This window comes from Eubacterium sp. AF34-35BH (genome assembly GCF_003477765.1).
Lineage (GTDB): Bacteria > Bacillota > Clostridia > Lachnospirales > Lachnospiraceae > Eubacterium_G.
Map to the genome: position 1 here is coordinate 57,672 of NZ_QUDZ01000006.1, position 57,671 is coordinate 115,342.

At 34.3% G+C, this 57,671-nt stretch carries 40 protein-coding genes, 1 pseudogene and 2 riboswitches (2 of these 43 cut by a window edge); of the genes and pseudogenes, 36 read left to right on the forward strand and 5 right to left on the reverse strand.

Annotated elements, in window-relative coordinates; translation table 11 throughout:
- From DWZ69_RS08110 to DWZ69_RS08275, 32 genes and pseudogenes are all read left to right on the forward strand, one after another.
- Nucleotides 1-7,120, forward strand: the 3' portion of a protein-coding gene (locus DWZ69_RS08110) for a hypothetical protein (protein WP_118436671.1). Its footprint begins 764 nt before the window's first position; only the last 7,120 of its 7,884 coding nucleotides appear in the window; its start codon lies off the left edge, out of view; it ends in the stop codon at nucleotides 7,118-7,120.
- Between the two features lie 10 nt (nucleotides 7,121-7,130).
- Nucleotides 7,131-13,544 (forward strand): InlB B-repeat-containing protein, encoded by a 6,414-nt coding sequence (locus DWZ69_RS08115; RefSeq protein WP_118436673.1) that lies wholly within the window; start codon nucleotides 7,131-7,133, stop codon nucleotides 13,542-13,544.
- Between the two features lie 221 nt (nucleotides 13,545-13,765).
- Complete coding sequence (locus DWZ69_RS08120; RefSeq protein WP_117999717.1) at nucleotides 13,766-14,338, forward strand: hypothetical protein; 573 nt, start codon at nucleotides 13,766-13,768, stop codon at nucleotides 14,336-14,338.
- Between the two features lie 342 nt (nucleotides 14,339-14,680).
- On the forward strand, nucleotides 14,681-14,932 hold the full coding sequence (locus DWZ69_RS08125; RefSeq protein WP_117999718.1) for a hypothetical protein: 252 nt from the start codon (nucleotides 14,681-14,683) through the stop codon (nucleotides 14,930-14,932).
- Nucleotides 14,933-14,948: 16 nt separating this feature from the next.
- Nucleotides 14,949-15,549: pseudogene (locus DWZ69_RS08130) on the forward strand (C-terminal helicase domain-containing protein); the annotation flags it as partial.
- A 58-nt stretch (nucleotides 15,550-15,607) separates the two neighbouring features.
- Entirely contained in the window at nucleotides 15,608-16,705 is a 1,098-nt protein-coding gene (locus tag DWZ69_RS08135) for an HNH endonuclease domain-containing protein (RefSeq protein WP_118436674.1), read from the forward strand.
- 102 nt (nucleotides 16,706-16,807) lie between these two features.
- On the forward strand, nucleotides 16,808-17,407 hold the full coding sequence (gene thrH / locus DWZ69_RS08140; protein ID WP_117999720.1) for a bifunctional phosphoserine phosphatase/homoserine phosphotransferase ThrH: 600 nt from the start codon (nucleotides 16,808-16,810) through the stop codon (nucleotides 17,405-17,407).
- Nucleotides 17,408-17,838: 431 nt separating this feature from the next.
- Nucleotides 17,839-18,159: a hypothetical protein gene (locus tag DWZ69_RS08145; RefSeq protein ID WP_158573371.1), complete on the forward strand. Its 321-nt coding sequence runs from the start codon at nucleotides 17,839-17,841 to the stop codon at nucleotides 18,157-18,159.
- Nucleotides 18,160-18,247: 88 nt separating this feature from the next.
- Nucleotides 18,248-19,588 carry a hypothetical protein gene (locus tag DWZ69_RS08150; RefSeq protein ID WP_147364269.1) on the forward strand — a complete coding sequence of 447 codons (1,341 nt, stop codon included), beginning with the start codon at nucleotides 18,248-18,250 and terminating at the stop codon, nucleotides 19,586-19,588.
- Between the two features lie 17 nt (nucleotides 19,589-19,605).
- Nucleotides 19,606-22,539, forward strand: coding sequence for a DEAD/DEAH box helicase (locus DWZ69_RS08155; protein WP_118436680.1), 2,934 nt, complete (start codon nucleotides 19,606-19,608; stop codon nucleotides 22,537-22,539).
- Between the two features lie 22 nt (nucleotides 22,540-22,561).
- A complete protein-coding gene (locus DWZ69_RS08160; RefSeq protein ID WP_117999723.1) occupies nucleotides 22,562-22,972 on the forward strand; it encodes a (deoxy)nucleoside triphosphate pyrophosphohydrolase in 411 nt (136 codons plus the stop codon).
- A 172-nt stretch (nucleotides 22,973-23,144) separates the two neighbouring features.
- A complete protein-coding gene (locus DWZ69_RS08165) occupies nucleotides 23,145-23,477 on the forward strand; it encodes a nucleotide pyrophosphohydrolase (RefSeq protein ID WP_117999724.1) in 333 nt (110 codons plus the stop codon).
- A 15-nt stretch (nucleotides 23,478-23,492) separates the two neighbouring features.
- Nucleotides 23,493-25,292: a DUF2075 domain-containing protein gene (locus DWZ69_RS08170; RefSeq protein WP_118436682.1), complete on the forward strand. Its 1,800-nt coding sequence runs from the start codon at nucleotides 23,493-23,495 to the stop codon at nucleotides 25,290-25,292.
- Between the two features lie 17 nt (nucleotides 25,293-25,309).
- On the forward strand, nucleotides 25,310-25,780 hold the full coding sequence (locus DWZ69_RS08175; protein WP_117999726.1) for a hypothetical protein: 471 nt from the start codon (nucleotides 25,310-25,312) through the stop codon (nucleotides 25,778-25,780).
- A gap of 256 nt (nucleotides 25,781-26,036) precedes the next feature.
- On the forward strand, nucleotides 26,037-27,260 hold the full coding sequence (locus DWZ69_RS08180; RefSeq protein ID WP_118436684.1) for an ATP-binding protein: 1,224 nt from the start codon (nucleotides 26,037-26,039) through the stop codon (nucleotides 27,258-27,260).
- A 553-nt stretch (nucleotides 27,261-27,813) separates the two neighbouring features.
- The gene (locus DWZ69_RS08185) at nucleotides 27,814-28,581 is read left to right on the forward strand and encodes an ABC transporter ATP-binding protein (RefSeq protein ID WP_117831243.1); all 768 of its coding nucleotides are present in this window, start codon (nucleotides 27,814-27,816) and stop codon (nucleotides 28,579-28,581) included.
- Nucleotides 28,571-30,643: an ABC transporter permease gene (locus DWZ69_RS08190; RefSeq protein WP_118436686.1), complete on the forward strand. Its 2,073-nt coding sequence runs from the start codon at nucleotides 28,571-28,573 to the stop codon at nucleotides 30,641-30,643. The genes DWZ69_RS08185 and DWZ69_RS08190 overlap by 11 nt, the downstream gene beginning before the upstream one ends.
- Nucleotides 30,644-30,662: 19 nt before the next feature.
- The gene (locus DWZ69_RS08195) at nucleotides 30,663-31,340 is read left to right on the forward strand and encodes a response regulator transcription factor (protein ID WP_055218786.1); all 678 of its coding nucleotides are present in this window, start codon (nucleotides 30,663-30,665) and stop codon (nucleotides 31,338-31,340) included.
- Complete coding sequence (locus DWZ69_RS08200; RefSeq protein ID WP_117603800.1) at nucleotides 31,337-32,362, forward strand: sensor histidine kinase; 1,026 nt, start codon at nucleotides 31,337-31,339, stop codon at nucleotides 32,360-32,362. Before DWZ69_RS08195 ends, DWZ69_RS08200 begins: the two co-directional genes overlap by 4 nt.
- A gap of 978 nt (nucleotides 32,363-33,340) precedes the next feature.
- Nucleotides 33,341-33,868: a replication initiator protein A gene (locus tag DWZ69_RS08215; RefSeq protein WP_117603801.1), complete on the forward strand. Its 528-nt coding sequence runs from the start codon at nucleotides 33,341-33,343 to the stop codon at nucleotides 33,866-33,868.
- Nucleotides 33,868-34,683: an ATP-binding protein gene (locus tag DWZ69_RS08220; protein WP_117946846.1), complete on the forward strand. Its 816-nt coding sequence runs from the start codon at nucleotides 33,868-33,870 to the stop codon at nucleotides 34,681-34,683. Before DWZ69_RS08215 ends, DWZ69_RS08220 begins: the two co-directional genes overlap by 1 nt.
- Complete coding sequence (locus DWZ69_RS08225) at nucleotides 34,680-34,889, forward strand: excisionase (protein ID WP_004844954.1); 210 nt, start codon at nucleotides 34,680-34,682, stop codon at nucleotides 34,887-34,889. Before DWZ69_RS08220 ends, DWZ69_RS08225 begins: the two co-directional genes overlap by 4 nt.
- Before the next feature lie 134 nt (nucleotides 34,890-35,023).
- Entirely contained in the window at nucleotides 35,024-36,223 is a 1,200-nt protein-coding gene (locus DWZ69_RS08230) for a site-specific integrase (RefSeq protein ID WP_117603803.1), read from the forward strand.
- 179 nt (nucleotides 36,224-36,402) lie between these two features.
- Complete coding sequence (locus DWZ69_RS08235) at nucleotides 36,403-36,861, forward strand: low molecular weight protein-tyrosine-phosphatase (protein WP_117999829.1); 459 nt, start codon at nucleotides 36,403-36,405, stop codon at nucleotides 36,859-36,861.
- Nucleotides 36,862-36,869: 8 nt separating this feature from the next.
- Nucleotides 36,870-37,895, forward strand: a complete 1,026-nt coding sequence (locus tag DWZ69_RS08240; protein ID WP_117999731.1) for an aldo/keto reductase — start codon at nucleotides 36,870-36,872, stop codon at nucleotides 37,893-37,895.
- A gap of 253 nt (nucleotides 37,896-38,148) precedes the next feature.
- Nucleotides 38,149-39,783, forward strand: a complete 1,635-nt coding sequence (locus DWZ69_RS08245; RefSeq protein ID WP_117999732.1) for a Na+/H+ antiporter NhaC family protein — start codon at nucleotides 38,149-38,151, stop codon at nucleotides 39,781-39,783.
- Nucleotides 39,784-40,159: 376 nt separating this feature from the next.
- The gene (locus tag DWZ69_RS08250) at nucleotides 40,160-42,769 is read left to right on the forward strand and encodes a glycoside hydrolase family 16 protein (RefSeq protein WP_118436688.1); all 2,610 of its coding nucleotides are present in this window, start codon (nucleotides 40,160-40,162) and stop codon (nucleotides 42,767-42,769) included.
- 167 nt (nucleotides 42,770-42,936) lie between these two features.
- Nucleotides 42,937-44,061 (forward strand): aldo/keto reductase, encoded by a 1,125-nt coding sequence (locus DWZ69_RS08255; protein WP_118436690.1) that lies wholly within the window; start codon nucleotides 42,937-42,939, stop codon nucleotides 44,059-44,061.
- A gap of 117 nt (nucleotides 44,062-44,178) precedes the next feature.
- Nucleotides 44,179-44,997 (forward strand): MoxR family ATPase, encoded by an 819-nt coding sequence (locus DWZ69_RS08260; RefSeq protein WP_022165906.1) that lies wholly within the window; start codon nucleotides 44,179-44,181, stop codon nucleotides 44,995-44,997.
- A 12-nt stretch (nucleotides 44,998-45,009) separates the two neighbouring features.
- Nucleotides 45,010-46,209, forward strand: coding sequence for a hypothetical protein (locus tag DWZ69_RS08265; protein ID WP_022165905.1), 1,200 nt, complete (start codon nucleotides 45,010-45,012; stop codon nucleotides 46,207-46,209).
- A gap of 296 nt (nucleotides 46,210-46,505) precedes the next feature.
- Nucleotides 46,506-48,425, forward strand: a complete 1,920-nt coding sequence (locus tag DWZ69_RS08270) for a glycoside hydrolase family 16 protein (protein WP_118436692.1) — start codon at nucleotides 46,506-46,508, stop codon at nucleotides 48,423-48,425.
- The gene (locus DWZ69_RS08275) at nucleotides 48,425-48,961 is read left to right on the forward strand and encodes a histidine phosphatase family protein (protein WP_022165903.1); all 537 of its coding nucleotides are present in this window, start codon (nucleotides 48,425-48,427) and stop codon (nucleotides 48,959-48,961) included. The genes DWZ69_RS08270 and DWZ69_RS08275 overlap by 1 nt, the downstream gene beginning before the upstream one ends.
- Before the next feature lie 354 nt (nucleotides 48,962-49,315).
- Here DWZ69_RS08275 and DWZ69_RS08280 read toward each other — a convergent pair whose 3' ends face one another.
- Nucleotides 49,316-49,585, reverse strand: a complete 270-nt coding sequence (locus tag DWZ69_RS08280; protein ID WP_022165993.1) for a spore coat protein — start codon at nucleotides 49,583-49,585, stop codon at nucleotides 49,316-49,318.
- An 85-nt stretch (nucleotides 49,586-49,670) separates the two neighbouring features.
- On the reverse strand, nucleotides 49,671-49,856 hold the full coding sequence (locus DWZ69_RS08285) for a hypothetical protein (protein WP_022165992.1): 186 nt from the start codon (nucleotides 49,854-49,856) through the stop codon (nucleotides 49,671-49,673).
- A 280-nt stretch (nucleotides 49,857-50,136) separates the two neighbouring features.
- Here DWZ69_RS08285 and DWZ69_RS08290 point away from each other — a divergent pair, with 280 nt between their 5' ends.
- Nucleotides 50,137-50,919, forward strand: coding sequence for a ZIP family metal transporter (locus DWZ69_RS08290; RefSeq protein WP_022165991.1), 783 nt, complete (start codon nucleotides 50,137-50,139; stop codon nucleotides 50,917-50,919).
- A gap of 95 nt (nucleotides 50,920-51,014) precedes the next feature.
- A riboswitch (glycine riboswitch) is annotated at nucleotides 51,015-51,140 on the forward strand.
- Entirely contained in the window at nucleotides 51,140-52,570 is a 1,431-nt protein-coding gene (locus tag DWZ69_RS08295) for a sodium:alanine symporter family protein (protein WP_118436694.1), read from the forward strand. Its footprint overlaps the riboswitch before it by 1 nt.
- Nucleotides 52,571-52,973: 403 nt before the next feature.
- Here DWZ69_RS08295 and DWZ69_RS08300 read toward each other — a convergent pair whose 3' ends face one another.
- From DWZ69_RS08300 to DWZ69_RS08310, 3 genes are all read right to left on the reverse strand, one after another.
- Nucleotides 52,974-53,396 (reverse strand): CBS domain-containing protein, encoded by a 423-nt coding sequence (locus tag DWZ69_RS08300; RefSeq protein ID WP_117999739.1) that lies wholly within the window; start codon nucleotides 53,394-53,396, stop codon nucleotides 52,974-52,976.
- A 737-nt stretch (nucleotides 53,397-54,133) separates the two neighbouring features.
- Nucleotides 54,134-55,309 (reverse strand): phosphoribosylaminoimidazolecarboxamide formyltransferase, encoded by a 1,176-nt coding sequence (locus DWZ69_RS08305; protein WP_022164654.1) that lies wholly within the window; start codon nucleotides 55,307-55,309, stop codon nucleotides 54,134-54,136.
- A 156-nt stretch (nucleotides 55,310-55,465) separates the two neighbouring features.
- Nucleotides 55,466-56,179, reverse strand: coding sequence for an IMP cyclohydrolase (locus DWZ69_RS08310; protein WP_117999740.1), 714 nt, complete (start codon nucleotides 56,177-56,179; stop codon nucleotides 55,466-55,468).
- Nucleotides 56,180-56,223: 44 nt separating this feature from the next.
- Nucleotides 56,224-56,309: riboswitch (ZMP/ZTP riboswitch) on the reverse strand.
- A 182-nt stretch (nucleotides 56,310-56,491) separates the two neighbouring features.
- Here DWZ69_RS08310 and DWZ69_RS08315 point away from each other — a divergent pair.
- Together DWZ69_RS08315 and DWZ69_RS08320 are read left to right on the forward strand one after the other, a co-directional pair.
- Complete coding sequence (locus DWZ69_RS08315; protein ID WP_117999742.1) at nucleotides 56,492-57,157, forward strand: phosphatidic acid phosphatase; 666 nt, start codon at nucleotides 56,492-56,494, stop codon at nucleotides 57,155-57,157.
- A gap of 50 nt (nucleotides 57,158-57,207) precedes the next feature.
- Nucleotides 57,208-57,671: the start of a lysylphosphatidylglycerol synthase transmembrane domain-containing protein gene (locus tag DWZ69_RS08320; RefSeq protein ID WP_117999743.1), read on the forward strand. Its footprint extends 574 nt past the window's final position; only the first 464 of its 1,038 coding nucleotides appear in the window; its start codon is at nucleotides 57,208-57,210; its stop codon lies beyond the right edge, outside the window.

The following is a 57,671-nucleotide window of genomic DNA, read 5'->3' on the forward strand; positions in this document are numbered from 1 at the left end:
AGCAACAAAATATTTTAAAGCAGGTCAGACAATCTATGCAAAGGTAAAATTTAGTGAATATGTAAGACTTGCAGATAATAATGACACTAGTAAACAATCAACGGGAATTAAATTAGGTTTGGCATTAGGCAAAAAAAATACAAAAGAAGTTACACAGATATATGCTGACTTAATAAGTTTGAAAAATGATGAAGCCATTTTTTCTTATAGGGTTCCTGCAACAATGAAAATTGATAATGAAAACTACAAAACAGACTTTTTTATATCAGGACTTGCAGATATTAATAATCAGAAAAGTTTTGTAGTTACATCTTCTGCTAATAAGAACAATAAGTTTGATAGAGTATTTTTGGATAATAAGGGGAATACACTTTCATATTCAAGTGGAACAATGAAAAAGCTTGAAAGTGGAGTAAATGATAAAACAAAAGTTGAAAGTAATATAAAGAAAACAACATGTGCAATTACAGATATTGCAGGAAATCCAGTAGATGTTAGCAGCTTTAGGGTAGACTCAGCATATAAGAAAGGTGTAGGTATTTACAGAACATATCTTGATGCGGTTAATCCTGGAATTAAAAATGTAATATTTTCAACAAATCAGAAAAAAGACAGCAACAACGACAATGCCAATAACTATTTAAAAAATGGAACAAAATTACATACGAAAGTTGTACTTGATGAAAACATAAAAACAATTGCCAGTGGGGATTATTCTAAAATTAAGGCAAAGTTAAATGTATATAATTCAAATGGAAGTCAGATAACAACTACAGTTAAGAGTATTTCTTATGGAGAAACAACAACAATTGAATTTAATCAGGTTACAATAGACAAAAATATGTCAATAAAACCCATATCAAAAGGCAGTGAAAAATCAGAATACAAAATAACGGTAACAGACATTGAAAATAAAAATATGTTAAAGGACTATTCAGATAATAGTTTAACAGAAATTGGAGATTTAAGATCAAATACGGGAACAGAGTATTTTTTAGATAATGAGTCACCAGTTATTAGAATCGGAGATGAGGAGATTGATTCTTCAAAAAAATATTCAATGGCAAGATGTGAGACAGAAGGAGAAGTGTATAGAGTTGTATTTAACACAACAGATGTAGATACACAAAGTGGAAGTAATTTATTTCCTTTTGCCTCAGGAGTAATTGGCGGAAAAGGTTCTATAAGTGTTGACTTGAAATCAAGCACAGTTTCAGATTTTCAATACATATTATCGCTTAAAGAAATATCAAACAGGGATTTATCGAAGAAAACTTTTAGAAACGGTAAATCAAACAGAGAGTTGGCATTAGATGGAACTGATGAAAGAAATACAACATTCTCTCTTACAGGTAAAACAAGTTATGTATATTTATATATAAAATTTATTGACAATGTAGATTACAGTGACATGAGTTCAGGATTGAATATAGAGATGACATCTGCAGATGTAAATGAAAACAGCATAACTAAAATAACGAATTTTGAATATGAACCAAAAGATAAAATTAATCCAACTTTAGCTTATGAGGGAATTACGTTAAAGGAGAATTCTGACAATACAGCTTACCAGGAAGCAAAGGTAAGAATAAAAGATGAAGGAGGAATTGACACTAATAACATCAAATATATTTGGGTTAAAGAGGGAAATGAAGTTCCATCTGTAGAATCATACAAACTTCTTCAGGCAGAAAATGTAAAGAACATAAAAGAAAGTAATGGTAAAGTAATTGAGTGTGTTGCTACAATTAACACAGAAAACATTTCACAAAATCAGATTTATAATGCAGGATTATATGTATGCGCCAGTGATATAACAGGAAATCAGACCGTAAGTGAAAAATTAGTAGTAGCAAATATAGATATGACAATGCCAACACTTCAGGTTTCAGTTCCCGGTAATATTTCTAACAAAAAATCATCATTAGTTGTAAATGGCCCATTTACATCAAGTAATAATGATGTGAGTATGTTTGTGGTAATTGAAGATCCACTGAATCCGGAAAATTATTTCATAAGGGATAATTCAGGACAGGCTTCTCAAATTGCATCAAAGGAGGAGGAGTATCTAGATAATAAAAAACTTCCATTTAATTCTGAATTTTCAGATACAGAAGTAAACAAATGGAGTTATGGAAAAATAGAAAAAAGTGGAAGTACATATACGATAACAAAGGAATTTAATATTAACCAACAGTCAGACAAAAAATACAGAGATAGATTCCTTGCAATATCAGGAAATATGTATTATGGAAAAGTTAGAGTATTAGCAGGCACAGGATTTAAGGCATCAGCTTTTTCTGAAAATGGAAATATTATAAATTTTGATTCATCAAAAGGAAGTTTAATAAGTGATGAATTTACTATGATGCCCGATGAATACGGTCTGTCAAAGTTAAAGGATGTATCTGCAAATGATTTTATAACTTATGATGGTGATACAAATAAAATAGATATTAATCCAAAAGATAATTATGGTAAACAGGTAAACAAAGAGGATTACATTAATTATAATCCTGAGGATAATAAAGCGGAGTATTTATCTTCTCTAGAAGGTGCCGGGTTTGATATTAAAATATCTAATATAAGGACTAAAGATTTTTCCACAGAAAATATAAATTACAGTTCAAAAAATTCATATATACGACTGGAAAATGTAGATGGATATATTGTTTATCAGTGGGAGGTTACTGAGGGGGTAACAACAGAAAACATCGAAATTCCGGAAGATTTGAAATTAGCAAATGGAAAATATGTGTTAAAAGTATCACTGGCAAATTATGCTGAAGAAGGCAAAACAGAGATGGTTTCAACGGCTGAATACGACAATATATTTGTTTATGATTATTCAGATAAAATGACAGAAGCTTTTGGTATTAATAGTGTATCTACAAAAATTAATTTTACAGCAAAAGACGAGTACGAAAATACTGAACGTCCTCCATATGAAGGTTTTGAAAAAACAGGTGATTATAATTTCTCGAGAACATTAGAAGATAAGAGAAAAAATGATTATACATTAAACACAAAGGATGCTTACGATACAGACACATTATATCTTGGAAATTGTTATACAGATACAGATGATAATAAAGTTATTTCATATGACAGAACAATAGAATTAGCAGTAAATGAAATGACAAATGAAGACTTAAATGATTATTGGATTAAGGTGTGGACTGGCGATTCTTCAAATGAGAATAAAGCTAAATGGTTTAAATTTGAAGAATTTAACAACAATAACAACACTATGACAATAACAGTAAAACCTATTGATGCTGCAAAAGTTAAAAATATAGAAACAGCGCAAGAGTTTTATGCATTAGATAATTCTGATGAAAAATGTGAAATTCCGGTATTTGAAGGCTCTAATACTATTTCTTATAGGATTATGAATATAGGTGGTAATAAATCAAGTGTACATGAAGTAGAAATTATGTATCATACAAAAGCTCCAACCCTTGACATTGATGTTGATAAAAACACTAGTGTTGTTGAAAAGATGGAAGCAAGAGTTGTGAATATGGGAAGTGAGCTTGTAACAAAGGATGTTTCGTTGTATGAAACAGATTTCAAAGGTGATGAGTCAAAAGTGAACCCGATTAGTCAACGGACTTTTGAATACATACAAAATGGCAGACATCTATATTATGCGATAGATGGGTACGGCAACTTAGCTTATACACAGTTCTATATTGAAAATATAGACTGTCGAACACCGGTGGCATCATTTAAATCTATATCTCCGGCAAAATTCCAATCATATGAAGGCGCCGATGAAGATGAAGGATATTTAGAAAATGCAGTTTTAGAGGTTGATGTAAAAGATGACAAGCCGCTTAACAATGCTCAAATTGAAATTGCAGTAGATGATAAGGATGCTTTTACTGTTAATGCTACAGATAAGTGGGATTATGGTGATGGGTATGCAGGCGCATATATAGGTAGAACTGAACTGGAAGGGACAGGAATAAATAATATACAGGTGTCTTATGGCCCGGAAACTGATGGTGGGTACTATATATATATGTATATTCAAATGAATGATGACATTGATAGTAGTAAATCTTTGAGAGAAAAGATTAATCATAGAGTAATAATTAATGTTATTGATGAAGTCGGACACGAAATGGAAAAAGAATTAACTACTGATGGCGAAGAGTTTTATGGACTTAACAATGTTCCTAAAATTAAAAGTGTAGAAAGTGAGCCGGAAGGAGAAGCAATTTATGTTCAATTTACCGGAAAGGTAAGAGTAACAAAAATAAATGGGAATGATGTTCCTCAAGAGTTATATGGAACAATGGATATGATGGATCGTTTTCCAATAACAAGAGGAGAGGGAATGGAGCATTATTTTGAGGGAGCAGATTTAAAAGGAATTGTATTAAAGGATTATTTCGGTATATGTAAGGATGGAACATATGATATTGAATATGTGGACGTTTACAATAATAAATATACAGAAAAAATTGAAGTTAAGGATTTCTTTGGCGATTATGCTGCCAATATAGAATATAGCACATTGTCAAAAACAAATCAGAATGTAGTAGCAACAATTACGGGAGTGGATAAGAATTCGGAATTGACGCTTAAAGAGAGTCAGGAGAAAAGTGATAACTATACGGTAACATGGAATAAGAATAAGTCAAAAGCAATTGTTGAATTCAGTGCTAATGATACCGTAACATTTAATCTTACTGTTAAGGGTGCTGCTGAAGAAAAAACAGTTGAGTATAATGTTTCAGTTGGAAATATTGATAAGAAAGCACCAGACGATGTGGAAGTAACATGGGTATTTAAAGAAACAGGAGATATTATAGAAGGGAAAGAATTAAATACTGAAGAATTGTTATCACTTTCTACAAACAATGATGTTGAAGTATATATTTCATCACCAACTGAGGAAATATACGGAATAAATGGAAAAGAGCTTAAGCACACATTTAAACATTCAAATAGAACAGAAAGAAATTATACATTTGAGTATGCAGATGAATGTGGAAATTCAGGAGAACCAATTACAGTAAAGTTACCGGATGAATTGATTTTAACAGATTACGAAACACCAATACCTGAAGATGGGGAACAAATAACTGATATCGAAGCACCAAAGGTATCGGCGGAAATATATGCTGTATATGATGGAATGTCAGAGTATAAAACCTCGTGGAATCCGTTAAGTGATACATTTGAAGAAATTTCTAAAGATATTGGTTATACAGGAGGATATCAAATAAAGTATACTTTGTTTGATGTAAGTAAATCAAAAATTGTTGTTCTTAATGGATTAAATCAATCAATAGATGAAATTTCATATAATAGTATGTCGCAAAATATAAGTGGAGTTAAAGTATCGGAGATTGATAATAGCATAGTGATTACGGAGGAATGTGGAATTACTGTAGTGGCTGTAGATGAGGCTGGTAACAAAGTTGCCCATAGCTTTAGTGCAACTAAGTTTGATAAAGAAAAGCCTAAGGTTACAGTAAAAAAAGTTGGAAAGAGCTTTACACAAATGCGACTTCAATTCTATACAGATGATAATACGGATACAAAAAATCAAAATGGAACAATTCTGCCCATAACGAATGGATTAAAAATGGGATTAGATGACGAAGGTTATTATTACTATATGGATGTAAATAATAACGGAAGTTACAACACAACATTCAAGGATAAAAGTGGAAACAAAACTACTGTAACAACTAATGTTACGGAAATTGATAGTGATGCACCGAAAATTAAGGTGTCTTCATGGAGTCCATGTTATACAAAGGATGGAAAATTATATGAAAAAATAGCACCAACAGAACCTGTTAGAGTTTCAGTAACTTTAGCATTAGATTTTAATAAGACTGTGTCAGAGATTAAGGTATATTATAAAAAAGATAGTTCCTGGATCTTAGATGATGGTAGTTTTTCTTCAACTCTTATAGAACTTGGAGGAAGAAAAGCTAAAGTAGAATTTAAGGAAAAAGTTCCAGGAATAGTCAAGGTGGTAGCAACGTCACCTAATGGTATGAGCAATGAATTGACAGATATTGATCTTCAGGGAATAGTTGATAAGGAAGCTCCACAGGTAACTGTTACAAAAACAAGTGAAAACAATAAAGTCAAATTCGTTTACAAATCAAACGAAAAAGTTCTTGTAACAGGATGCGACCATGATACAACATACGGAGCAAATACAGATATACCTTTAACAGTAAAGAGTAATGGAACATATGAAATTTCATTTACTGATATGGCAGGTAATATTACAACTAAGAATGTTACTGTGGATTCAATAGATGAAACACCACCAAGCGTATATGCAGTGGGAATACCTGAAGATTATGTTTCACCACAAAACTGTAAAGTTAAAGTAACAATGTCTGAAAAAGGAACAATTACCTTCCAAGGCAAAGATTACAGTGTGAAAGCACCGGTAGATTCTAATAATGATGGAAAATTAGTTGGTGATGAGTTAGATTGGATTACTTTACCGATTAGTAAAAATGGAAGCTATCAGGTAAAGGCAACAGATCAGGCAGGACTTGTTTCATACAAATTACTACAAGTTAAATATGTAGATGATCAGGCACCTAATATTCAATTTAACAAAACGGTGTTAAATGTATCTCAGGGAACAACTTCAAAGGAACTTGAGGAAGAATTATTAGATGATAGTACATTTGTTTTATGGGATAACATAGATAAGGCACCAACAGTAACTGTTAAAAATATGTTAAGTGAAAAACAGTTAAATAACCAAGGCATTTATGAAGTGGAATATGTCCTGACAGATAGTGTTGGAAATAAACGAACAGTAAACAGATATGTAAAGGTTATAAGTTCTGCGAACTTGAAAGTTAGGGTAAATGGAGAGTTAACACAATCATGTGATACTACAATTTTATTTGACAACAATGTGGATATTACTCTTGAAAAGTCTAAGCGAAGTGGTGAATCTTTTAAGGTTTACTACAAAAAAGGAATTAGAAAAGCAGGCTCAATGAAAAACGCCAAAGTATCTAAAAATGGAAAATTAAAAGACTTAGATATAGGTTTCTATACACTGTATGTTGTTACGCAAAATAAAGAGTCATATCTAACATATCTCTTCATAGGAAAATAGGAGGACAAAGATGGGAAATATTATTACTAAAAAAATAGCTAAAAGCATTATCTGTTTAGTACTTTCATTGGCGTTAGTAATAACTGCAATTCCAGCAGATTATATGGCAGCAGCTAAAAGCCCATTAAGCGAAACTACGTCAAAGGAGAGTAATGGATTTCAGATAAGCAGTCAGATTTTATCTTTGGAAAATGAATATACATCTGTTCAAATGTCAGGTGAGAATGGTGGATTTTACATATCAAATGTAGAAGGTGATAAGACAATAAAATCTGACAATAATAAGGAATTATTGTATCACAGTGACGATTATGATACATCATTTACATCTTTTAAGATAACAAGAAATGGTAAAACTGCTGTATACATTTTTGGAGAGGATTACTCATATGAAGGAATCGAAACAAGTAAGGTTACAGTGTTAAAGGATAAAACTGGATTATCAGCAAAGTGGACACTGGGTGATTTAGAATTCACCCAGCGTCTGGAACTGGCAAATTCCGGATCAAATGAGCATGGAATGGTATGCATTACATACAATGTAAAAAATAACGGAACAGATAATGTAAGCATAGAAGCAAGAATGCTGTTAGATTCAGCAATTGGAAATCAGGATTTTGCATATTATGAACTACCGGACACATCTTATAGTAGTAATACAATTGAAAAGGAATGTGTAATTAAAGGGGAAGAGATTCCTGCAACATTTTATGCATATGATGATTTAAAAAATCCACAGGCAACAGCAAGTACTGTTATTTCATCAAAGGGAATGCTAAAGCAAATTGCCTTTGCACATTGGAATTCCATTGCAGCAACAGATTTTGATTTTGCACCAAATGAATCATTGGATTTTACAAATGAAGGAAATGATCAATATGGAACTGCGGATAGTGCTATGGCAATGTACTATGATTTAGGTACAGTTAATGCAGGTAAACAAGGAATTGTAAATACATATTATGGTGTTTTTTCCAATGAGAAGGTTAAACCGGAAATCAATACAGTTGCGTTTAACATAACAGCGCCGGCAACATTAAGCTTATCAACCAATGGAAAAAATTATGTGTCTAATTGTAACAAAGATACAAATGGTAAATATAAAGAAGATGGAATATTTAATATACAGACATCTTTAAAAAATATATCTGACAAGGAAAATTATGACGAGGTGGTTGTTGCAGCGTATGCGTCTGAAGGTTTAACACCATTAGATGAACATCAGCAAAAATTGTCTTACGAGACAAGCTATGCCAAGCCTTACAGATGTTCTTATGTAGATTTCAAAAAAGGTACAAATATTAATATTCCGTTTTATTTCAAAGCGGATGTAGATACTTCAGCAACCTATAGAAAAATAACATTTAGAGTATACAAAATTACAAGTAAAACAGATTCGAATCTTTTGTATGAAAATATGTTATATGAAGGGTCCACATATGTACTATGTCCGGGAGGTAACGGTAAGTTACCGGAAATAACATTTAATAGTGCATCTCCAAAGATTTTGTATAATGATTTATCAAGACATTTATATATTACGGGAAAGAATTTTTCAATGCTTGAGGATAAAAGCAGATACACTCTTTATGCTAAGGGAGAAGATACGGAATATAAAATTCCTTCTTCAAACATAACCGTATATGGAGAAGAAAATAAAATAGATGTTCTATTTAATGAAAAAATGAAACCTGGAACATACAAGTTGGTTTTTGATTGGATTGAACCACCTGCAGGTGTAGATAAAAAAACTACAGGGGATGCTCTTTCAATAGTAATGTCAGATGACATTAAATATAGAAATGACTACTATGGGTTATTAGCTGTGGTTCAGGAAAAAAATACAAAAGGTGACAGTGCAAAGTACAACATAGAATCATTTTCTGATGAGACAGAGTATGAGAAAAATAAAAGTAAATATGAGGAAGTATTACTTTTATTTAAAGGGGACTTTATAAAAGATGATACTTACGATAAAGGTGAAGATGGTGAAAATGTAAAGTATGTAGCAAAGTCTTTGGATGGAGATAAAGACAAGATTGTTATAAATGGATGTATTGATGCTCTTGACGGTACAATTACATTAACAAAAAAAGATGGAGAAATTAATACAGATTTTGATGATGTTACGTTAAATGCATCGGTGGAAAATACAAGAATATATAAAGGAAATGCAGGTTTTACTTCTATCGTGAATGGAGAAGAATATAGTCTTGTACCATATAATACAAATGGAGAAGAATTAGAAGATTTTGAGGATCAGGTTATTACACTGGTATATCCAACTGCGTTAAATGGATTAATGACAATTGCAGGAATGGCATTTAATTTATCATTTGCAAGACTTGGAATGATGTATGATACTGATGAGGAAAATGCAGCAGATGTAAAGGAAGACGAAGCTAAAGGTTTTGTAATGTCTTTTTCGGCAAGTCTCGATTTAAGCTTCCTTATACCTGTATCAAAAAGAAATGCAGTGACAAATGACGATAAAGCAGCAGGGTCGGACGTATTTTCTGACACAGGAGCCAAAGCATCAGATCTTAGAAGTGAATGGAATAAAACATATAGTAAGAAAACCGGAACATCAGGAGCTATTGCAAAAAATAAAAAAGATAAAGAGAAAACAAAGGGAACAGTTCAGGTAAAGAATGTCCTTTATGGAATGAATCAGGGATTTATTGGGGTTAATTTTGATGCTGAAATAGAAGTTCCCGGGTATACAGATTCCATGCCTAATATTGTGGGAAAATTAGAAGTAAATACAATTAATAACTGGTCATTTAGCGTTGAAGGAAATGCTTCTTTCCTTAAATCAATTACACTTGAAGTTAAACTTGGTTTTAAAAGTCATAATAATGTACCTATAGTTGACAATTTATATTTTTATATTCAGGGAATAAAGCCTGGAATAAATTTAGATTCAGTAGGAGTCAGCTGGCTAATGGGTGGCGGTGGTGGCTTTGAAAATATGTATGATACATTGTTTTGTGCCAGTGAAGTTCCACCGATTAGGTTACTTTTAAGTGTAAACTTTGGACTATTTCAGGCATTAGACGCGAGAGCAGATTTATCTTTGGAACTTACAGGATTTGGAGTGAAAATTTCAGATTTAAAGGTTTCAAATACAAACATAGTATTAATGGATTATGCAAATATTCAAGTTGACTGGATACCTTATTACAAAATGCTAGTGCAGTGTAGCATAGAGTATTTGGGAATAATAGAAGGAAAAGGCTATATAGTGGTAGATACAAGTACAGGTGCAGAAGAAGCTTTTGAAGCTTATGCTAAGGCTGGCATTAAAATTCCTGATGCTATTCCACTAATAGGAGGAATTGAGGTAGGAAATGCAGCACTTGGTCTTAATACAACACGTATATGGGGAGCACTTAAAGTGTTAGGATTTTCAACAGGAATATGTTATGTATATGGTGGAGATTTATCCTTTGGTTCTCAGGCTAATGTTGAACCAACATATCCTCAATATTTAGAGGAAGCGGGAACAAAAGATATAAATGGAAGAACATGGTATCCTGTAGGTTATGATGAGAATAAGAAAGATACTCTTTATATGAGTCTTGGCTCAAACATAAGAGAATTATCTTCATCAGACAGTGGAAATCTCTTAGCAGATGACAGCGGAAATGCCAATTCAAACCTTCATTCTGACATTACAAAAAAATATCATGATTTCACATTAGGAAGTTATGAAGACGGTGGTGCACAGGTGTTGAGTGTATCATTTAGCAGCGAGAGTTTAGAACAGGCAGAAGAAGCTAAAGAGGTATTTTCAATTAAGGATTCCAATGATAAAGAGATTGCTTTGAAATATTATGATAATTCAAAAAGCGATGTTGAAAACGAAGATGCAAATGCAAATTTCTCTTATGACAAGGATAAAAAGCAGGGAACAATTGTAGTTTCATTTACCGACAGAAATCTTTATAACAAAATGTATAAGGTAAATACTAAAGAAGCATCAGAGCTTATATTATATGCAGTTGATCCACTTCCTGAAGTGAACGATATAAGCATGGAGAAAACAGAGTATTCCAACACTGATAATAAAGTGACAATTAACTGGGACGGAAATGCTAATATGTCTGAATTAGAAAAAATGGATATCTACGTTACAAATAATACAGATATTGAAAAGGATGGAGGAACATTAGTTGCTTCACTTACCAAAGGAGAAATTGCAAAGAAAACAGCAACAATTAATTTACCTGAAACACTTACTGCAGGTAAGTATTACATAAGAGCGGTATATAGTAAGGAGGATGTTACTACAGGAATTGTAAATACAAAGGGTACATTTGAATATAAAAATCAGACACAACCGGAAAAAATTACTAATATTACTGCAATGAATGCTGGTGATCTACAATTAAAAGCATCTGTTGATTCAAAAGACGATAAATGTGCAGGAGCATTGTTTAAAGTATATGAAGTAAACGAAAAGGGTGAAAAAACTGAATTGTCAGATTACAGTGTTTCAGCAACTAAAAATCAGAATAACGAAATTTATGCAATTTTAGGTGGAAGTAGTGACAGTAGTACTGAAGATACAAAAGGAAAAAATGTTGTTAAGAAAAATGGTTTAAAAGCAAATGGTAAATATATAATTTCTGCTACACCATTCAATAAAGTAGTTGACGAAAATAATAATGTAACAGGATTAATTTATGGTGAAGAAACATTTTCTAATGACATTACTTTAAATGAACCTAACAAAGCAACTTTAACTCTTAGTGCTAACCAAAAGAAATACCAGGTTGGAAGAGTAGAAAATGTTAAAGATGAAAATGGAAATGTAACAGAAAAAACAGTAATGTATGATACATATGATTCGTCAAACATTAATTTTGTTGCTTTATCAGATATGGACGTAACTGGAACATGGACACTTGATGGGGATGAAACAAAAACAGGAACATTTACAAAAACAAAATCAATACCAGTTGAATTAACCAATATATCAGATGGTGACCATACAATTAATATATATGGTAAGAACGAGAATGGAGATGGATTTAATGAATCTTTTGTATTTAATGTGGATACAACTGCTCCAACTTTACTTCTTAAATCACCAACTAATGGCTCAGGTTTTGATGAAAATGGAACATTAAATGTTAGCGGAATCACAGAGGAAGATGCATATATTACCGTAAATATTAACAATGAGCCGGTAATAAGACAGAAAACATTAAAAGACTTAAATGCAAAAATAAATGAAGAAGGTGATTTCTCATTTGATGTAAATATTGGCAGTGGTTATTACAAGAAGAATGTTGAAATAATTGTAAGTGACGAAATCGGAAATTCTACAAAGGCACAATGTGAAGTTTACAACAATGGAATGGGAAATGTAAAAGACATTGATGTGGCATTAAGTGCAGATACAACTGATAACACAGATAAAGAGTGGGTTTCCTATTCAAATAAAAATCTTTTCCTTAATGAAAAGGGAGATACGTCTGTGGAAGTTCAGTTGAAGGCTATAACAAATAATGACAACTATATTATTTTAAATGATATGGACAATGTTCAGTGGAATGTGGAAAGCGTTTTAGGAAGTTCAGAAATCGCAGGGAATAAGTTGACTATAAAAAACGGCAGTCATGGTTTTGTTGAAGGAAGACTTGTTCTGTTAAATGGAGCAGCATTGTCAGCATCATTTACATATGGTGCGGAAATACAGGGACAAACCGAGAAAAATGGATATAAAATTGTTTATAATGCTAATGGTGGAAAGGGAGCTATGACAGATCCTAACAGTCCTTATGAAAAATATGATTCTGTATTAGTTCCAAAGTGTGGATTTACATATTCGGGAAAAACTTTTGTATCCTGGAATACCAAAAAGGACGGAACAGGAACAACCTATATGCCGGGAGATAAATTTTATATTAGTTCTAATATTACATTATATGCAATATGGAAAAATTCATCTTCAGGAGGAAATGTAACTCCTACAGATAAACAACAGGTAAAAATAGGAAGTACTCATACAATAGGAAAGAATAAGTATAGAGTAACTTCAACTAACACAGTTACATACATTGGAAGCACAAATAAAAATACAACAAAGCTTGTTATTCCTGATAGCATAAAATTGAAAGGAAAAACATATAAGGTTACAGCAATTGGAGCAAATGTATGTAAGAATTGTAAGAAGTTAACAAGTGTTTTAATAGGAAAAAATGTTTCAGTTATAGCAGCGAAAGCTTTTTACAAGAAAAAGAAATTAAAAAATATTAAGTTTAAATCTACTAAAGTACCGAAGATAGGCAAAAATGCATTTAAGAGAATTAGTAAAAAAGCAGTATTTAAAGTACCAAAGAAAGTCAGAAAAAAATACAAAAAGAAACTTAATAAAAAGATTGGCTTTGTTAAAAAGACAATGAAGGTTAAGTAACTGAAGAAATAAATACCATATTGTTAAAAATGTTAAGTGTCTCTAAAAGTTGTGAACTCTTAGAGACACTTAATGCTATAATAGATTTGTGATAAATTAATACCAGTTTAATTATGAGGAATAATAAAATTATAAAAAAGAATAATAGGTAAAAAAATAAGCGAAAAATAATAAGTAAAATTCAATAAACAAAATATAAAAAAATATATTGGAGATTTAATATGAGCAAGATAAATAAATTTTTGAAAAAATATCGAAATAATAAAAAAATTAAGTATTTTACAATAGGTATTTTATTTATAATAATTGTTGTACTTTTTACTGTAGTTGAAAATGGAACAGGAGACAGAAAAAGAGCAAAAAAATTGGAAAAGGCAGCAGAAAATGAAATTGTAAGTATAAAAAAGAAAATCCCTAAAATGGACCGAAATACTTTTATAACTGTAGATAATAAGGTCGTAGTTGGCTTTATTAGTTTACCAAATAAGCAAATTAAATATCCTGTAATAAATACTTTTAATGACAATACAAATACTTATTCTTTGTGCAGAAGTGGAGATAAAATGCCATGGGACCTTGAGGGCATGACAATCTATGGAATAGATTCATTTACGAGAGTTTTGGAGGATATTGAGTCTGGGGAAAAATTAGAGTTCGAAGATGTAACAGGGAAAAAATATCAGTACAAATATGAAAAGAACATTAAGAAAAAGGTAGTAGATTATGGAATAAAAATCTGCAGTGTTGATAAAGAAGGAGAAGTAAACAAAGAATATTGGTTTGTAAAAAAATAATTCTTTAGGTTAATTAGTGCAACGTAGCAAGTAGAGGGGATAATAGATTTCAAATATAGCATTTGCTATGATATAAATTATAGCAAATGTTATATAAGGAGATAATATTATGCATAAATTAATAGAATGGCTCCGGAAGTAGCAATAGAGTATTTGAAGGAAATTTATAAACAAAAGCATTATAAAAATGCTTAAATAACGTTGAATATAGGATGAGGATAAAATGATAGATCTTAATGAAATTAAGAAATGTACTAACGATAGATTTTTCAAAGAGGAAGAGATTTATATAATATTGGAAAAGTTTTAAGTATTGACATTGAAAAGGATGAAGAAAGTGGTTTGATAAACGTAAAAGGGGATGTAAGAGGAAGTGGTAGGAATATTTACCAGGCAACTGTAGGAATAGATGACGAATTTATCGTGTTTTCAGAATGTGAGTGTCCGGCATCTCTTGTTTATAACTGGAAAAATGAATTTGAAAAATTTGCACCTAATCTGATAGTGAAAATTGCGTCAGGAAATGTAGAAGAGAGACATAAGATTATTAAGGAATCTGGTAAAAAGAATGAAAATGATGCTAGAGAAAACTGACGATGCGGAATTTAACACAAGTAAAATCCAGATACTTTCAGAATTAACAAAGCTTCGCCAGTTGTGCTGTGACCCGTCAATTTTATTTGACAAATATAAAGGGGAATCGGCCAAAGTCTGATATGTGTATTGATTTGATAAAAAACGCAGTGGAAAACGGACATAAAATTTTGCTTTTTTCACAGTTCACATCAATGCTTGAAAATCTCCAAAAAAGATTGGCGAAAGAAAAAATAAGCTTTTACACATTAACAGGAGCTACTAAAAAGGAGAAGAGAGCGCAAATGGTTGAGCAGTTTAATCAGGATGATGTGTCTGTATTTTGCATTTCTCTTAAGGCAGGAGGAACAGGTCTAAACCTAACTTCTGCAGATATTGTAATTCATTATGATCCATGGTGGAATGTTGCTGTACAAAATCAGGCAACGGACAGAGCACACCGTATTGGACAAAAGAATGTTGTGAATGTTTATAAATTAATAACAAAAGGAACAATAGAAGAAAAAATTGTAAATTTACAGGAAAGAAAGCAGCAATTGGCAGATAAAGTTCTTGGTGGAGAAGGCATAGGAAATGCAAGTTTTAATAAGGAAGAACTGTTGGAACTTTTGGGATAAAGTAAAAATAGAAATTTTCATTGCCATTTGTGCCTAAACAACAAGAAAGGAATGGAATATGAAATTACCGGATAGTGAATATTTAGATATAGGGCATTTAAGCCGTATACTTGACCGAAAGAGAGTAACAAATTGTTATAAATATTTTTGGACGCTTGCGATTTTAGATGCAGTTTCTTTTGAGAAGACAGCATTTACATATAATGACCTGTTAAATGGAATGATAAAGCGTGCGTGGTATATGGTTACAGAATTTAATTTAACCCTTGGACCATGTAATGTGACAGACAATTTGGAAGAAGTAGTAAAATATATTTCTTCAACATACAATATTCCACCTACCGCAAAGGAAAAAGATATTTTAAAATTTTTGGAAAATAATGACGATAAGACAATAATAAAACATAAACGAGATTTGATTCGTAACGTTCCCTATCGTTTACAAAGTCCTTTTTATTCTAATATTAAAGATTTAGGCGAAAAGAAAATTAATGAGATAAATCAACAGAAGCATTTATTGTATTATTTTAAGGAATTTAATAAATTAAAAACGGTTATTGAAATAAGTGATGAATGGGTAGAGTATTTGGTTAGAAATAAGGAAATTCTCACAGACTGGGTTTATTTTAATCTTATAAATTATCTTCAGGCTAGGAATCCAAATGTTCCGGGAATATCGGATAAACTTAAAAGGCCGGAAAAACGTGATTTAGCGAAAGTTACTGAATATTGGAAGACAATTATAACGCTAAACCCAACTATTAAAGATATATATGGAAACATAAATATGCAAAACGAAAAAATGTCCATTGATCATTTTGTACCATGGCAGTATGTGGCACATGATGAATTGTGGAATTTAAGTCCAACTACACCAAGTATAAACAGTAAAAAAGGAAACAAACTGCCAAATTGGGATGACTATTATAAGGAACTGGCAGTGCTTGAATATAAGGCTTATACAATTTGTCATACATACGATACTGCCAGAAAGCAATTTGAAAAATGTGCAGAACGTCACATTAATAGTCAGGAAGTAAGAAGCAGTTTATATGCAGATGGATTAGATTTGGAACAATTTAGTGAAAGATTATGTAATATATTAAAGCCAGTGTATGATTCAGCAAAGCTTTGTGGATTTGATGAGTGGAGTTAGAGATTACATTTGGCATTTTAGACAAAATAATGAAATTATGGTACAATGTCAGCGGTACAGCGTGCCTTAAACTTTTTTATAAACAGATAGGAGAAATGAGAAATGAACATTGTATGTTTAGATTTAGAGGGAGTATTAGTACCTGAAATTTGGATTGCATTTGCAGAGGAAACAGGAATAAGTGAACTTAAGAGAACAACAAGAGATGAGCCTGATTACGATAAGCTTATGAATTATAGAATAAATATTTTAAAAGAACATGGATTAGGTCTTAAGGAAATTCAGGAAACAATCGCAAAGATTGATCCAATGCCAGGAGCAAAGAAGTTCTTAGATGAATTAAGAGAAATGACTCAGGTAATTATTATCAGTGATACATTTACACAGTTTGCAGGACCTTTAATGAAGAAGTTAGGTTATCCTACAATTTTCTGTAACTCATTAGAAGTTGCTGATGATGGCGAAATTACAGGATTTAAGATGAGAATAGAAAATTCAAAACTTACAACAGTTAAGGCATTACAGTCAATCGGCTATGATACAATTGCCAGCGGTGACAGCCACAATGACCTTGGCATGATTAAGGCAAGCAAGGCAGGATTCTTATTCAGAAGTACAGAAGAAATTAAGAAAGAATATCCTGAACTTCCGGCATTTGAAACATATGACGAATTAATGGATGCAATTAAGAAAGCATTATAATGAAATAGCAGAATATTTTTTAAGTGAATAGATACATAGAAGCTGTGGGTTAAGTGGTACATATAAAGTATTGACAACGATGTTTGGAAATGCCTATATGTTCTAAAACTCACAGCTTTTGTTAAATAAAAATTTATTATATAGAAAATACACGTGCTATACTATGAAATGAATCATAGTGTGGTGCTATGTTAAAATCTAGTATATAATAAAATAAGATTTTACCAGTTAAGTAGTCGATGGAGATATGATACCTTATACAACAAAACGGAGGAAAAATGACAAAAGAAGAATTATTTGATCTTAGTATTAATCAAATTGAATTGGAATTATCAGAGCAGAGAAATTTGTACAGCGAAGACTAAATTGAAGAATTAGAGGAACGCTTAAAAGTACTTAAGAGTAATAGTGAGAAAATGGTGAATGAATATGTGATAAGTCAGAGACCAGAAAAGTTTCGTTGCCCTAAATGGGATGGAGAAAACATATCAACAAATATAAAATGTGGATATTGTGGTTATGTATTTAGGGAGAAAGATTATTATAATGATGAAGTAAGTACAGAAAAAGACGAATGCGGAGAAAATTCAAATATGGTTTTATACGTTATTTCATTTCTTCTCCCATTGGTAGGTATTATTTTAGGGGTAATATACATAGGAAAAGACGAGAATGACTTAGGAAAATCATTAATATTGTTTTCAATTATTATAGCAATTATTGGATATGTTTTAGCATTAGCATTAATATAAATTTGAAAGAGGAAATAAGATTATCAGTGGATACTGCAACAGAAAGGGGGAGTTATGAGATATAGAATATATATATGATAAAATTGCTGTGAGTAACGAAACTATGGTTGTAGAATACATAAACATGGCTATAAGTCGTGATTCTGAAAAAGAGTGGAATGACAATGGTGCGTATAGATATTTGAAGGAATTTGATGTACGAAACATTAAAGCACAGATTCAAAATATGTTGGGAGATAAATGTCAAATTATAATTAAATATCCACCGAAGAAATATAAGCAAATGCCATATCTTTATATTTCAACTGCATTTTCAGTGGTTCAGGAAGTACTTCCTGCGTTGGAATACATAGCTGCCAAAAATAAATTGGCTTTGTATGACGTGGAAAGAGATAAAACATATTATAAAAATTTGGTTGACGATGCTTTTATTACTCAAAAACTGCGAGAAAAGACTTTAAAAGAGACAATATTAAAAAATACAAGAGCACTATGGCGTTATAACAAAATTTTTTCGGCAAATGAGGAAAATCAAAGTGCATTTGTTATTACAGTATACAGAATAAAAGGTGTGATCTTTGCAGAACGTACAAAGTGGTTTTATGAATGCCTATTGTCAGCGTTGACTGAAGATGAAACGCTGGAATGTGAAGACAGAACATTTAAAGTTTGCGGAACGGATTATACAATATCATTTCTTTTTGAGGGATACAAAGAACATGCAAATATGATAGGGTTTGTAGAAAATGGAAAGGAAAGTGTTGCACTTCTTCGTAGAATGAGCACATACAATGCTATTAAATGGATAGAACAGTGTAGAAAAATTGAAAAAGAAGACATAATAAATAGAATGTGTTTTACAGAAATGGTGTATAAGTATAAAAATCCAGGGGACCGTCTGGCTAAAAGTGTGAACATAACAAAGTGGCAGAGAAGAGAAATATTTGACATTAGATATAGTGGATTTGGGTACTATGAATCAGAAATAGTATTTAATGTAGTTCCTGAATGTGTAATGGCATCGCATATATCATCCTTGAAAATTGAGGAAGAAACAGCTAGTTTTATTCTTCCATTCGTTAAGGATGTTTATCCCTACATTTATGATAGGTATAATCTTACTGAAAATCATTTACCATTTGCAATGTGGATAAAATTTATCAGACGATTAGAAAAAGCTAAAGAAATGATTGTAAATGACACATTTAATCCGGATTTGCTACCATATATTGAAAAGTTCAATTTATATGTACTAGAAGACGAAAACACAGATTTTGATACAATAAAAAATAATCCGGTTCAATTTTTATATGAACACAGATATCAGGTTTCGCATCTTTATGATGTTTTAATTGAGTGGTCAGATACTCAACTAAATTATTATTGGGGATGTGACGGAGATGGCATGATTAATATTCAGGGACCATAAGAAAAAGGAGAAGATAAATGAATCAGGAAAGAATACAAGACATAACGCAGGGCTTAAAAACAGCGTATATTAATGGCTCTCTTGCTTCAAATATTGAATATAAACCAGGTTTTGTATCAAACAATCCGGAGGAAGGAAAGAAAGTTATTTCTTCTATTGAAGAAGAGTTGCTAAGGTGTGAGAAATTTCAAATCAGTGTTGCGTTTATAACCATGGGTGGAATTACACCACTTTTGCAAACATTAAAGGAACTTGAAAAAAAGGGAATTCCGGGAGAAATTTTAACAACTAATTATTTGGACTTTAGTGAACCGAGAGCACTTGCAAAATTAAATGAACTTGAGAATATTACATTAAAAATGTATGACGTTGAAAGTGCAAACAATGGTTTTCACACTAAAGGATATATTTTTAAAAAGGAAGAAGTATATAGAATCATTCTGGGTAGTTCGAATATGACAAGGACTGCACTTACAAGTAATATAGAATGGAATACAAAAATAATATCCACTGAACATGGAGAAGTGGCAGAGGATATTGTAGAAGAATTTCAGAAACTTTGGAATTCTGAGTATGCATTGGACTTTGATTATTTTTATGAGATTTATAAGGCACGTTATGAAATTATTAAACACCAGCGTGAAGTTGCAAAAAAAGATAGAATCCCATCTTTTGAAAAATATACTTTAAAACCAAATTCTATGCAGGAAGAGTTTATTGTAAATCTTAGGAAAATTATGGAAAAAGGTGAAGAAAGGGCATTATTAATTTCTGCTACAGGTACCGGTAAAACATATGCTTCTGCATTTGCCATGCGTGAATTGGGATTTAAGAAAGTTCTGTTTTTAGTACATCGTGAACAAATACTAAAGCAGGCAAAAAAGTCATATGAGAATGTTTTTAGCAGTAACATTTCTACAGGTATTCTTTCGGGAAATCATAAGGATATGAATGCTGACTATATTTTTTCAACAGTTCAAACATTAAGTAGAGACAATATTCTTTCCGAATTTTCAAACAACAGATTTGATTGTATAATCATCGACGAAACCCACAAAGCAGGAGCGGAAAGCTATCATAAAATCATAAATCACTTTAAGCCTAAGCTTCTTTTAGGAATGACAGCATCTCCTGAGCGAACAGACGGATTCGACATTTATAAATTGTTTGATCACAATATTGCAAGTGAAATAAGGCTTCAGGATGCTTTAAAGGATGATTTACTTTGTCCCTTTCATTACTTTGGAATATCAGATTTGACTATTGAGGGCAGAGAAATCGATGAAAAAACAGAATTCAGATATCTTGCCACAGAAGAAAGAGTTAATCATGTAATTGAAAAGGTTGAATACTTTGGACATGATGGAGATAGAGTGAAGGGATTGGTATTCTGTAGCAGAAATGATGAAGCAAAGGCTTTATCAGATGCTTTCAATAAGCGTGGATATAATACAATTGCATTATCAGGTTCAAATAGTCAAAGTGAAAGAGAAGCAGCTGTGGAAAGACTGGAGATGGAATGTAATGTTGATGAAAAAGGACGACCGGTTTCAGAGCAGGCACTTGATTACATTTTTACAGTAGACATTTTTAATGAAGGTGTAGATATTCCACAGGTAAATCAGGTTATTATGCTTCGTCCTACGCAGTCTGCAATTGTTTTTGTACAACAGCTTGGTCGTGGACTTAGAAAGGCAGATGGCAAGGAATATGTGGTAGTACTTGATTTTATTGGAAACTATAACAACAACTTTTTGATTCCAATAGCCTTGTCAGGTGACAGAACATACAACAAGGATAATGTGCGAAAATACGTAAGAGAAGGGGCAAGGGTAATTCCCGGCAGTTCCACCATTCATTTTGATGAGATTACAAAAAAGAAAATCTTTGAATCCATTGATAAAATGACAACAACAAAGCGTATGCTTACAGAAAAATACAATCAGGTGAAATATAAGCTTGGACGTATTCCGACTATTTTGGACTTTTATAAGCTTGGTGAGATTGATCCTATGCTGTTTATAAAATATGCAAAAACATATGACAGTTTTTTAAGAATTGTAGACAAAGACTACAATATTACATTTACAGATAAGGAAGAGCAAATATTAGCTTTTGTTTCAGCATTAATAATTGATGGAAAAAGACCCCATGAACTTTTAATGCTAAAGATGATGTTGGAAGGAACGAATATAGAAGAAAATACATTCGCAGAGCAGTTAAGTAATATTGGTGAAAAATTTAAAAAGACAGATTATGATTCAGCAATAAGAATAATAAATCTTGATTTTGTAACAGGTAGTGATGCAACAAAGTTTTCAGATATAGAATTAGTATCATCGCTAGAGTTAAAATCAGGAATGTTAAAACGTTCATTAGCATTTGTGGAAAAACTTAGAAATGTAAGATTTAGGGAAGAGCTGGAAAATCTTGTTAAGTATGGAATGATGCGTTACAAAGATATGTATTCAAACCATGATGAAAATAATCTTGTTCTTTATGGAAAGTATTCAAGGAAAGATGTATGTCGTCTTATGAACTGGGACAGGGATGAAAGTTCTACAATGTATGGCTACAGAATAAAACATGGTACATGTCCTATTTTTGTTACATATGAAAAGAAAGACGATATATCAGAAAGCACAAAGTATGAGGACCAGTTTATAAATCAGCAAACATTTAGCTGGATGACAAGAAACGGTGTTGCAATTGACAGCCGTGAAAGTCAGGAAATTATTAATAGTGAAGAGTCAGGTCTTAAAATTGTTTTGTTTATAAAGAAAAGCGACGGCGAAGGAACTGATTTTTATTATATGGGTGAAGTGAATCCGGTTGATTGGAGACAGACAACAATAAAGAATAATAGGGGCAGGAAACTTCCAATAATGAACTTTTTGTTTAAGTTAAAGAACAGCGTAAGGGAAGATATATATGAGTACTTTACAAAGTAGTGAAGATAAGGAGATACAGTAGATGAAGACAGTCAGAGTTGTTGCAGCGGTAATAAAATCTACAAACGAAAACAAAGAACCAATTATATTTGCAACACAGCGTGGATATGGTGATTTTAAAGGTGGCTGGGAATTTCCCGGTGGAAAAATAGAAGAAGGAGAAACATCGGAGCAGGCATTAAAACGTGAAATAATGGAAGAACTTGATACAGAAATATCCGTAGGAGAACTGATTGATACTATTGAATATGATTATCCACAGTTTCACCTGTCAATGGATTGCTTTTGGTGTGAAATTGTAAGTGGCAATCTTGTATTAAAGGAACATGAGGCTGCAAGATGGCTGACAAAGAAACAGTTGAATGACGTTAAGTGGCTGCCGGCCGATGTTACGTTAATTGAAAAGATTGGAAAAGAAATAAATTTAATTTAGTCATTTGGATATGAAATGACTAAATTAAAAATGACGTAATTAAATGAGAGACATATAGTTATGTAGAAATTGTTAATTCATGAAATTGCTAACAAATTTAGTTAAAGATGGAGAAATGCTATGAAGCAATGCAAATAGGCTATGCAGTTTGATATTAATAAGGAGTGGATAAATGACAAGTGAGACAATTAATCAAATTTTAAAATTTAGAGATGATAGAGATTGGAAGCAATTTCATAATCCAAAAGATTTGGCAATATCAATTTCGCTGGAGGCAGCAGAATTACTTGAAGTTTTTCAGTGGAGTGGTTCGGATACATCAAATGAAAATAAGCAGGAAAAAATAAAAGAAGAACTGGCGGATGTGCTTAATTATTGTGTGCTTATGGCAGATGCATGTGGATTGGATATTGACGAAATAGTTCAGAAAAAAATAAAAATTAATGAAAAGAAATACCCGGTAAGTAAGTCAAAAGGAAAAAGTGATAAATACGATAAGTTATAAGTGGGAGAGAAAAATATGCCTATTATAAATGAGATTAAACATTTTGATTTTAATGAGAGCGGACTTTCACAATTGAAAGTGCACGATAAAGGAGTTAATTGGCCGGTGGTTTACCTTATACATGATGAGGACAATCTTTACATTGGTGAAACTACAAGTGCCGCAGTAAGAATGAGTCAACATCTAAAAAATGACGAAAAGAAAAATTTAAAAGGTATAGAAATTATCTTTGATGGCAGATATAACAAATCTGTTATTTTAGATTATGAACAAAGGCTTATAAAATACTGTTCTGTAGATGGTAGATTTAAAAAAATTATTAATAAGAATAAAGGTCAGCAAGCTATTCACGATTATTATCAAAGAGAACAATATCGTAGTCAATTCAGAATTCTATGGAAGGAATTGCTTAACAAGAATCTTGCCAAAAACTCTTTAGATATTATTGAAAACGAAAATATTTTTAAGTTTTCTCCATACAATGCGTTAACAGGGGAACAAAATGAAGTAAGCATATCTATAATAAATGATATTGTGGATACATTTGAGAATGATAATAAATGTGTTAGCTTAATCAATGGATGCGCAGGAACAGGAAAGACAGTTCTGGCTATTAGTATTATTAATTCAATAGTAAATGCAATAAACATAGACGACAGTTTATTGGACAGTAAAGTGGAGAATTTCGAAGATGACATAGATGAAAATAAAAGAAGTGCGTTGCTAAGATTAAAAAAACATATTTCAGTAAATAGAGGTGGGAAACCGTTTAAAGTAGGTTTTGTTTTTCCAATGCCGGGAATACGTGCCACTGTTAAAAAGGTATTTAGAGATTGTGGAAATGGATTGGTTGGACAAATGGTTATTGGACCTACTGATGTTGTAAAAGACCAATATGATATTTTGTTTGTTGATGAATCCCATCGTTTGTCTAAAAGAAAAAATCTAACCGGATATAAGTCTTTTGATGACACATGTAGAAAACTGGGATTGGAGCCTAATAGTGCAAATCAATTGGATTGGATAATAAATTCAGCAAAGCATGTTGTTTTATTTTATGATCAAACTCAAACTGTTAAATCATCAGACTTATCCCATGATGAGTATAAGGAAACTTTGGAAAAATATAAGTACAAAATTCATCAACACAAACTAAAAACACAAATGCGCTGTGAAGGAGGAGATACATATCTTCAATACATAAAAGATGTGATGTCCTGTTTGCGTAAAAAACGTGAAAAAATAGAAAATTATGATTTCTTTATTTTTGATAATGTAAATACCCTTGTTGAGTCTATTCGTAAGAAGGATGATGAGATGGGATTGTGTAAAACTGTTGCAGGTTTTTCCTGGGAATGGAAAACTAAACCTAACAATAAGCCTAAAGATGATATGGAATATTACAATACATTAGTTCAAAATGGAGAATATGACATATTAATTGATGGAAATCATTATATTTGGAATTTGACAAATGATTCATGGGTAACCAGACAGGACTCTCACAATACTATTGGATGCATTCATACCACTCAGGGATATGATATGAACTATGTTGGTGTTATATTTGGAAAAGAGATTGATTATGATTTTGATACGAAATCAATTGTAGTGAATTTGGATGAGTATAAAGATTCAAAAGTAAAAGCAGGTACAGATGAGAATACTCTGAAAAAATTGATTATGAATACATATACAACTATATTAGCAAGAGGAATAAAAGGGTGTTATGTGTATGCATGCAATCCTAATATGCAAAAATATTTAAAGGAATATATTTTTCCGGCTAATGACATTACAATGAATAATAAATAATTTTGAAAGAGGAAGACATGAAATATAGTATAAAAACAAAAATGACAAAGGAAGAGTGCATAGAATATACAAAAGACATTTTGCCTAAATCAGGATGGCTGAAAAAATCCAAGTATCTTGGTTATGTTAATAATAAAGGATTCAAAATAACAGTGAACCCAAGTACAAACCGCTATTACAAACAAAATTCTTTTAAATCGGTAAATGTTGGAAAATTTGAAGAACATGATAGTGGTGTGATTATTCGAGTAAAACAAAGACAGTCCATAGCAGTGAGCATATTTTCAACAATTATATGCATATTTGCGTTATTTATCATTGGAATTATGAGTTTGGAAATTGTATATGGAGAAGATTATTCGCTTATTCCATGTCTACTTATTCCTATAGTAATATTGATAGTTGTAATTATAAGTTGTGTTTATGGGTTTAAGAATTGTGCTACAAAAGATATGGAAGAAATAAAGAAAATGTATTCTAAATTATAAATGTGACATAAAATTAGTCACATTTACAAAAATAAAGGCAAAAAAACATAAAATAAAAATTTCAAACAATACAATTATTGCCGATATTATTTAATAGTAATTATTTGGATTCATAATGAAAATGAACAGAATAAAACAAGTGCATTTTGTCTAAAATATATTTAAAATATAAATTGGCCGAGAAGTGCTTGTTATTTTATGATAATTCGGCTAAAATATATTCAGATTAGAAATTAGCCGAAAAGAGGTTTTGTATATGAGTTATATAAAAAGAAATCTGGAGAATGTGGTAAATCAGGTTACAAAGGAATACCCGGTGGTTCTTGTTACAGGACCTAGACAGGTGGGTAAGACTACAATGTTGCAGAAGTTAATGGAAGGAACAGAAAGGGGATATGTTACCCTGGATGATTTGAATGAAAGGGCTCTTGCTAAGTCTGACCCGGAATTATTCCTGCAATTGCACAAGCCTCCTGTATTAATTGATGAAGTTCAGTATGCGCCGGAATTATTTGCTTATATTAAAATGAATGTGGATAAAAATCATGAACCAGGGGCTTTTTGGTTGACTGGCTCACAGATATTTAAACTGATGGGAGGAGTACAGGAGTCACTGGCAGGCAGAGTGGCAGTGCTTTCTCTTACTTCTCTATCACAGGCAGAAATAGCAGGCGCTGATATGGAGCCATTTACCATAGAGATGGAAGCATTGGTTACAAGAAAGGCAGGCAGAACAGAAATTGATACAAGAGGAATTTTCGAACGTATTTATAAAGGTTCCATGCCTGCTATTGTAAGTGGTGTGAACAGCAACAGCCAGATTTTTTACAGCAGTTATTTGTCTACTTATATTGAGCGTGACGTTAAAGAATTGTCGGATGCTATTGATTCACTTAAATTTCTTCGATTTATTACTGCGGTGGCTGCAAGATGTGGTCAAATGGTTAATATAGCAGAAATTGCAAGAGATGCGGATATTAATCAAACACAGGCAAAGAATTGGCTGGGGATTTTGGAAACTCTGGGAATTATTTTTTACTTACATCCGTATTCCAACAATCTGCTAAAGCGTCTTGTAAAAACTTCAAAGTTGTATTTTTACGATACGGGATTGGTTTGTTACTTGACAAAGTGGAGCAGTGCTGAAACATTAGAAAGCGGAGCTATGAATGGTGCAATTTTAGAAAATTACGTGGTTGCAGAAATTAGGAAAACGTACCTGAACTGTGGAAAGGAACCATATATGTATTATTACCGCGACAAGGATGCCAAAGAAATTGATATTGTATTGGAACATGATGGAATATTAAATCCAATTGAAATTAAGAAAACCTCAAATCCGGGAACAGAATTGACAAAGATATTTAGGTTGCTTGATAAGGCATCAACACCATGCTCTAAAGGAGCGGTTATTTGTATGAAGCCTGCACTTGGTGCAATTGATAGGGATAACTATATCATACCGGTCTGGATGATATAAGGAAATTCTGATAAACCAACGCAAAACTCGGTAAGACAGGGCATCTCAGAGCAGGAGAAATATAACAATGATAAAAATACTTTTCATCTGCCACGGCAGTGTTTAATGGATGCTGTGAAAGCCTAGGCTTTAAAGGATTTTTTGATGATTGACGAATAATTTACACCTTATTTATACCTTTGGAAGACCGGATCGGAATAATAGAGAAATAAAGAAATAGATAAATATAACAGGAAGCAATTTTGTCATATTGGAAATAATTAAAATTTGCTGAACCGTGTTGATTTTATTGATTGAGTATAATAAAAGTAAGAACAGAAACTTCCATGTTTGAAGCGGTTACCAGAATTGACAAAGAAATGCAAGTTAGCCAATCCGGTAGTCCAGCATATTTTTTCATTGTCACCCGACGTTTTTACAAAACATATACTTATTCCGCTTGATGCGTCATTCTTGTTCTGAAAACAGGAACAGAATCCTTACAGCGACTGTAAGTGTTATTTATTGTGCTTCTGTGCTATCATTTACCCAGAAATGGATAGGAGGCATTCACATGAAACCAATTTTGAATATTGAAAATCTTACCAAAGTCTATGGGACGTTGCCAAACCAGACGAGAGCACTGAACGGAATCACTTTTCAGGTCATGCCGGGAGAGTTTCTCGGTATTATGGGAAGCAGTGGTTCCGGCAAATCCACGCTTCTCAACTGTATTGCAACTGTGATTCAGCCTACAGGTGGAAGCATTCAGGTGGAGGGAGATACTCTGCAATCCCTCAAGGAAAAGGCTCTTGCCGAGTACCGTGGCAAAGAAGTTGGTTATCTATTCCAGAACTTTGAATTGCTGGACAACCTGACTGGCAGGGAAAATATCCTGCTCCCGACTTCCTTGCATGGGGTAGCCGAAACAGAAAGCAGCCAGCGGCTGAAGCAGTTGGCTGACTATCTGGAAATTTCTGATGTTCTGGATAAGTTTCCGTCCAAGATGTCCGGTGGCCAGCGTCAGCGTGTTGCGGCAGCAAGGGCTCTGATCTTACATCCCCAAATGATCCTTGCCGATGAACCGACGGGTGCGCTGGATTCTAAGAACGCAAGAAGTCTTATGGAGAAGCTGTCCGGCCTGAATCGTGACGAACAAGCTACGATCCTGATGGTAACCCATGATTCCAATGCCGCCAGCTTCTGTAAGCGCATCCTGTTCATCCAGGATGGCGTGATCTTTCATGAGCTTCGGCGTGGAGACGAAAGCCAGCAGGAGTTCTACGGGCACATCCTGAAGGTGATGGCGCAACTGGGAGGGGGCAGCGCAAATGTTCTCTAATCTCATTCTTCGGAACAGTCGCCGCAGCCGAAAGGAAAACGGTCTGTTTTTCAGCTCCCTGGTGATTTCTATTGTTGCATTTTACATGATTCTTTCCATCTCCACTCAAGATGTGATGCTCTTTTTGCAGAAAATGGAGAGTGACGCAGTTGACAAACTCCTGCTTCTGATTCCTGCGTTTTATGGGATGACCCTCGGTATTCTGTTCTTTTTGATCTATTTTGCCTGCAAGTATCAGTTCGAGCGCAGACGGCATGAGTTTGGTGTTTATCTAATGTTGGGGATGCGTAGAAGTAAACTGTTTGGTATGCTTCTGGCGGAAGATTTCCTGACCAGTATTCTTGCCATGCTCATAGGATTACCTGTGGCTGTGGTGCTTTCAGAAATTGTCAGTCTTGTCACCGCCAAGCTGGTAGGCATGGGGATCATCGGTCATCAGTTTTCTTTATCCTGGTTTGCGATTGAATGGACGCTGGCAGGATTTCTGGCAATTAAGCTGACGGCACTTCTGATTTTGAGTGGACGAATCAGCCGCCAGGAGATCGGTACTTTGCTATCCCAGCCAACGAACCGCCCCAAAAAGCAAATGCCATCTGTTATCTATGGACTGGCTGCTATATGCGGAAGTGTGATGTTGGCAGTGGCTTACTACATGGCGATTCAGGGAATTGCATGGACAAAGGTAAGTATGATGGGACTGACTTTGCTGTTGGGCATAGTTGGTACGATGCTGCTTTTCTATGGGATGCGTGCACTGATTGCTTTGATTGTTAAGAAAGGAAAAGGAAATAAGCAGCTTCATGTATTTACCTTCCGGCAGATTCAGGAGAATGTCATTCATCAGTCAAACTCCATGGCCATCAGCTCCCTGCTGATTCTGGCGGCGCTGTGTTGTTTTGGTGTGGGCGTAGGAATTGCAGGAACGAATAACCTGTCTTCTGGCCATGTAATCGACTATACTTTTGAAGATCATACTGCAGAAGATTCATCGCAGGTTCTTCCGAATATAAAGGCAGTCCTGAAAGAAAACAGTTTGGAAAATCAATTTTCAGAGCTTTTTGAAATGAGGGTTGGGCGTATTCGCACCACAGAAGATTATGATAATGCCTACAGCATGGACGCTGTTATGGACTCTCTTCGGAGCCTGCCCCAGTCGGAAGACCGGGATGTCCTTCTGAACAATCTTGGTTATGCCACATACCCATATTTGATTTGTTTATCGGACTATAATCGTTTGTTGGAATTGTCCGGCAATCCGGCTCTCCAATTAGGCGAAAAGGAGGCCGCTGTCTATATTGATACAGAGTTTACTACGGTAAGCCGTACCGCAATGCTGAACCAAGTATTGGCCGGGCATCCCAAGGTGGAACTGGATGGTAGTCCGATTCATCTTACAGGAGAGGTTCAGTCTGTGAATTTGGTCACGGACCGTTCTATAACCTTGTCCTTTGCATTGATTCTTCCGGATGAAGCATTTCTATATTATAGTCAGGGAATGTATGATACCTATGTCAATGCGGTGCTCAGTGAGCAAGCTCTGAATGGAAATAGCCTTATGACTGCATATTTGGATTTGAACGAGAAGCTGGACGAAACTGACATTGAATATGAAAGCTATCTTCAGAATATGGGTCGTCAGCTTTTCTACACCATAGCATCCAGTTATATTACCCTCTATCTTGCGATTGTTTTCCTGGTAGTTGCCAACACCATCGTGGGTGTTCAGTTCCTGATGAGTCAGCAGAAAACCGGGCGCAGATACCAGACTCTGATCCGCCTGGGAGCTACTTACGAAACCCTTTGCCAGTCTGCTGGAAAGCAAATTACCTGGTTTATGGGACTTCCTGTATTGGTTGCGGCTGTCAGCAGTTTGTTTGGAGTCAGGGCGTTATTTACAGGGATACTCTCGTCCCGAACCCGTGGGACAGTGGCTGAAATGATGTTTGTATCTGCTGCTATGATTTTGCTGCTTTGCGTGATAGAATATATTTATATGAGAGTGGTCAAGCGCTCCAGTGATCGGTATTTGCTGACACTGATGCAGCCACAGAGAGAAGAATAATTTGGAAGGAGGTGCTGCCGTGAAAAGAATTGCTGTTGTGGAAGATGAAGTCTATATGCGGGAAGAACTCTGCAATATGCTTCAAAAGGACGGGTATCTTGCGGAGGCAATCACCGAGTTGGAAGATGCCGCTCGGCTCCTGGCAGCCCTCCGTCCTGACCTTGTGATCTTAGACCTGAATTTGCCGGAGATCAGTGGCTTTCAAATCTGTCAGGAACTAAAGAATAAAACCGCTATCCCCGTCCTGATACTGACTTCCAGAGATCAGGTAAAGGATGAACTGCAAGCGTTCCACTTGGGTGCTGATGAATATTTGACGAAGCCGTGCAGAAAAGATCGACTTCTTGCCAGGGTATCCAATATTCTCAAAAGGTATGAAGGCCGTACCAATCTCATAGAGGGACCAGATTTCCTGTTAGACCAGCAGACCTACACGCTTTATATTCATAATACCTCTGTCGTGCTTCCAAAAAATCAGGGAAAACTGTTGGTTGCTCTTTTGTCCGGCGGCGATGCTCTGGTCACGACGGAGCAACTTTGCATAGCACTATGGGGAACCACGGAATACATAGACGAAAATGCCTTGCAGGTTAATCTGACCAGGCTGAAAAAGACGATGTCCGGTCTTGAGATGAAGCAGCGAATCGTTGCGGTTCGTGGGATGGGCTATCGTCTGGAAACGGGGGTGGCTCCATGAAGCGGCTTTGGCACATGATAGAACGGTACTACCCCTGGCTGCTGTTGCTGTTGGGCGTGGATTGCTTTTGTGCTATCATTCTTTGGATTTCTGACATTCAGGCATTTCAAACCTTGAGTGGGTTAGTAGTTCTGACAAGCCTCCTTTTGTTTTCAGCAATTCTGTTTGTACTAAACAAGCGGGAGACCACCCGCCGAGAGCTGTTCCGGGATTTCCTCAGTGATCCTGCCATCTGCAACGAGGAACGGCTGCTCAGTGCCATCAGCCGGGAAGAAGGAGAATCTATCCGGCTTCTGGCATCAGTTTTACAGGAACACAAAACTGAGAGTAACAGTATGGCAGATGCCCTACAGGACTATGAAGAATATGTGGAGGGCTGGGCACATGAAGCGAAAACGCCCCTATCGTTGTTGACCATGCTCCTGGATAATCGGAGCAACGAAATGTCTCCTCCCCTGCAAGCAAAACTGGATTATGTCCGCAGTCAGCTTCAGGAGGATGTCACTCAGATGTTATACTATGCCCGGTTAAAGAGCAGTACAAAGGATTATCAGTTTAAGGATATCAATTTGAATGACTGCTTGGGGGAAGTTCTGGAGGACTATGCCCCACTTCTGGAAGAAAAGCAGTTTGTAATTATCAATAAACTGCAATCTGAAACAGTCTATACAGACCGTAGAGGGCTTCAGTTTATGTTGGGACAGATCGTGAGCAATGCCATAAAATATAGCAGCGATAGTCCCATGCTAACAATCTCTATGATACATTCGGAGATCGCAGATGTCCTTTCAGTTGAGGATAATGGCATCGGTGTAAAAAAATATGATCTGCCGTATATTTTTCAAAAGGGCTTTACCGGGGATTCTACTGACAGCAGAAAGAAAGCTACCGGTATAGGGCTTTACCTGGTTAAGAAGATGGCTGACGATCTAAACCTTCGTCTGGAAGCTGCTTCCCCGTGGGAAAAGGGCTTTAAGATAGTCATCTTCTTTCCAAAATTGAAATCCAACGGAGGAAAATAATATAAGCAAAAAACGGGGCTGTAAAATAAGTCTCTGCTAAAGAAACGCTAGTTCCGACAAATGCTGGTTCTGGCGTTTCTTTACATTAATATATGTTTTTTGAAAATCGTCACTGTTTTATGTAAAAAGGGTACACTTAATAAGCTTGGATAGATTTCTTCTGTACGTCCATATTTTTTATATCTTACATGTTGTTTTCGTTTGAAAAGAAATTTACGTCCATTAGGGCATATAGGATTTCCGTTCTCATCTCTTATATAGTTTACAGCACGATAAGGATTCGTGTGATGTTTTTTATCTGCCGTTTCTTTTTTGTACATGGTAAATATCATTAAATTTTTCCATTAAAGGTACAAAGCATTCCATGCCTTGTCTTCCATAAAATCAATTCTACGTTAAAAACATACCGTCTAGACAGCTATTTTTTAAGCTATCATTTGAAAGACATATATAATATATAGGCTCAAATGGTGAAAGTGCCCATTTGGGCCTATTATTGTATGAATTCATACGTTACAACCAGAGCAAGATCCACCCGTGTATTACAGTATTGTCATTTTGACAATATTGTATTACTTACGAGTGGCAGACTTGATGGGGATTACGTCCCCATACCCACGTGAAAATATAATTGCAGGCAATTACATTTTAGCAGATACGCAAGCGTTTCTGAGTAAGCATCATAGACAACAAAATAAGAAAATTTTGATAAGGCATTCACCTGGATAGGTGAGTGTTTTTTTATTTTCAAATATTTAATTAACAGAAAAAATAAAAAAGTTTTCTTCAGGGGGCTGTAAAAATGCCTCTCAGCGTTTCGTATTAATGAAAGGGTATTTTTTGCAGGAAAAATAAAAAATTTTCATCAAGAGCCTGTATTTATGCCCTTCATCTTTTGAATATGTGTAAGGACATTTTTTGAGCCGGCATAAAAATGATTTTTACAACAATTAGAAACAGAAACGAGGTGAGAAAAGAATGAAATATGAATACATGAAGGAGTCAGAGCAGATGCTTCAATACTTCCAGTTTCCGAAGTTTTTGCTAAAACTGCGAATTTCTCAAACTGCAAAATATCTTTATATGATTTTGTACGACCGGGCGCGGATATCAAGAAAGAATAGCTGGATAGACAAGTATGGAAATGTTTATCTGATATTTCCAATAGATGAATTGTCTGTTCAAATCGGCAAATGCAAATCTTCTATAAAAACAGCATTGAAGGAATTAGATGATGAGGGATTATTGGTTCGCAGATCCGGTGGATTTTCAAAACCCAATCATTTATATGTAAAAATACCATCTGATGAGATTGGGCTACAGCCGGTTGAGAATAAGGCGGTTGAAAAGATGGCTTTGATGGAGTCGGAAAAGCAACCATCATCTGGTCGTAAAAATGGCTGTACAGGAGTCGGAAATGTGGCACCTAGTAAAGTAACTGAGAAATATAAAAGTAATAAATATTATGAAGTAAATTATTGCTATGGGAAAGGAGAGAGTTTGTGATGAGAGAAGAAGATACCGTATGTGTAGGTAGTGATGGTTTGCGATACTGCAAAGTCTGTGGGGAAGCGAAAGAAGCATTTTTCCCAGAGGGTGGCTTTATGGGGATGAAGAAACATTCCAGGCAATGTGCCTGTGACAGAAAAGCGTATGAAGAAGAACAAAAATATTTTAAAGAGAAAGAACACCGGGAATTAGTCAGTAGAAATACGAGCATCTGTTTTGACGAGAGCAGGATGGAAGAGTGGACATTTGAGAATGCAGATATGTCAGATGCAGTAATGCATAAGGCAAAAAGCTATGTTGATAACTGGGAGGAAATGAAAAGAAATCATATAGGCTGTTTGTTCTGGGGACCGGTTGGTACCGGGAAAAGTTATATTGCCGGGTGTATTGCCAATGAACTTCTTAAGCGGGAAGTAACGGTAAAGATGACAAATTTCAATACCATTATTGATAATATATTTCCACTGGCAGACAAAACGGAATATATCAATGCATTGGCTTCTTACCAGCTTTTGATTATTGATGATCTTGGAGTGGAACGAAATTCAGAATATGCGTTAGGAATTATTTTTAGTGTCATAGACCGCAGGATCCGTTCGGGACGACCTTTGATCATCACAACGAATCTTCCGCTGAAAGAAATAAAAAGCGAGACCATGTTGGATAAAAGGCGTATCTATGACCGTATTTTAGAAATGTGTACACCCGTGTATGTTGGAGGCACAAGCAAACGAGAAGCGATTGCAAGTATGAAAATGGAGAAAGCGAAAACGCTGTTGAACACAAACAGAGGGAAGGAGGAATGCGAATGAATCATACAGAAAAAACAATACCTGTTTGGAAGAAATATTCTTTAAATGTTTCCGAAGCAGCAGAATATTACGGAATTGGAGAAAAGAGATTGAGACAAATCGCAGGTGAAAATGAAGGAGCAGATTTTATTTTGGAAGTTGGTTCGCATATCCGGTTCAAAAGAAAATTATTTGAAGATTATCTGGACACAGCCAGTACAGTTTAAGTGACAGAATAGAAGAAATAGTAATGAAAATAATGTTCATTTTATCTTAGCGAAGAGAAGGTCTTGTGGTATAATGAATAAACCGAGACGGTCTTCCAAGTTAAATGAGCATTTAATGAAGGAGACGAAATATTATGAGTGAAAAAAGGAGAGATCATAGAGGACGTATATTACACAATGGAGAAATACAGTTATCTGATGGCAGATATAGATTTAAGTATGTCGATGAGATGGGAAAGGAGCGCTGCGTATATAGCTGGCGCTTAGACCATAACGATGCAACTCCGAAAGGAAAGCACCGGGCTTTATCGCTTCGGGAGATGGAGAAGAAAATCCAGGCAGATCATTTTGAACAGATTGCAACAAATGGCGGAAATATGACGGTACTGGAACTGGTTGAAAAATATACATCAACAAAAACCGGTGTCAGACCTACTACAGTTGCAGGATACGGAACAGTTATCAATTTATTGAAGAAAGATCCATTTGGAAAAAGAAGGATTGATACGGTTCGGATTTCGGATGCAAAATGTTGGCTGATACATCTTCAGCAGGTAGAAAAGAAAAGCTATAGTTCCATCCATTCAATCCGAGGAGTTCTTCGTCCGGCATTTCAGTTGGCAGTGGATGATGACCTGATCAGGAAAAATCCATTTCAGTTTCAGCTAATGGAAGTGGTTGTGAATGACAGTGTGACAAGAGAGGCAATCAGCAGGGCTGAGGAACGAAAGTTCCTACGGTTTGTGAAGGAAGACCCTCATTTTTGCAGGTATTATGAAGGAATTTACATATTATTTAAAACAGGCCTTCGCATCTCGGAATTTTGTGGTTTGACGATTTCTGATATTGATTTCAAGGAGCATACGATCAACATCGATCATCAATTGCAGAAAAAATCAAAAATCGGATATTATATTCAAGAGACTAAAACAACCAGCGGAACAAGAAAGATACCTATGACTGCAGATGTAGAGGAATGTTTTCGGAAAATTATAGAAAAACGAAACCCGCCCAAAGCAGAACCTATGGTAGATGGAAAAAGTGGATTCTTATACTTTGATAAAAATGAAAGTATCTGTTATTCCCTGCACTGGGAGCATTATTTTCAACACATCATTCAGAAGTATAATAATACTTACAAAGTACAGATGCCTGTCATCACCCCTCATGTATGTCGGCATACCTATTGCTCAAATATGGCAAAATCCGGAATGAATCCAAAAGCATTGCAATATTTGATGGGCCACTCAGACATCAGCGTAACGCTGAATACATATACGCACGTAAATCTTGAGGATGCCAGGGAAGAAGTTGCCCGGATTCAGGTTGTGTAATTACGATTTTTAATTGAAAATAGCAAGGTGTAAAATGGAAAAACATACACCTTATTTTACACCTTTTGCGGACGATATTATGAGAAAATAAACCAGGTTATGCCAGAAAAGAAAAATTCACAAAGGCTTACAAAGCCCGAAAAACCAAGAAAAACTAAGAAATGCGAGGTTATGCAACAATGATAAAAATACTATTCATTTGCCACGGCAATATCTGTCGCTCAACTATGGCGCAATACGTGCTTCAGCACATGGTAGAGCAGGCGTGCATGGCACAACAATTTTATATAGATTCGGCAGCAACCAGTTACGAGGAAATTGGCAATGGTGTACATTCAGGTACACGAAGAAAGCTTGCACAGGTAGGTATTTACTGTGGTAATCATAAGGCAAGACATTTAGAAAAGTCAGACTATGACCAATTCGATTATATTATCGGCATGGACAGTGCCAATATGAAAAATATTGCACGTATAGTCGGAAGTGATTACAAAGGAAAAGTCTACAAACTTTTACAATTTGCCGGAGAGTCAGGAGATATTGCAGATCCATGGTATACAGGCAATTTTGACGTAACATATGAAGATGTGGAAAAAGGTTGCAGAGGTTTTCTGAGATTTTTAAACGAAAGAAGGTAAACTAGTATATGAAACAAGTTACATTAGGAAAAACAAATATCACTACACCCCAAAATGGATTTGGAGCATTGCCAATACAGCGAGTGGATATGAATACAGCAGTTGATATTTTGCATAGAGCCTACGAAGGAGGCATGACTTTTTTTGATACGGCAAGGGCATACAGTGATAGCGAGGAAAAACTTGGAGTCGCATTTAATGGAATGAGAGAAAAAATCTTTATTGCATCAAAGACCATGGCAAAAAATCCTGAAGATTTCTGGATTCAATTAGATACTACATTAACTAATTTAAAAACAGATTACTTGGATATATATCAGCTTCATTGTGTTCCACAGTGCTATGAACCGGGAGATGGTACTGGAATGTATGAGTGCCTAAAAAGTGCAAAACAGCAGGGAATAGTTAAACATATTGGTGTGACAGCACATAACATTGAAACAGCTTTTAAATGTGTTAATTCAGGATTATATGAAACAATGCAATTTCCATTTAGTTATCTTTGTTCAGCCAGAGAGATTGAACTTGTGAATTTGTGCAAAGAAAAAAATGTTGGTTTCATAGCAATGAAAGGACTTGCAGGTGGTTTGATTCACAATTCAAATGCGGCAATGGCATATATTTCTCAGTACGATAATGTTCTTCCAATTTGGGGAATACAGAAAATGGAAGAGCTTGAGCAATGGCTTCAATTTATGGACAGGGATCCGGTGTTAGACCAGGAGACAAGAAATTTTATTGCAAAAGAAAGAACTGAATTAGTGGGAGAATTTTGCAGGGGGTGTGGTTATTGCATGCCTTGCCCACAGGGAATTTTAATAAACAATTGTGCAAGAATGTCTTTAATGTTACGACGAGCACCATCTAAGGCATGGCTTACAAAAGAGATGCAGGCTGAAATGGCAAAAATAGAAAACTGTATTAATTGTGGCAAATGTAAAAGAAAATGTCCTTATGAATTAGACACACCGGAACTTCTTAGAAAGAATCTGGAAGATTACAAGAATGTTTTAGCCGGCAAAGTACAAGTATAAGTAATGCATATAATTCAAGTTGATATATCGTTTATAACAGAAATGTTAAATAGAAAATTAATACATAAAAATAGTATGTATCAATGATTGTAAAATTAAGTTAAAGGAAAATCACATGTAATAATTAAACAAAGTATACATAAATTCCTTTTTAACAATTTTCTTATTAATAAAAAAGTGATAATATAAAAAGGCAAAGGTAAAAAATAGAAAACGGAGGAGAAAGTTAAAGCTAATTTAACTAAAAAACATTATGGAAAGAAGAAAAGGTTTAACAGCTAGAAGGCTTATGGCACTTTTTTGTGTTTCAGCACTTTTAGTGGTTGTTTGTGCCACAGTTGTTTTAGGCGCAGACAAGGCAAAGTATTCCCCTGTAGTTTTTTCTACAGGTTGGGCGTTATTACCACCGGTTGTAGCTATTGCACTGGCGTTAATAACTAAAGAAGTTTACAGTTCATTGTTTATAGGTATTGTTGTTGGTGCCGTTCTTTATGGCAGTGGCAATGTTGAAAGAACAATACTCCATGCTTTCGGAGATGACAATGGCGGCTTTGTAAGTGTTTTAACAGATTCATACAACGTAGGTATTTTAATATTCCTTGTTATTTTGGGAACTATTGTCGCTATGATGAATAAGGCCGGCGGTTCGGCAGCATTTGGAAAATGGGCAAGCGAGCATATTAAAACAAAAGTAGGTGCACAGCTTGCAACTATTTTATTGGGTGTTTTGATTTTTATTGATGATTATTTTAACTGTCTTACAGTTGGTAGTGTAATGCGTCCGGTAACTGACAAGCATAACGTATCACGTGCAAAACTTGCATATTTAATAGATGCAACAGCAGCACCGGTTTGTATTATTGCACCGGTATCTTCATGGGCGGCAGCAGTAAGTGGTTTTGTAAAAGGGGAGGACGGCTTAACTTTATTTGTAAGAGCCATTCCTTATAACTTTTATGCAATTTTAACTATAGTAATGATGGTGACGATGGTTCTTTTAAAAGTTGAATTTGGCCCAATGGCAAAACATGAGAAGAACGCTGACAACGGTGACTTATTTTCAATGGGCGATAGAACACAGAACATTCAGGAAGATGAGCAGGGTAGCTCGAAAGGTAAAGTAATCGACCTTGTTATTCCGATTTTATGTCTTGTGGTTTGTTGTGTAATTGGAATGATTTACACAGGTGGATTTTTCAAAGGAAAAGACTTTATTACAGCATTTTCAAACAGTGATGCATCAGTAGGACTTGCAATAGGAAGCTTCTTCGGACTTGTAATTACAATTGTTTTGTATGTTATTAGAAGAGTTCTTCCGTTTAAAAACTGCATGGATTGTTTAGTTGATGGATTTAGGGCAATGGTTCCTGCTATTTTAATTTTAACAATGGCATGGACTTTAAAATCAATGACAGATTCTCTTGGAGCAAAAGAGTTTGTTGCAATGTCAATGAAATCTGTTGCAGGAGATTTTATTTCATTATTGCCTGCTGTTATTTTCTTAGTTGCATGTTTCCTTGCGTTTGCAACAGGAACTTCATGGGGAACATTCGGAATCCTTATTCCTATTGTAGTTGCAGTATTTGAGGGCAGCAATTATGAGTTAATGATTATTTCAATTTCAGCCTGCATGGCAGGTGCTGTTTGCGGTGACCATTGTTCACCAATTTCAGATACAACCATTATGGCTTCGGCGGGTGCAGAGTGTGACCATGTAAATCACGTATCCACTCAGTTACCTTATGCTATTGTGGCGGCAGCAGTTTCATTTTTCTCATTTATAATTGCAGGCTTTGTCCGCAATGCATGGATTGTGCTACCGATTGCAATTCTTATGATGATTGTGGTAATTGCTTTAATTAACATTGTTCAAGAAGATAAAGAATAGTATAAAATTGGAGTAAAAGCCAAGTATAAGCTTTCAAAATAAAAACATAAATTTTAAAAAATCTGTATTAGGTTAACCTGGTAGATTACCAGTGAACTTAATACAGATTTTTTTATCTCCAAAAATATTTTTTATTACTTAAAAAATAAGAAATTCCGTAAGAACAATATAAATTGGGGAATAGTTTATGGGGAAAGCATTAAAACTTAAAAAATAAAAATGTTTTTATAAAAAAAGTGAACTAAATAAAAAATAAAGAATTTTGTGAATAAAATGTGAGCGATATAATAAAAGAACATTTAACATGGGGAAGCTCGAATAAAAATTTTAAAGTATTTGGGCAGAAGAATATTGAGAAAGGAAGGAACGTGTTATTATGAACAGAGGGTTTAGTAAGAAAAATTGGTTTAGCAGACTTGTTTCAATGGTATTAACTGTTGCACTTATGATTACAACAATCGGTGTTGTTTCAGTAAGTAACAGCTCAAAGGTTTCAGCCGCAACAGCAGTCACATCAATGGACTATTATAACAGTGAACAGGGACCAACAATTAAGAAATCAGGAACAGGTGCAGTAAGCTTTGGATTTGTTTTACCTAAGTTTAATGGAAAAGAACCAAAAGAATTGAATTATGATAATGTAAGAGATGACATTCAGTTGTACGTTAAACAGGAGAACGGCACAAGCGGCGAATGGAAGAAGATTGAAGAAGTTAAGTCTTTTGTATGGAATGAAACTTGGGGTATTGAACATCAGCTTGACTGGGATGGCTGGGTTTGCTGGTTGAAAGTTTCAGAAACTACAGAATTCAGATTTCATAGCAAATCAAGTGGTGTAAACTTGGATTACACTTTAGAACTAGAAAAACTTGCAACTTATAAGCTTACAAGTATTTCTACTACAGAAGAAACAATTAAGGCAGACACAACAGGTGGTTCAGCTACACATTGGGGAGCATGGACTTTTAACGGTGACAAAAATATTAAGTATGAACAGATTCAGAATGATGTTGAAATTTTAGTTGACAATAACGATGGCAAAGGATTTGTAAAGTTCCTTGGCAATGCAAATTCAGGTTTCAAATGGGATCAGAACTTTGGTTATTATTCAGAGGGTGATGGCGGTTATTGGTTTACAAACATCAGTTGGTCATTTACACTTCGTTTCAAATCAAAGTCAAATCCTAATGTAATGCAGGATGTAAAAGTTGTTTATGAGAAGCCTGTTAGAACAAGTTATGCTTTAACAGCTTATGAGGGAACTTCATACGATGCAAGCAAAGTTGAAACAGCATCAGTTGGTATTCCACTTCCAAAGATTGGTGGAACAGAAGCAATTAAGGATGATTTAGACTTATTCAAATATGAAGTAAAAGTCGACGGAAAATGGATTGCCCTTACAGACGTAGCAGTTAGTGGCTGGGTTTACGAAGGAAATGGCTATAACAAATATTCATTAAGCAGTCAGTGGGGATATTTCATTGATTATGTTTATGGCTTATGGTTTCAGCCTGTAAGAGAAGATACAGAAATCAGAATCAGCTACCCTATTGATGGCAAAAAAGGTGGCGATGCAAGTAGCAATGCAATAATCTACACAATTAAGGGTAACACAGAATATAAAGCACAGTTACCTGCTGACATGACAGATATTAAAGTAGAAAACAGTTCAGAGGATTATACTCCTGCAGGTTGGAAAATGATTTTCAATGACGAATTTGACGGAGGCAAGCTTGATACAAACAAGTGGTCATACGATGAAGGATTCCTCCTCGAAGAAGATGATATTAATACAGCCGGATGGGGAAATCAGGAATTAGAATATTATACAAGAGATAATGTTTCTGTAAAAGACGGAAAACTTAATATTGACATGAAGAAGCAGTCAAAGATTTTTACCCAGAAGGGTGATAGCACAAAGAAAGCAGAAGCAAAATATTCTTCAGGTAAGATAACAACAAAGGACAAGTTCTCAGTTAAATACGGAAGAGTAGATTTTAGAGCAAAAATGCCAACAGGTACAGGTGTATGGCCTGCAATGTGGATGCTTCCAAATGATTCAGTATATGGTTCATGGCCTTTATCAGGAGAAATTGATGTATTTGAAGGACGTGGACGTACACCAAACATGGTATTTGGTACATTACATTATGGTTCACAGTGGCCAAACAACATTAACTCATCTGATGCGTTTGACATGACTAAAAATGGAAATGTTAAAACAGGTATTGATGATTGGCATGTATACAGCGTAGTTTGGGATGCAGAAAATATTAAGATTTACTGTGATGGTAAATGCTACTTCAAATGTACAGCTGGAGAATGGTACTCAGGTTCAGACAGAGGTAATACATATGCACCATTTGATCAGAGATTTTACCTTATCTTAAACTTAGCAGCAGGCGGAACTTTTGATAGTGGTTATGTACCTGATGACAATTTCACATCGGCCATGATGGAAGTTGATTATGTTAGAGTATATCAGAGAAAAGTTGCATCAAATGAAAATGAACAGAATGATAAGAATGCAAATGTAAAAACTGATGGTGCAAACGATGGCTTATACGGTGATTACAAGTTAGGTACAAAGATAATTACAAATCCTACAACTGAACCAACAACACCGGCACCAACAGAAACAACACCAGAGTCAACAAAGGCTCCGGAAAAAACTACAAAGCCACAGGTAACAACACCTATTGTTAAGAAGACTGTTGGCAAAACAAAGGTTAAGAAAGCAACTAAGAAGATTAAAGCGAAGAAAATTAGTATCTTATTAAAGAAAGCTAAGAATGCAAAGAAATATCAGGTACAGGTTTCTAAGAACAAGAAGTTCAAGAAGATTCTTGTTAAGAAAACTGTAAAGAAGACTAAGTTTACAATTAAGAGCAAGAAGCTTAAAAACAAGAAGAAATTATATGTAAGAGCTAGAGCTGTTGGTTGCAAAACATGGTCAAAACCTAAAAAAGTAAAAATTAAAAAGTAATTTATTTAGAAAGTAAGAAGTCTAGTAAGGGCTTCTTACTTTTTTGCAACTTTGCTTGCCAAATAATTCATTAATTATTAAAATATAGAAGTAAATGTCTAGGAAAAATATTAGTAGAAATATTTATGGCTAAAGAATGATTTCTACAATTTTAATAAGGAGGAAATATGGCTAAAAAGAAGTTAGGATTTGGTTTGATGAGATTACCACTTGTAGACCAAAATGAAGCAGCAGATGTTGATATAGAAGAAATGTCCAAAATGGTGGACACATTTTTGGAACGTGGATTTACATATTTTGATACAGCTTGGATGTATTGTGGATTCAAAAGTGAGAATGCTACAAAAGAGGCTTTGGTAAAACGTCATTCAAGAGACAGCTTTACTTTGGCTGACAAATTGCATGGTGGATTTTTTAACACAATAGAAGAAGCAGATGAGATTTTTAATCAGCAGCTTGAAAAGACAGGTGTAGAGTTTTTTGATTACTACTTACTTCACGATATTGGTTTAGATCATTACAAGAAGTACACAGACCTTGGATGTTTTCAGTGGTTGGTTGATAAAAAGAAAGCAGGACTTGTTAAGCATATTGGTTTCTCATTCCACGATAATGCAGAGTTGTTGGACAAGGTTCTAACAGAACATCCGGAAATGGAATTTGTTCAGCTTCAGATTAATTATCTTGACTGGGAAAGTGAAGGCGTTCAGTCACGTAAATGCTATGAAGTAGCTACAAAACATGGGAAGCCGGTTATTGTTATGGAGCCGGTAAAAGGTGGAACTTTAGCTAATGTGCCTGAGGCAGTTGAAGAACATTTCAAGGCATACAATAGCGAAATGTCAGTGCCATCATGGGCAATTAGATTTGTGGCAAGTCTTGATAATGTAATGATGGTTTTAAGTGGTATGAGTAATATGGAACAGCTTCTTGATAACACTGATTATATGATGGATTTTAAACCATTAACAAAAGAAGAAGTTGACCTTGTTATGAAAGCTACAGATATTTTAAATGAAAATATAGAAATTCCATGTACAGGTTGTTCATACTGTACTGAGGGTTGTCCAAAGAAAATTGCTATACCAAAGTATTTTTCTTTATACAATGCAGATAAACAGGAAGTAAAAGAAAAAGGCTGGACACCACAGGGTGAATATTATGACAGATTAACAGGAATTTTTGGTAAGGCAAGCGATTGTATTGCCTGTGGTAAGTGTCAGAAAATTTGTCCACAGAACTTACCAATTATTGAAGACTTAAAGAAAGTGGCAGAATATTTTGGAAAATAATAATGGTTTGAATATATAATTTCTTAATAATAAATTTGGGATTAATATAATTTTATAGTTAAGAAATAATATAAGAACCGACTTTATAATAAAAAACTAAAAACGAAAGGAATTTAAATGGCAAAGGAAGCAAGATTTACAGGAACAGATACTTATGTAGCATCAGATGATTTAATGGCATCAGTGCAGGTGGCAAGAGAATTGCAGAAACCTCTTCTTATTAAAGGAGAACCAGGAACAGGAAAAACAATGTTGGCGGAGGCAGTTGCTAAGGCTCTTGACATGGAGTTACTTATTTGGAACATTAAGTCAACAACAAAGGCGCAGGATGGCTTATATATTTATGATACAATTCAGAGATTGTACGACAGCCAGTTTGGTGAAGCAGGAGTAGATGACATTGGACACTATATTAAGCTTGGAAAACTTGGTGAAGCTTTTAAGAAGGATAAGCAGGTTGTTCTTTTAATAGACGAAATCGACAAGGCAGACTTGGAATTCCCTAATGACCTTCTTTGGGAATTGGACAAAATGGAATTTTATATTAACGAAACAAAGGAAACAGTAAAGGCAAAGGTTCGCCCAATTGTTATTATTACATCTAATGCGGAAAAAGAATTGCCTGATGCATTTTTACGTCGTTGTGTATTCCATTACATTACATTCCCTGAACCGGCATTAATGAAGCAGATTGTAGATGCTCACTTTGAAAATTTAGAAGAGAATCTATTAGATCAGGCAATGAATACTTTCTATAAAATCAGACAGATTAGGGATTTAAGAAAGAAACCAAGTACATCGGAATTTATTGACTGGATTAGAGCATTAATGATTGGTGGCGTTGATCCTGAAACAATAAGCGTCAAGTTGCCATATTTAGGTGTGCTTATTAAAAAAGATGAAGATTTAGAAACAGTAAGACTTGTTAGCAGATAATATGGAGGAAATATGTTTACACCATTTTTCTACACATTGAAAAGTAATGGATTGGATATATCTACAACAGAATGGCTTACTCTTATGGAAGCTTTAGATAAGGGGCTGGCACATTCTAATTTTACTGACTTTTATTACTTGTGTAAAACAGTGCTTGTAAAAAGCGAAGCTGATTACGATAAATTAGATTCTGCTTTTTTAGAGTATTTTAAAAATATCAAAACTGACAAATTAAATATGGAAAAATTAAACAAATGGCTCCATAACGACAGTGACAGAGTTCGTTTAACTAATCCTGAAGATTTTGTAGATAAACGTACAGAGCGTGAGGCAAAAGAAGTTCACAGAATGTTTCGTGAAAGATTAGGCGAGCAACACACTGAGCATAACGGTGGAAATCACTGGATTGGTACAGGCGGTGGTTCGGCTTTTGGCAAAAACGGTCATGTAGCAGGTGGCATCCAACTTGGAAATGAAGCCGGAATGAAAACAGCATTTGCCGTAATGGGTGAGAGACGTTACAGAGATTTCAGAAGAGACACTAAACTTACAATGAGACAGTTTCAGGTGGCTTTCAGGGAACTACGTCAGTATTCACGAAAAATGGATTTGCCAAAGACAGAGTTAGATATTGACGGGACCATTTCTTCTACCTGTAATCAGGGTGGTTATCTGAAACTTGAGTTTCAGCAGCCTAGAAAGAATTCTGTTAAACTTATGCTAATTTTTGATAGTGGTGGGTCAATGTATCCTTACAGTGAATTGTGCAACCAGCTATTTCAGGCAGTAAATAAAGCAAATCATTTTAAGGACGTAAAAACTTTCTACATTCACAATTGTATTTACGCAAAGTTATACAAAACACCTGAGTGTGCTCCGGGAGAATGGATTGACACAACTTATGCTTTTAATAACTATGACAAGGATTACAAGGTTATAGTTGTAGGTGATGCTGGAATGGCGCCGGAAGAATACTACGACAAAAACGGAAATTACAGCGGGCCTAATAACGGACTTTCAGGACACGAATGGATTCAGTTGTTTAAGAAGAAATATCCACATACCATTTGGCTTAATCCATCATTCCATGGTGATTTAACAAAGAATTACTGGATGGAATCAGAAAGAGCCATTAAGGAAATCATAGACATGTATCCATTGACAGTTAATGGCTTAAAGGCAGGAATTAAAAAGTTGATGTCAGATAAATAACACACTCCCTGTTATATTTGTTTCTTAAATGTATATAGGGTACAAAAAGGTGGCTACACAAAAGTGCAGCTGCTTTTTTTTGAAAAATTGCATAAAAATACTTGATAAAAACATTTTTCTTTGTTTATATAGAAATATAATTTTTGTTTAATGAGGAATTTATTGAAAAGTTTTGTTGAATGAATTTTACAGATAATTCAGAAAAGACGGAAAGTATTTTTTTATTAACAATTATGATTGGGAAAGGAAGTTATTTGTTACATTATATCAGGTAGCAAAAATACAAGGACAAAAACATGAAAAGAATAGTGAAAAAAGTGGGGGCTGTTGTAATGTCACTGGCAGTAGCTGTATCAGGAATTACAATTGGTGAAACAAAAACAAAGAGTGTAAAAGCTGCAAACAATTGGAACTTGGTATGGTCAGATGAGTTTAACGGCACATCTCTTGATACATCTGTATGGTCATACGAAATTGGAAACGGAAACTGGGGCTGGGGTAACGGAGAAATTGAATATTATACAAACAGAACTGACAATGTTAGAGTAGCAGGCGGTTCATTACAGATTATTGCAAAAAAAGAAAATTATGGTGGACAGAAATATACATCAGGTAGAATTATTTCAAAGGGCAAGAAATATTTTAAATATGGAAAAATGGAAGCCAGAATAAAAGTAGAAAATGGAAATCAGGATGGTGTTTGGCCTGCATATTGGATGATGGGCGAAAACATGAACGAAGGAGTTGGTTGGCCATATTGTGGGGAAATTGACATTATGGAACATGCTAATTCCAACAATTATGTAGGCGGTTGTCTTCATTGGAACACAAATGGTTTAAAGGGTGAGTATTCACATGGCTCATATGGAAGTGGTTTTGATGGTGCAGAAAAAGCTTTTGGATATTACACTGACAATGAAAATAATGGAATTAACGGTTGGCATACATATACACTAATATGGGATGCTAATCATATGGAATGGCAGTTAGACGGAAAGACATACTTAAGTCAGTCAATTACAAGTAATAATGCATATTGCTTCCAGAAAGAACAATTTTTCTTATTTAACCTTGCTATTGCCGGACCGGATACAGGATTTACTAACAATGTTACAGCTAACGATGCAACATTTAAGACAGCAACAATGTATGTTGATTATTTAAGAGTATATCAGCAGGGAAATGGAACAAATACAACTACTCCTAGTACAACAACAAAGGCCAATACAACAACAAAGCCGGCTACAACTACTAAGGCGCCTGCAACAAGTCCTGTTGAAACAATTACAAAAGTTTCATACGAAGATACAGACTTAGTCGCTAATACAGACAAAAAATTTGGAACCTATTTTGATACACAGGATAATAGCTGGGGCGGTGGAGTTACAGGTACAATTACTGCTGCAACAAACAAAGGAATAACAGTTGCTTTGGATAAATTAGGAACTAACAGATGGGCAGCACAGGCATCACTGGGAACTCTTAAATATTATCCAGGCTATACATACAAATACAATGCAACTATTACATCAGACATAGATAGAACTCTTGTGGTTAAAGTAGTAGGAAATGATGATGGACAACATGACTCACCTGTATTAGAGAACAGAACAATTAATGTAAAAGCAGGTGTCCCTTACCATTTAAGTCTTTATGTAACAATACCTAAAGATTATACTTCAGAGTTGTATTTATATTACGGTCTTGGAAAAGGAAATGAAGAAACTGTAGATTCTAATGCAAAGAATACAATTCGCATTTCAAATGTAAGCTTTTCAACAACAAGAAAAGTAATTGAATCAGAAACAGTTAATCGTCCAACAACTACAGGTAACGGAAATAAGGTTACATCAAATGAAGGTACAACAAATAACGTTACATCAAATGAAGGTACAACAAATAAGGTTACATCTGCTAAGGGCATACAGGCTACAAAGAAACAGTTAGGGAAAACTACTGTAAAGAAGGCAACAAAGAAGAAAAATTCTAAAAAAGTAAGCTTAAAGTTTAAGAAAGTAAAAGGTGCTAAAAAGTATCAGGTACAGTTTTCTAAGAGCAAAAAGTTTAAAAAGATAATATTAAAGAAGACAGTTAAAAAGACAAAGCTTACAATTAAGAAGAAAGTTTTGAAAAATAAATCAAAACTTTATGTTAGAGTAAAAGCTGTAGGCAGCAATAAATGGTCAAAACCAAAGAAAGTGAAGATTAAAAAATAATGGCGCATATATATTTTACAAGACATGGTCAGACAGTTTGGAATGTTGAAAACAAGATTTGTGGAGCAACAGACAGTCCACTAACAGAATTAGGACACAAACAGGCAATTGAACTTGGAGAAAAAATTAAATCAGAAAATTTACAGATAGATGAAATTCTATGTTCTCCTTTGTCAAGAGCGGCTGACACTGCAAAACACATAGCAGAAATCACAGGTGTGCCACTACGTGTAGAACAGCGTTTGAAAGAACAGAATTTTGGCAAGTATGAATCAACTCCAAGACATGGAGAAGAATTTGAAGAGGCAAAACAAAATTTTATTTACGATTTTGATGGTGGAGAGACAATGCTACAAATGGCAGCAAGAATATATAGTCTTTTGGATGAACTAAAGGAACAGACAGACAAAACATATTTGTTGGTTGCTCATAATGGAATTTCAAGAATTGTGCAGTCATATTTTTATAATATGAGTAATGAAGAATTCGCAGCTTTTGGAATTAAAAACTGCCAGATTGTAGAATATGAATGGTAGTGGACGTTATGGTAACAGAATACAGGAGCCACAATGCCAGCAGATGACATCCCAACAAAATGCAGTGACCATAATGCTAGCAGATGATATTGCAACAGCATAAAAGAGCCATAAAGGCATAAAAGATTTTAAAAATAAAAAAGAGGCCTTCTCATAGCGATTCTGAAAAATTACAGTAATGATTTTTCGGGAATATATGAGAAGGTTTCTTTTTATTATATATTTTGTAATTACCATGTAGTTTATAGCTACTGTATAGCTTGTTAATTATGCTACAGCTGATATGCCATGTAGCTTTGAATTATTAGACTGTTTATATGCAATATAGTTTTGCAATTACAATGCTATCATCTACTACACAGCTTTATATCCACACTGGAATTTGGTTTTGGCTTCCTGAATTTTCTTTGACTCAGCTGCAGGTGTAGGATAAAAGCCCATTGTATGCATTTGGTTAAATACATCTGTCTGGATTTCGTGTTCCTTCTGTAACAAATCCATCATTGTGGATCTTAAATTTTCGTGTACACATTCATTTGCACTAAGATTATATAATGCAGTTGCATTCTTTTCAGTGTTAAGGGCATCCCCTAAAATTTCTTTTTCTGTATAAATTTCTTCCATAAAAACCTCCTGACTATTTAGCTACTGAAATAAGTTTTGATTAGCCATCAAAATAAATTCTGCTTGAGTATCAAACAAATCCTGATTAGTTATTCAAATAAGAATAAATTCCATTAAAATGTCCCTGATGCTTCTGGGCAATATCAAGCATTTGCTGTTTTACTGTTTCGTCCTGACTATGATTAGCAAGCATTGTAAACTTTTTTACTAATAGCTCTTCTTCATTTAATAAATCCTGAATTACTGATAATTCTTTTTCTGATAATTCCATAATGACCTCCTAAAAATAAATTTCTATATTAGTATTGCAAAAAAATAATTAATCATACAAAAAACTCAAAACAAAAATTTCGATAATGTGGTATGCTAATAAATGTAAAATCATATAAGTTTTATAAAGAAGAATGAAGTAAAATGCATATACTATAAAAACTTATATGATAAAAGGATTAAAAAATAAATTAATGTAATTTATGTAAGTAGAAATTAATACAGGTTAGTATAAGTGTATTTTAGTGTATGAAATCAATAACTTATATGAGGAGAAAAATATGGATTTAAAAATCATTCAGGGTATATTAATACCCTTTTTAGGAACGTCTTTAGGAGCAGCGTGTGTATTGTTTATGAAAAAAGATTTGAATATAAAAATTCAAAAAATATTAACAGGTTTTGCAGCTGGCGTAATGGTGGCAGCGTCAATATGGAGTCTTATTATTCCATCAATTGAACAGTCGGAAAATATGGGGAAATTCGCTTTTTTACCGGCTTTTATAGGTTTTTGGTTAGGAATCCTGTTTCTATTGCTATTAGATGAAACAATTCCCCATTTACACGTAAGCAGTAATGAAACAGAAGGCCCCAAAGTGAAGATTAAGCGAACAACCATGTTAGTGTTAGCGGTAACTCTTCACAACATACCTGAGGGAATGGCAGTCGGTGTTGTTTTTGCAGGTGTGCTTTCAGGGAAAAGTGGCATTACTGAAATGGGTGCTTTAGCACTTTCCATTGGAATTGCAATTCAAAACTTTCCGGAAGGTGCCATTGTGTCAATGCCCTTGAAAGCAGAAGGTAATGGAAAAGGAAAGGCTTTTTTGTATGGAGTTTTATCCGGGGCAGTGGAGCCAATAGCGGCAGTAATTACAATATTGGCGGCAAGCTTTATAATTCCGGCACTTCCTTATCTGTTAAGTTTTGCAGCAGGAGCAATGATGTATGTTGTTGTGGAAGAGCTTGTTCCGGAAATGGCGGAAGGAAAACATTCTAACTGGGGAACAATATTTTTCGCATTAGGATTTACGGTAATGATGACATTAGATGTAGCATTAGGTTAGCGTTTGTGTCGAAAATATGAAAAAAATGTAAAAAATGTTATTGCATTAATTCCTCTATAGTCTTACAATAGAAAGTGCGTTGTCAAAAAGGAATATAGACAACAACTGGAGAGGTCTGATGACAAAGATTTTTGTTGACTCAGACGCCGAAGGTGTACGGCAGAATTTAAATCTTTTATGAATTCTGTTAATCTCTCAGGCAAAAGGACAGGAGGACGTTATGAACGCAATAGGAGACTTTTTAACTAAGGTAGATGATTTGGTTTGGGGAGTTCCACTTATAGTGTTAATTCTCGCAGCAGGCATCTACCTTACTTTTCGTTTAAGACTTTTACAGATAGTGCATTTGCCAAAGGCACTTAGGTTTATGTTTTTAAATGAAGAGGAAGGTGAAGGGGAAGTAAGTAGTTTTGGAGCACTTTGTACAGCTTTATCAGCGACTATAGGAACAGGTAACATTGTTGGTGTAGCTACAGCCATTGGTTGTACAGCACTTGGAACAGCAGTTGGTGGTCCCGGTGCATTATTCTGGATGTGGGTTGCGGCATTTTTTGGAATGGCAACAAAGTACGCAGAAGGATTTTTGGCAGTAAGATACAGAACAATTGATAAGGAAGGACATGTTCTTGGTGGACCTTTCTACTACATTGAAAGTGGTATGGGACACAAATGGAAATGGCTAGCAAAAATCTTTGCATTTTTTGGAGCTTGCGTAGGTTTATTTGGTATCGGAACATTTACACAGGTAAACGGAATTGCATCAGCAACATTATCATTCTTTGATCCAAACAAAGAACATGCAGTTAATATAATTGGAAATGATTATTCAATCGTAACAGTTATTACAGCTTTAGTTTTAGCTTTTGTAGTAGGTTTGGTAGTAATTGGTGGTATTCAGAGAATTTCTAAAGTATCACAGGTAGTAGTTCCATTTATGGCTGTTTTATATATTGTGACTGTACTTGTGTTAATTATTGCAAATATAGAAAAATTACCTGGTGCATTAGCAACAATCGTTGAATATGCATTTGGTGCAAAAGCAGCAGCAGGTGGTGTGCTTGCAGCAATTGGTATTGCAATGCAGAAAGGTATTGCAAGAGGTATTTTCTCAAATGAAGCAGGACTTGGTTCAGCACCAATCGCAGCAGCTGCAGCAAAAACAAACGAACCTGTACGTCAGGGATTAGTAACAATGACAGGTACATTCATTGATACAATTATTGTATGTACTTTAACAGGTTTATCAATTGTAATGATGGGCTCATATCAGGTAAAAGGAATCGAAGGTGTACAGGTTACAACTGATGCATTCCAGAAGGGCTTAAGCTTCTTACCTGCAGAAGTTTCAGCATTTGTATTGATGGTATGTTTAGTATTCTTTGCTTTTACAACAATCCTTGGTTGGAATTACTATGGTGAAAGATGCTTAGAATATTTAACAAATAGAAATCAAAAAGCAGTAAAAGTATACAGATGGTTATACATACTTGCAGTATTCATTGGACCATACATGACTGTCAAAGCAGTTTGGACAATTGCCGATATCTTTAATGGTTTAATGGCAATTCCTAACATAATCGCATTGTTTGTATTAAGTGGTGTTGTGGCAAAAGAAACAAAAGAGTATTTCAAAAAGCATAAAGAATTATAATAATCATTTATAATTTATAAAAATATTAACGTGATCTGAGAGTTTTTTAAAAAAGAAAGACACTAAAAAGATACAAGAGAAAAATAATAAATACAAACAAATAGAAAAAAATAAGATAAATAAAAAATAAATTAATTAAAATAAATTGTTAAGTTGTTAAAAAAAGAGCTAAAAATGTTTGATAATTTGATATTGCCCCTGCATAGATTTGCATAGGTTGCGTATCATATTCAAACAAATTTTAGCTCTTTGTTTATTCGTACTCATAAACTGAATTATATAAGCTGTTCAACTTTTTACTTATTAATATCCATAAATTAAATTATGTAATAGCTGTTTAGCTATTATCATATTGAAGCATCAGGTTAAATCAGCATTTTCAAATTATTATCTTTTCGAATTATTAGCTGACGATTTTGTTTTCAATCATTTCCTTGTTGGCAAGGTAAAGAATAACGTCTTTACGGGTAATAATGCCTATAAATACATTGTGGTCGTCTACTACCGGTACAAAGTTCTGGTTAGTAATCTTGTTTACAAGCTCATCCATGGAAACTGAAATATTAACAGCTTCATTATCTCTTTTACGTTTCACATCCAAAATCGAAATATCTTCCATATCTTTTAAACTTGGAAAATCATTATCTTTAATATACCAAAGCATATCACCTTCTGTGATAGTACCAACATATTTACCATCTAAATCTAAAAGTGGAATGGCTGAGTAGCCATGATGTTCCATTTTTTCTAAAGCCTGACGTAATGTATCATCAGTATCTGTATGTGCAACTTTTTCTTTTGGTGTTAAAAAAAATAAAATATTCATATAAAATCCCTCCGTAGTTCTTTTTCATACCGAACAACATCATACCAAAAAAACAATGGTAAATCCATACAATACACAAAAAGTTAACAAAGAATTAAGAAATAAATGGAAAATATTAACGAATTTAGACAAAAGAAAAGTTTGAAAAATAAGTAAGCAAAAATTTCCACCCCTTGAGGCTGATAAAACTAAAAGGGGTGGAAAAATTCAAACAAAGTAAAAACAGAAAAACGCAAAAACAAAATTTTCCACCCCTTGAGCATGATAAAACTAAAAGGGGTGGAAAAAATCAAACAAAGTAAAAACAGAAAAACGCAAAAACAAAATTTTCCACCCCTTGTGCATGATAAAATTTAAAAGGGGTGGAAAAAATCAAACCAAATAAAAACAGAAAAACGCAAAAACAAAAATTTCCACCCCTTGAGCATGATAAAATCTTAAAGGGGTGGAAAAATTCAGACCAAATAAAAACAGAAAATGGCAAAACAAAATTTTCCACCCTTTAAGCATGATAAAAACTAAAAGGGGTGGAAAAATTCAAACAAAGTAAAAACAGAAAAAAGCAAAAACAAAAATTTCCACCCCTTGAGCATGATAAAAACTAAAAGGGGTGGAAAAATTCAGACCAAATAAAAACAGAAAAACGCAAAAACAAAATTTTCCACCCCTTGAGACTGATAAAATCTTAAAGGGGTGGAATTTTATAAATAGCTATAAATTAATCAAATCTTAGTGATTTAGTGGTGGAATAATCTAAGTCCTGTGAAGCTCATTACCATATCATGTTTGTTACATGCATCAATAACATCCTGGTCTCTAATAGAACCGCCTGGCTGAGCAACATATTTAACACCACTCTTTGCAGCTCTTTCAATGTTATCGCTAAATGGGAAGAATGCATCAGAACCTAATGTGATTCCTTCAGCCTGTGCAAGCCAAGCCTGCTTTTCTTCCTTAGTAAATACTTCAGGCTTTTCTGTAAATACTCTTTCCCATTCGCCATCAGCTAAAATATCCATATATTCATCACCAATGTAAAGGTCAATAGCATTGTCTCTATCAGCTCTCTTCATATCTTCTTTAAATGGAAGATTAAGAACCTTTGGACACTGACGAAGCAACCAGTTGTCAGCCTTCTGTCCAGCAAGTCTTACACAATGGATACGTGACTGCTGTCCGGCACCAACACCGATAGCCTGTCCGTTTTTAACAAAACATACTGAGTTTGACTGAGTATATTTTAATGTAATCATTGAAATAGCCATGTCAATCTTTGCCTGTTCTGTAAGTTCTTTATTTTCTGTAACAACATTGCTAAAGAAATCATCATCAATGTTTAATTCGTTACGTCCCTGTTCAAAAGTAATACCGAAAACTTCTTTTCTTTCAAGCTTCTTAGGTACATAGTCAGGATCAATTTCGATAATAGCATAAGCACCACGTTTTTTACCCTTTAATAATTCAAGAGCTTCAGGTTCATAGCCTGGTGCAATAATTCCGTCTGAGAATTCTCTCTTAATAACCTGTGCTGTAGAAACATCGCAAACATCTGATAAAGCAATGAAATCACCATAAGATGACATTCTGTCAGCACCTCTGGCTCTTGCATAAGCTGATGCAAGTGGTGATAATTCTCCAAGGTCATCAACCCAGTAAATTTTAGCTTCAACTTCGCTTAAAGGAAGTCCAACAGCAGCACCGGCTGGTGAAACATGTTTAAAAGAAGTAGCAGCAGGAAGACCTGTAGCTTTCTTTAATTCCTTAACTAACTGCCAGCCGTTAAAAGCATCAAGGAAGTTAATGTATCCAGGTTTTCCATTTAAAACCTTGATTGGTAATTCACCTTCTTCCATATAAATACGTGAAGGTTTCTGGTTTGGGTTACATCCATATTTTAATTCTAATTCTTTCATAAGCACTCCTAATTAAATTCTTTAGTTATAATTATTAAATTCTTTAGTTACAATTTTAATGGCTACTAATAATTATAATCATTAACAGCATTTGTTCAAAAAGAGCCTGAACAAAATATTAATAAATTATAATTTTATGATAATAAGCATAATTGATTATTTATTTTTGTTAATAATTTTTGTTTCATAAGTTCCGTCTTCTATATTAATGTATCTTACAAAAAGAGAAACTTTGTTGTCTTCATTTAAGCTGTTCCAAAGCATGTTAGTGAATTCGTCCATATTGTCCATCATAGGAACTAACTTTGGTTCACCTTCAAATGAAGGAAGAGGATTACCATCACATTTGTAAGTGTGAATGAAATGTCCTTCTCCATTAACAGGATTTTCATAAGCAAAAGTGTATCTGTTGCAAGCATTAGGATTACCGTTGTTGCTCTTTAAAATAGACATTGCATAGTTATACTTTCCGTCTTCAACATGCATAATTCCTGAAATACGAGGTGTGTAGTTAGGACCATCAGGCTCAAATTCACGAGTTCTAAGTGACTGTTCAAAAGTCTGCTGCTTGTCCATTAATTCATAAATAGTATCTGTCTGATCTCCATTTGTTACAATTGTCTTATTTCCAAGAACACGAACAGGTGCGTAAATAATAAGACTTGGATCAACTAACTTTGAAGGATCAAAAGCCTGTGTTCTAATTCCTTCACCTTCAGTTGCGAAAACACGATTACGGCTGTTTTCGCTACGACCCATAATAAAATAAGCTGTTACTGCAAACTTTCCATTTGGAGACTTTCCAATAACAATTCCACGTCCCGGATATGAATTTTCTTTTAATTCATTTTCAAGAGATAACATTTCCATTTAATAAATCCTCCTTAAAATAACAAAACCACCTGGGTAACCAGAGAGGTTGCCCAGGCGGTCGACTTACATTCTTAAAACCATGCTCCCTGTGGTGAACTCCACTTATCCGCCAGTCGCATGGACGATTTTCAATTTACAAGTAAAGAATACAATATTTTTAGGGGAATTTCAACTAGAAATTTGCCACTTTGAAAAGTTAATAAATTGTAAACAAATTCTTAAGTTTCTTGCGGTTATAGATAAAGTGTGTTACTTTACCATAAGGGCAAAAACTTAGAAGTATAAACTAAAAGGAAAGAGGTTTGGATTTTGCAAAGAATATATAAGATTTTGCCAAAATATGCGTTTTTACCTTTAATAATATGTTTAGGATTAAATGCGTTTACATATTTTGGTACCAGATTGTTTACAACGGGCTTGTATCATTATGATTTAAGTTTACCAATAGATTATATGATTCCGTTTACACCGTTTATGATGTCAGTTTATGTGTTGGCATACGTGGTTTGGATTGTGGGATTTATTGTAATAGGAAGAGAGAGCAGAGAGGTCTGTTATGAAGTTTTGACGGCAGAGCAGATTGCAAAGTTATGTTGTTTAGTTGCTTTCATTGCAATACCTACAACAATTATAAGACCGGAGGTAACAGGAACAGGATTTTTTCAGTGGTTATCACGATTAATATATAGTATGGACAGTCCTGATAATTTATTGCCATCAGTACATTGTCTTGAAAACTGGATTTGTTTTCGAGGAGCAATGAAGTGCAAAAAGGTTGGAAAGGGCTACAAAATATTTACGTTTGTAGCAGCAATTCTTGTGTTTGCTTCAACACTTATGGTTAAACAGCATGTAGTTTTAGATGTTGTGGCAGCCATTGTGGTAGTGGAACTTGGATTGTTTTTATCAAGAAGGTTTAATTTATCAAAGATTTATTTTATAATAGAAGATAGGCTTTTCAAAAAAACTAATTAGGTAACTGTAAACAAGCCTTTGCAGGCTTACTATTAATAGAAAAGGTGTTTATGAAAGATATGAAAAGTAAAGTGCTATGGTCATTAGTATTGTTAGCACTGATTGGATTAACAATATACGCAATTGTTGGAACAAATGAATCTTTTACAATAGATGGATTTATTTCCTATATCAAATCAGCTTCCCCAGGCTGGATTTTTGGGGCTTTTGTGTGTATGTGCGGATTTTTTGTATTCGAAGGTATGGCACTTAAGGTTTTGTGTGGAACATTTGGTTACAAAAGACCTTTTAGAAAATGTCTTGTATATTCATCATCTGACATTTATTTCTCAGCAATTACTCCATCAGCAACAGGTGGACAGCCGGCATCAGCATATTTTATGATGAAGGACAAGGTTCCAGGGGCTGTAACTACTATCATATTGCTAGTAAACTTGACATTATATACGGTTTCAATTATTGTTATAGGAGTACTTTGCTTCATTTTAAGACCAACTATGGTTGTGCATTTTAG

Excerpts from the sequence above, each read along its gene's own strand:
- DWZ69_RS08115 (WP_118436673.1), top strand. The coding sequence starts at position 7,131 with ATGGGAAATATTATTACTAAAAAAATAGCTAAAAGCATTATCTGTTTA.
- DWZ69_RS08120 (WP_117999717.1), top strand. The coding sequence starts at position 13,766 with ATGAGCAAGATAAATAAATTTTTGAAAAAATATCGAAATAATAAAAAA.
- DWZ69_RS08135 (WP_118436674.1), top strand. The coding sequence starts at position 15,608 with ATGAAATTACCGGATAGTGAATATTTAGATATAGGGCATTTAAGCCGT.
- thrH (WP_117999720.1), top strand. The coding sequence starts at position 16,808 with ATGAACATTGTATGTTTAGATTTAGAGGGAGTATTAGTACCTGAAATT.
- DWZ69_RS08155 (WP_118436680.1), top strand. The coding sequence starts at position 19,606 with ATGAATCAGGAAAGAATACAAGACATAACGCAGGGCTTAAAAACAGCG.
- DWZ69_RS08160 (WP_117999723.1), top strand. The coding sequence starts at position 22,562 with ATGAAGACAGTCAGAGTTGTTGCAGCGGTAATAAAATCTACAAACGAA.
- DWZ69_RS08165 (WP_117999724.1), top strand. The coding sequence starts at position 23,145 with ATGACAAGTGAGACAATTAATCAAATTTTAAAATTTAGAGATGATAGA.
- DWZ69_RS08170 (WP_118436682.1), top strand. The coding sequence starts at position 23,493 with ATGCCTATTATAAATGAGATTAAACATTTTGATTTTAATGAGAGCGGA.
- DWZ69_RS08175 (WP_117999726.1), top strand. The coding sequence starts at position 25,310 with ATGAAATATAGTATAAAAACAAAAATGACAAAGGAAGAGTGCATAGAA.
- DWZ69_RS08180 (WP_118436684.1), top strand. The coding sequence starts at position 26,037 with ATGAGTTATATAAAAAGAAATCTGGAGAATGTGGTAAATCAGGTTACA.
- DWZ69_RS08185 (WP_117831243.1), top strand. The coding sequence starts at position 27,814 with ATGAAACCAATTTTGAATATTGAAAATCTTACCAAAGTCTATGGGACG.
- DWZ69_RS08190 (WP_118436686.1), top strand. The coding sequence starts at position 28,571 with ATGTTCTCTAATCTCATTCTTCGGAACAGTCGCCGCAGCCGAAAGGAA.
- DWZ69_RS08200 (WP_117603800.1), top strand. The coding sequence starts at position 31,337 with ATGAAGCGGCTTTGGCACATGATAGAACGGTACTACCCCTGGCTGCTG.
- DWZ69_RS08215 (WP_117603801.1), top strand. The coding sequence starts at position 33,341 with ATGAAATATGAATACATGAAGGAGTCAGAGCAGATGCTTCAATACTTC.
- DWZ69_RS08220 (WP_117946846.1), top strand. The coding sequence starts at position 33,868 with ATGAGAGAAGAAGATACCGTATGTGTAGGTAGTGATGGTTTGCGATAC.
- DWZ69_RS08225 (WP_004844954.1), top strand. The coding sequence starts at position 34,680 with ATGAATCATACAGAAAAAACAATACCTGTTTGGAAGAAATATTCTTTA.
- DWZ69_RS08230 (WP_117603803.1), top strand. The coding sequence starts at position 35,024 with ATGAGTGAAAAAAGGAGAGATCATAGAGGACGTATATTACACAATGGA.
- DWZ69_RS08235 (WP_117999829.1), top strand. The coding sequence starts at position 36,403 with ATGATAAAAATACTATTCATTTGCCACGGCAATATCTGTCGCTCAACT.
- DWZ69_RS08240 (WP_117999731.1), top strand. The coding sequence starts at position 36,870 with ATGAAACAAGTTACATTAGGAAAAACAAATATCACTACACCCCAAAAT.
- DWZ69_RS08245 (WP_117999732.1), top strand. The coding sequence starts at position 38,149 with ATGGAAAGAAGAAAAGGTTTAACAGCTAGAAGGCTTATGGCACTTTTT.
- DWZ69_RS08250 (WP_118436688.1), top strand. The coding sequence starts at position 40,160 with ATGAACAGAGGGTTTAGTAAGAAAAATTGGTTTAGCAGACTTGTTTCA.
- DWZ69_RS08255 (WP_118436690.1), top strand. The coding sequence starts at position 42,937 with ATGGCTAAAAAGAAGTTAGGATTTGGTTTGATGAGATTACCACTTGTA.
- DWZ69_RS08260 (WP_022165906.1), top strand. The coding sequence starts at position 44,179 with ATGGCAAAGGAAGCAAGATTTACAGGAACAGATACTTATGTAGCATCA.
- DWZ69_RS08265 (WP_022165905.1), top strand. The coding sequence starts at position 45,010 with ATGTTTACACCATTTTTCTACACATTGAAAAGTAATGGATTGGATATA.
- DWZ69_RS08270 (WP_118436692.1), top strand. The coding sequence starts at position 46,506 with ATGAAAAGAATAGTGAAAAAAGTGGGGGCTGTTGTAATGTCACTGGCA.
- DWZ69_RS08275 (WP_022165903.1), top strand. The coding sequence starts at position 48,425 with ATGGCGCATATATATTTTACAAGACATGGTCAGACAGTTTGGAATGTT.
- DWZ69_RS08280 (WP_022165993.1), bottom strand. The coding sequence starts at position 49,585 with ATGGAAGAAATTTATACAGAAAAAGAAATTTTAGGGGATGCCCTTAAC.
- DWZ69_RS08285 (WP_022165992.1), bottom strand. The coding sequence starts at position 49,856 with ATGGAATTATCAGAAAAAGAATTATCAGTAATTCAGGATTTATTAAAT.
- DWZ69_RS08290 (WP_022165991.1), top strand. The coding sequence starts at position 50,137 with ATGGATTTAAAAATCATTCAGGGTATATTAATACCCTTTTTAGGAACG.
- DWZ69_RS08295 (WP_118436694.1), top strand. The coding sequence starts at position 51,140 with ATGAACGCAATAGGAGACTTTTTAACTAAGGTAGATGATTTGGTTTGG.
- DWZ69_RS08300 (WP_117999739.1), bottom strand. The coding sequence starts at position 53,396 with ATGAATATTTTATTTTTTTTAACACCAAAAGAAAAAGTTGCACATACA.
- DWZ69_RS08305 (WP_022164654.1), bottom strand. The coding sequence starts at position 55,309 with ATGAAAGAATTAGAATTAAAATATGGATGTAACCCAAACCAGAAACCT.
- DWZ69_RS08310 (WP_117999740.1), bottom strand. The coding sequence starts at position 56,179 with ATGGAAATGTTATCTCTTGAAAATGAATTAAAAGAAAATTCATATCCG.